This is a genomic window from Nonomuraea coxensis DSM 45129, from assembly GCF_019397265.1.
Taxonomy (GTDB): Bacteria; Actinomycetota; Actinomycetes; order Streptosporangiales; family Streptosporangiaceae; genus Nonomuraea; species Nonomuraea coxensis.
The window spans coordinates 8,197,310-8,254,597 of sequence record NZ_CP068985.1 but is presented as its reverse complement, the minus strand read 5'-3'; the positions used below and the strand labels follow the sequence as shown (position 1 = coordinate 8,254,597).

The following is a 57,288-nucleotide window of genomic DNA, read 5'->3' as shown; positions in this document are numbered from 1 at the left end:
AACGCCTTGCTCGCAGACGGCACGCTGTACTCCGTCCTGGGCAAAGGCACCTTCGTTAGCCAGCCTGACAGTGCGGCTGCCACAGAAAGCTAGCCTTTGATGCCCTCCCAGAACTTGTTGTAGCAGGAGCACGGGATCGCTCGCGAGTCCGTGCGGCCTGCCGTGGAGATCCGGAGGAGGGCTGGGCGGTGACGATCCAAGGCCGTGGCACATTCGTCGCCCTCAGTGCAAGCCGGCCGAAGAACTGATGTGCTGGCCGACCTGCAGGCTTCGGCCTTGGCCCAAGGTAGAGCGCTCCCCTCTCTGTCAGCCAAACGCCTCAGCCCGCAGGTCGTTCTAGTAGTAGCCGCCGCAATCCGAAGGAGGAGGGCCCTCGAAGTGCGAAGCTACAGATGAGATCCGACGCAGGATCGCCGAAGGGGTCTATCGGCCCGGCATGCCTGTCCCAGGTGAGGCGCGACTGGCGGTCGAGTTGAGCGTGTCGAAGGGAACGGCGCACCGGGCGCTGAACGCCCTGCTCGCGGACGGCACCCTGCTCTCCGTGCTGGGTAAGGGCCCTTCGTCAGCCAGACCAACGACATGGGGGCCGCAGAAAGATAGTCTTTAGAAGCTCGCATGCGAGGTATGCGAGCGGTGACGGCGTTGTCGCCATCACGACATAGGGTTGTCGCGCCAGTACTCCCAGTACTCGTCGGACGCGAGCTCCGGAACCCCGTTGCCGTGAATCTTGATGCGACTGATGCTCATCAGAACGCCGCTGCGAATGACGTGGACTTCCACGTCGACATCAGGTGAAGAGTCATCAACGACCTTCAACTCGAAGGTGACCAATGCAACCCCTTTCTACCAGGCGCTATTGCGTAGCAGGTTTTGAGTTGACGTGCTAAGGCTGAACACTGGTTGCGAAAGTAGGAGACGAGGAGTGAGCGGAGTAACGCCACAGCGAACGGATCATGGATCGCACGACTTCTCGGCCTGGTGTACAACCGCGGGTGCGTGCTGAGCTCGTCCTGCTCATCACACGCGAAGCGAAGCGGGGGTTTGTTCTAGGATGACGGTTTCGCGCGACGTGAAGACGTTGGCGTGCGGTGACACGCGGATCAACGCTGCAGCCTCGAAGAAACTGTATCGCAAATAAGATGATTCGGGCACCGCCAGCGACGTTGGCGCATCCCGGATGTTCGTATCCAAAGTTATGTTGCAGGGCCCTTGCATGTCAATCTCTATTTGCCGGGAATGTTGCCATAAGTTCTAGTAGAACTGACTATCCGCTAAATATCCCTTTTTTGCCTTCGTGTGGTGGTTCTCGGCGGAGTGAGCCCTTCTGCGTATTGGTGTGCGCCTGCCATGGCCGGTGTGGGAATGCGTGAAGCCCCTGTTGGAAGCTGGGGCCGTTCAAGCAGGCGGTCTTGGCGCCGCGCTGGTTCGTTGACGGCAGGCGGCTGGCCACCGACAACATGGCGCCGACCTGTGGTAGAGCGGGAACGCAAGCACCACGGCGGCAATGTCCAGGTGTTGTCGGACCTGGACGGGTGGCCGCTGTGGCCCTCGCCCCGGTACGGCCCGGCCGCGAACACGGCACCGCGTGTCGAAGGCCGCCGGGAACCTCAGTCCCGCCGCCTTGCGCCACCCGAAGTTGGCGGGCTAACCGACGACCAGCGCGCCTTGCCTAGCGGCGCGTCACCCTCGACCCATGGCGGAGAGGCGCAATCGTTAAGGCTGCCACAGCTGACCGAGGATCACAGAACGCTGTGATCCGTTACGCGGAGAGGCTCAGTGTGCTTTGAAGAGATGTCCGGGAGTAGTACATAGAGGGACTGCCGATAATTCTTGTCAAAATCTATTTGACGGGTGCGGTTTGTCAAACTGCGTCCCGTGAACGCTGAGCCGCTCGGACAGCCTCCGCAACCATTTCCGCAGATAGGGTAGCTTCCTCATGCTCCCAGACGCGGATCACCGTCCACCCCGCTTCTTGGAGAAGCCGGTCCGTCTCGGCGTCGCGTTCCCTGTTCCTGCGAACCTTCTCTGCCCAGTACTCCGCATTGGTGGCGGACTTTGTGTGGTGGTCGGGGCAGCCGTGCCAGAAGCACCCATCCATGAAGACGGCCACTTTGGCCTTGGTGAAGACGAGGTCGGCAGTGCGTCGTACAGAGGGAAGAGGACGAATGGAGACACGGTAGCGAAGGCCCAGGGCGTGAACGGCACGCCTCAGAGCGAGCTCGGGCCGGGTGCCCTTGCCACGGTTGGACTGCATGCTCTTCCGGACACCCTCGCTGGAGGCGCGGGTCGGCCTCTCCACTCCCATGGCCATACCGTACGAGATCCTCGTGGCCTTGGTTACGTTCTCCGGTTTTGGAACATCTTGTCCTCGTGGTAAGGCATCACCATGATGCGGCTGCGGACCGAGTGGCGGGGGTGATGGTGTGAGCGAGGAGATCATCCTGTCCGGCCGCTACCGGCTGGACAGCGAACTCGGCCGTGGCGCCATGGGCGTGGTATGGAGGGCATACGATCAGCGCCTGGACCGAGAGATCGCCGTAAAGGTCTTCCCTCATCATGTGGATCTCGACCAGCGGAGACTCGATCGTTTCCGCGCCGAAGCCAGGCTCTGCGGCCGGCTCCAACACCCGGGCATTGTCGTGGTCCATGACGCCGATGAGGACAACGGAAGGTTGTTCTTCGTGATGGAGCTGCTTGAGGGGACCGATCTGGCGAAGGTCATGTCCAAGTCCCGGAACGGCCTTCCGATCGATCGCGTGGTCAATATTGGTGCCCGTCTGAGTGAAGCTCTCGCCGCCGCACACGCCAAGAAGGTCATCCATCGTGACGTCAAGCCGGCCAACATCATGCTCCTTCCTCGCGACCGACCCAAGATCTGCGATTTCGGCATCGCCAGGGTCGTCGACGCGGGCCACGCCACCATGCAAGTGGGCACCCCCGCTTATGCGGCGCCCGAGCAGAGCGACGGCGCACCGGATGAGCGCAGCGACCTCTATTCATTAGGGTGCGTGCTCTATGAGATGGCCACCGGTGATCGGCCCTTCCACGGCAACACCTGGCATCTTCTCTTCCAGCACGCCACCAAGAGCCCGACACCTCCTTCCAGCGTCCGAAGTGACATACCGTCGCCGTTGGAGGAGCTGATCCTGCAACTCCTGGCCAAGAAGCCGGAAGAACGTCCACAGTCGGCCGCCGAGGTGGCTGACAGACTGCGTGCCATGCGTCTGCCTGCTCACAGCAGCGGTGGCAGTGGAACCGACCAACTTCCGTCCGACCGGCTCTTGAAGGCCGGCACGTCGGGGCGCAAACATACTGACATTGATGACGCCATGGCCAAGGCCATCGGTGCCGTTCTGCACGAAGCCCGAGTCGATGCAAAGGTCGCCGGATACGTCCGCACTCCCGAACTGACCCGGTTCGAGGTAAGGCTCGGCCCAACCACATCCGAGGCCGAGATCCTCGGCTTGGCCGCTGAATTCGTCAAGGCCACGAACAACAGTGCCATCCGATTGGCGCCCATGCGGCGATCGACTTCCCCCTTGCCCGATGCGGCCGCTGTCGGCGTCGAAGTTCCTCACCGTGCCCCCGACCTACTCAGTCTGGGCGACATCCTTCGTGAAGCTCCCGAAGGCAGGTCACTGCTTGCAGGTCTCGGTCACAGCGAGGACGGGGCGCCCGTCTTCCTCAACTTCGATAAGACAGCACATGTCCTGATCGGCGGAAGCGGAGGACCATTCGATCCGCTTCGGACCATCACCGCCTCGTTCGCGATGCGACATCAACCGAAGCACCTTCGCATGGTCATGATCGGACGAAGGAGTCCCTTTATCCAGCTCCCCCATGTTGTCGATCAGGCTCAAGGAAACCCGCTCGCTTGGGCTTTGGCCGAAATCGACTGCCGCTACGCCGATTTGACGTCTAGGCATTGCCGCACCACCGAGGAGTTCAACCGAGAAGTTCGCGAGGGTAGGTTTCCGGCCCCCATCGGTGCACTCGGCGACGCCACCATGGCGCATCCCGATGTGGTCGTGGTCATCGACGAGTTGGCCGAGGTCGATGACGGTGAAGCGGTCAGGGAGCTGACAAGGGAAGGACGCGCGGTCGGGTTCCATGTCATCGCCCGAGCGGCCGAGCCAGTCGAAAACGTGCTCAACAGCCGGATCAAGGCCTACTTCCCCGCCCGGCTGGCTCTTCCCATGAACACGGTCGAGGAGAGCTTGAATGTGCTGGACCGGATAGGAGCCGACGTGCTGGGTTCGGGCAGCGCGTTGTTGCTAACCGGCGGAAGCAGCGAGCCGGACAAGGTGAGACTCGCTGCGATCTCTGACGAGGAGATCGCAGCGATCGTCAACCACTGGCGAGGTTGAGGAACGCGCTCGGTTCGCCGTGCCAGGAGACGTGGAGACGTTCGCGGGCGCGGGTGGCGGCCACGAAGAGCAGACATCGCTCTCGCTGAACGTCGTTTGCATGAGTGGTCGCATCCTCGTCGATCGGTGTGACCGCGTTCGCTGCGGGCAACTGGCTCGCGCTCACACCGATCACCGCGACGCAACGGAATTCCAGCCCTTTCATCCGATGCATGGTCGTGACTCGGACGTGGCCGTCAAGCCCGTCGCGGTCTCGGGAGAGATAGGAGGCGTCGATGCCGGCACGGATCAGAGCGTCTGCGGCCGATTGGCCCACCGTCTCGGAGCGAGCCGCTACCCCGATCTCCTCGGGGTCCACTCCGGCGGCAAGCCAGCCTCGTAGGATCTCGACCAGATGAGCCAACTCGGCGTTCTTGGTGGGGGCGCCGTACAGGTCCGGCCTGGCACCATGAACTTCGGAGCGGCATCCGATCAGGCTGCTCGGCCTTCCATCGAGATCGTCGATCTTTTCGCCGGCCAGCATGGCGCAGCTCCAGTTGAGGATCTCCTCGGTAGTCCGGTAGTTGATCCTCAGCCTGGTCGAGCGACCGGCGAGCCGGATACCGATCGAATTGAGGGACACACGATTGTCGTAGATCCGCTGATGGGTGTCACTGGCGATGAACAGGTCGTTCGGGCCCTCGGCGACCGCAGCGCGAAGGACCCGCCAACGCACCGGATGCAGGTCCTGCGCCTCGTCTACGATCACATGGTCATAGGGCCGGGCGTTCAGTTCAGCCAGCACGCGCACCGCCTCGACGCAGGTCGACTCGAAGGTACGGTAATTGCGGTCGGTCAACTCCTGCTGAAACTCGTCGATGGCCCGCCAGACCTGGGCGCGCTGAAGAGGCCCCAGCCGTCGTCCGCGACCTGTTCGACGTGCCCGTAGATAGCCGTCGGCGGACGTGATCGCTTGCGCGAGAACGACCTGCCGCCACTCCTCGCGCAGGAATCTCTCGCTGAGGTCAAGACTTCGACGCCGGACGATCCGTCGCCAGATGTCCTTCTCCTCCTCCTCTCGGACAAGGGTGGCTTTCCCCACGTGCTCGTCGACCAGCCGGCGAGCCACCTGATCGACGGTCAGCACGTCGATGCGGCCCAGTACTTCGTCGTCCGTCTCCAACAGCCGCAGCGATTCGGCCAGTGACCGGGCCAGCGTCGCGGTAAAGGGGGTCTCCGATCTTGATCGGGAAATGGCCGGCCGACTCGCGCTCGAAGGTCACCGTACGTGACGGTTGATGGGGGCGTCGGACCCGGACATGCGAAACCCGTGGCTCTTGTGGATCATGACTGTTCTCTACGCAGTCAACCCCCAAGGAACCACGGGCGTGCACAATCCTATCGAGACCTCCACCGAGGCGACACTGCTGCTTGATCTGGAGGGCCTGCACGTGGTCAAGGTCGAGCGCGACCACGACGGCCATCGGATCGTCCACGTCGTCACCGCCGACGAATCCGCCCGTGCCTGCCCGGCCTGCGGCGTCTTCTCCGTCACCGTCAAGGAACGGGTGGCCACCCGGCCACGGGACCTGCGCGCGGGCGACTCCCCGTACACCCTGCTGTGGCACAAACTCCGGTGGAGCTGTCGCGAGCCGCTGTGCCCTCGAGGCTCGTTCACCGAGCAGATCCCGCAGGTCAGCGCCGGAATGCGGACGACCGCCCGGCTACGCCGCGCCTGCGGACGCGCGATCGCCGACGGCGGCCGCACCGTCACCCAAGCCGCCCGCGACCACCGTCTCTCCTGGCCCATCGCGATGCGCGAACTACGCGCCTACGCCACCGAGGTACTGCCCGACCAGCCCGAACCCACCCCCGTGATCGGCATCGACGAGATCCGCCGAGGCCGCCCCCGCTGGGAGCAAGACCCCGACACCGGGAAATACCGGCTGATCGCAGACCGCTGGCACGTCGGCTTCACCGACCTGGCCACCGGCCAGGGACTGCTCGGCCAGGTCGAAGGCCGCCTCTCCACATCAGTGGCGGCCTGGTTGAACGCCCGCCCAAAGGCATGGCGAACGGCGCTCACCCACGTGGCGATCGACATGTGCCAGACCTTCCGCTGCGCGGTCCGCGCCGCCCTGCCCCACGCGATCATCGTGGTCGACCACTTCCACCTCGTGCAACTGGCCAACGGCAAGCTCGCCGACCTGCGCCGCCGCCTGACCTGGAAGATGCGTGACCGTCGCGGCCGAACGGGAGATCCCGAATACGACCACCGGCGGCTGCTGCGCTCCAACCGCGAAGACCTCACCGACGAGCAGATCGCCATCCTGGAACGCGACCTGACCAGGATCGGAACCTACGGCCGACACATCCTGGCCGGCTGGCACGCCAAGGAGAAACTGCGATACCTGCTCGCACTGGCCCGCACCAACCCTGCCCGCTCGACGATCGCCCACCGCCTGCACGCCTTCTACATCTGGTGCGCCGACCATCCCTACCTGCCCGAACTCGTCACCCTCGCCGAGACCGTCGCCTCCTGGTGGAAGGAGATCGAGGCGTTCCTGCTCACCGGGATCACCAACGCCAAGAGCGAGGGCACCAACCGAGTCATCAAGCTCGAAGCCCGCTGCGCATACGGCTTCCGCAACCCGGCCAACCAACGCCTCCGGTCACGCTGCGCAACCACACGAGAGAGTCGAAACCGCGCCATTCCCGCTTAACTTCCGAGAGCCGGTAAAGGTGGTCAGCAGCACTCGGCCGCCCTCTCGGGCCAGGTGCCGGGCACGGTGAAGCGCGACCACGGTCTTGCCGGTGCCGGGTCCGCCGGTCACCTGCGCCGTTCCGGTATAGGACCCGTACGCCGCCTCCCGCTGCAATGGGTGCAGGTAAACCCGCCACCTGGCGAACGGCTTGGCGAACAGCTCCATCAGTTCTTCCGGCCCTTCCACGAGGGCCACCTTGTGCGACATCCGCTGCGTGGCGGCGATCAGATCGTCGGGATCGATCTTCTCTGGTGCGGCGTTCGTGCCGACCACGTCGTTCCAGACCTCCTCGGGCGACATGCCCGCGGCGAGTCCGAGGAGAACGTCGTATTGGATCTGTGGCAGCTTGCCGTCCAAGGCTTCGAGCATGGCCACGTCGGTGAGCATCCGAGTGAACCTGAGCATCTGTTCGTCGATGCCCAACCGGATCAGGTCCGCATCGGAGACGTGTTCGAAGAGCAGGCGCACGGTCTCGGACGAGGTCCGCGTCATTCCCTCGATCGTGTCGTCGATGATCGCGTCATCACGGATCTCCATGCATCCGGTGACCATGTTCACCGACACGCGGCGATGCCGTACCCAGGCGTAAGCCTCGTCGTGGGTGTCCACCCGGAGCAACGTGAAGGTGTCACCCGCCTGCGGTACCAGCACGATACCGCGATATTTGCGGTCGATTCGGATGCTCTTGAAGCGCTCATCTCGGATGTCGCTGAGCTTCTCCAGGTGCGCGCCGGCATGCGAGGTCTGTTCGAACTTGGTGATCGTTTGGACGACCTTCTGCTGGACGGGGCGCTCCAGCCTAATGAGGTCCTGCAGGAAGTCCTGGTGGATGCCAAGCCGCGGCATACGCCCTCCTCAACGAATCGGCACCCCGGCCGAGCATCAAGATCGGCTGGGGATTTGTGCTACTTAGTCACCTTTGTAGAAGAAACCGGTCGCCGGATCGTCTGGGGCTCCGATCAACATGGCCCGGTCGAGGAAGACGTTGTTGGTCTCACAACTGGTCTCGGGAAGCAGAACGCAGGCGTAGCAGGCCGCCAGGTTCAGACTGTCGATGCCGCTGGCCTCGGACTCCATGCACGGTGGGTCCTGCGAGCACCACTCGGCGCGGGCCAGCGCCGATTCGAGGGTCTCGTAGAGCTTGCGGTGCTCGCCTTGTGCGACGACACCGCCGAGGGAGCCGGCCGAGTCGCTGGTCGCGGTGTAGATCAGCACTCCGGCCATGTCGTGGTCCACGTACAGTCGCTCGCGCAACGCTGCCGCCGGATAGCCGCAGTCGAGGCTCCACTCGTTGATCAGAACGTGTGCGAGCGTGTGAAGAAGCAAATATCGCGGAGTCACCGGGGATTTGATCTCACCAGGTGCCTTCACGCTTCCGGACTGTGCCGCACGTTCGCGAAGGAGCCTCGTGTGATTGAGCCAGATCTGGTGTGCACGCGTGACCGGGCCGGGCCGCTGCTCCCACTCGCGTACGAGTTGTTCGTCAACGACGAGGAACACGCCTTCGCCACTGACCTCGATCGCCGGCAGCCAGTCCACCGAACTCTTGGCCATGGCGGCGCGACGGGTGTCACCGCCGGCGGCGTCCGGCATGGTGACCCGAGTGAACGACTCGAGCGCCCGCACCTCGCGCAGCCGTTTGACCAACATGGAACGCCTGATCCCGTACGGTAGGGCGCTCCCGTCGCCGGAAGCCTGGACGCACTCGAAGTTCTCGTCTCTCGCGACGATCCGGGTGCCGTCGTAGAGCTGGTGGTACTCCTCGCGCCTCAGAGCGTTGGCCGACTCGAACATGAAGGCCGTCTCATCGGAGTCCGGTGGGGCGCTCGTCTCCAGTTCGTGACGCCTGTGCACAGCGGCGAGGACTTCCTCCGCTGTGAACCGACCATCGTTCATAAGGTCCGTCTTCTCGATCGCCTTCAAGATGACCGAGTCGGGCGTGCCGCTCTCCAGGAAGACGCGCAGCAGCTCATAGTGCGAGTTGAGTCGCTGCTGCAGCGACTGCGACCACGGGGGGATGGACAGCGCTGACCGCGTGATCGCGAACCAGGCCGCCGAAGCGCCTCGCTGCAGCGTACGAGGCGTCGCGTTGCACGCAGGTTCGCCGGCGTCCCGTCCGAGCCATGGCCTCCGCCCCTTACACTTGATGCCCAGGTCGGGCATCGCACCCTTGCCGAAGGCGCCCTCCAGGGACGCAGGCTGTACACCGCATGAGCACTTGATCACGACTGAGCGGAGCGAGGCCGTCTGACCGCTGCTCTCCAGGGTCAGCTCGTGCTTGACCTTCTCGCTCAGGTCACGGTCGGTTGCGGTCTTCTTGTGAACCCACTCGAAATAGGGAAAGTCATCTACGTGCCCGTTCTCGCACGCGACAACGAAGCGTGACGGTGTGAGCGGCTTGTCGCACGAGCCGCAGACACTCTTCCCCTGAGGCGAGCCGAACCGCTTGAACTCCTGGAGCTTCTTGCAGACACCGCAGGAGTACACCTCGGGGAAGATCCGAACCCTGAGGCCATCGCCCGAGGACGGCTCGTCCGCCGGCGGGAGTTGGAATCTGGCCACCCGGAGCCAGTGCTGCAGGCGTGGCTCGTAAATGACGTCCGACGGCCATACTCGCCAGCTGTCCAGCCCGCTCACTATGTACGACTGATCCTCGATGGCGATCAACGATCCCACGCCGTATGTCGTGATCGTCTGGGCCCGTCGTACGGCGCCCAATGGTGTACGCGTGACCTCGTCGTTCCGACCCGCCTGACGAGTCCGTCCGCTCCGCAGTGCCATTCTCATCGCTCCAGGTAAAGATCGGATTCGGCGTCGACATCACGAAGGCTCCACAGGGTGGGGAATGCTCGCGTGAGATCGGTATCGGTGAAGGTGCAGAGAAGCGCCTCGTCGGCGTTGCGCGTCTCGCTCCGCTTGAAGCGCGGCCTGGCCTCATAGACCAGGTCCGGATTCTCGTCCGCCAGGTCCGTCCAGCGGGCGATGATCTCATTGAGATCCTTCTCGACGCCAGCCGCTTCCTCCCCATCGACCGCACCGGCCCTGTACAGAATGAGATCCTTCAGTTCCTCGATACGGCTCTCGTGCTTTCGTATGCTTCCCGCCGCCCCGTTGAGCCTGAGCTCCGGATGAATGAGCCGAGCCATTCCCACCAGGACGGCGTGAAGGGCACGGTCACGAGCACGGGGTGAGAAGGGCGTGACGCTGGTCGACTCGACCTGCCGGTAGAGCGCCGAGTGGTAGGGCACGAAACTCTCGTAGTGAGAACGGTCCCGTGATCGGTTGGCGTTATAGAGCACGACGACCAGACCGGGGTGCTGACGACCGACGCGGCTGCTCGACTGGATGTACTCAGCAGTGGTCTGCGGCTGCCCCATGATCGCCATCAGACCGAGCCGATCGACGTCCACGCCCACTGAGATCATGTTGGTGGCGAGGACCGTGTCGAAGACGCTCTCGTCCGGAAGCATGCGTTCCAGATCCTTGAGCCGTTTGGGGATGTCGCTGGACTTGACACGGCTGGTCAGCTCAGTGAGCCGGTCCGCCTGGCGAAGCTCGGCACCGTGCTGCTCCGCCAAGAGCTTGAGCCGGTCCTGGACGTCGTCCAGAACCTGAAGCTCGGCGGCGGCCAGAAGCCGGAGGCTGTTGAAGTAACCGACCAGCGTCCAATAGGCGTCCCGTACCGAGTCCGAGCCGTTGATATGGGTGGCATGGTGGAGCAACGCCGCATACGCGCGCACCAACAGGGTGGCTTGACTGGTGTTGGGTGCGAGCAGGCCCACATAGAGGCGTGACGCCTTGTCCTCTGCCGGCGTTTCCACCGCGAACCACGAGTCGCGCGCGTCCAGGCCGGCGGGCGGGAACTGTGCGACGTCTCGGTTGAACAGACGTTTGACCTGACTCTTGGCCCGGCGGATGGTGGCGGTGGAGGCGATCACTTTGGGCTGGTCGGCGGCATAGTCGATCGCGGTCTCATAGAGACCGGTCAGGCTGCCCAAGGGTCCTGAGATCAGGTGAAGCTCGTCTTGGACGATCAGCTCCGGAGGAACTGTACCTTCTCGGTCCCTGTTGAAAAGCGCCGCGACCTCGGTACGCCAGGTGATCTGCGCGAACTTGTCCACTGTCGCGATGATCAGAGTGGGTCTGACCGCATAGATCTTCTCGTCAACGACGTGAACAGGCAGCTCTCCACGGAACTCGCAGTCCCTATCGGCACAGAAGATGCGCATTCTAGAGCTGGCGACGTCCACCTCGTATTCGTCCGGACCCATCGCCGTACCGCACCACGGACAGAAGCGAAGCTGGACGGGATTCTCCTGGTGCAGCTCGGCGCCGTCCTTGAGCTTCTTCAGGCTGGCGGCTGCGTCCTTGAGCCTGTTGGGAGTGGCGGCGGCGCCTACCCACATGCCGATGGAGATCGTCTCTTCGCCCAGTTCCTTCGGCCTTCGGCGGCGGATGATCTCCATGGCGCAGATCAGCGTGGCCGCGCGTTCGAACTGCTGAAGGGTGAGCAGGCGGAGGGTGTACCGCATGATGGCGGTCACGCCGCCGCCGGCCTCGCCCTTGCGGAGTCGGCGCAGGAAGACGGTGAAAGCGATGATGCCCAGGTAAGCCTCGGTCTTACCACCACCGGTGGGGAACCAGAGCAGGTCGGCGACACGCCGGTCGTCGTGCTCGAGATCCACGATGCCGTTCAAGGAGAGGAGCAGGAAAGCGATTTGGAACGGTCGCCATACGCCCATCTCCACATCCGGCTCGCCCTGCTTGCGGCCCTTGATCCAGCTCGTCCTGGCTCTCTGGACGGCCATGGCCTCGTTGGCGTATCGAAAGGCGGTCATGACCTGTGGCACACGTCTGAGCGTTTCGATACCCGAGTCCATGCGATCGCAGGCCGACTCGCACTGCCGGATCTGTTCCCTGGCCGCCTCGGCGTACTCCGTGTCGCCGAGCAGTCGCGACTCCTCGGCTCGCTCCGCGATCCAGGCGCGGTAGCCGTTCACCAAGCCGCGGAGCCCGCGCAGGACGTCCTCATCCGGCTTGCGCGCCAAATCGAGCATACGGAGAGCCGAGCTGTCGATCTCCGGGTTGGAGTCGGTGAGCAGCACTTCCTTCGTGGGCACGAACTCGCTCCAGATGGCGGCCACGGCCGCCGGAGAGCCCTTGAGCAGCGCCTCGTCACGGGGTGCCGGAGGTGACCAGTCCCAGTTAGCCGCGCACCCGTGCCCTACCGCGAAGTTCGGAGCATAGCGGTACAGCAGCCTATTGGTCTTGATCTCCGTCTCGTCCGCCCCGACGGGTACGGGTCGTTCCACGAAGGGCTTGGCGCCCTCGACGCCGGTGACGTGAATCCGAGGTTGGAACAAACAATGGGCGTCCCGAATATCGAACTTCCCGACCTCCTGCACGTTGAGCAGTGCGACGGTGACGGAGACGGCGCCGTCCTTGGGCGGGCGCACTCGCACGCGGAGTTCGACGCCGGGTATCAGGGTCTCCGAGTGGTTTTTTGCAGTCCTCAGATCGATCGAAACCGGGGCGAGGTCCAACTCGCGACGCCGCCAGCGCAGCTCCTGCTCCTTGACGCTGCGACGCTCGGCACGCTGGGCCTTGACCGGTCGTCCGCTAGGGTCGACCGGGTCGTAGACGGCGGCGGTCACCGTGATCGTGATGGTCGGGGAGATCGTGGGATCCACCCCGAAGGTCAGCCCCATGGAGGACGGCGCCTGGTCATTCGCTCGTGAGACTCCGGTGTCGGGTACGTCGTCTTTGACGCGCGTCTCCGGAGAGAGATCGACGTCGCGTTCCCCGACCTCCTCGATCACTTTGGTGATGTCGCGACGTTCTGGATAGAGCACGCCGGCCGCATATGACGTGACCGGTGAGTCTTTGAGGATCTCCTCTGATCCTCCCACCGGGCCGATCATGTCGAGGTGCAGCCGTTCGACCAGTTCCGTCCGGAAGGCATAGTGCTCACTGTGCTTGGACATCGGGTTCCTTCTTGTCCCAAGTGAAGGTGGACAGTCCGACCAATCGCGGTGCGAGCCAGACACCAAGCGGGTTGAGCCCGGCGCGGATGCCGGCGGCCTCATTTCCGGCGACGGTCTCCACCGCGTCGACGTGGACGCCGGAGATGAGAGCCGGGAAGGACCGCGGTACGAACTTCGGACTCTGTTTGAGAAACTTGAAGAGGTCGCTTCTGAACTTCTCGGACGCCGTGCCGATCGGCCGTCCGTCGTGCCTGATCAGGTATGGCGGGCTTTCCAGCATGCCGACCGGCTCCGGATGGAGGCGTTCCAGCTTGACTTCGTCGCCGGGTCGTACAGCCGTCCCCAGATAGTGCTGCACGTCGGCGGCAACGGCATCGAAGTCCACTGTGCCGGCCGGGTACTCGGTGAGAACGTCGCCGCCCTTCAGCTCCAGGCCGTCGCGCCGCCAATATTGGAAGTGATAACGCCCCCATCGACCGGTGCCGTCGTCGGTGCGAATCGTGCGTGTCTCTAGCTCCGAGATCCGATACAGCTCATCACGGGGCCTGGTCATGGCCACGTAGAGAAGTCGAGCCTCCTCAGCTGGATTCTGATCGACCTTCTTGCGCTTGCTAGAGTCGGCGACCCGCAACGGTCCGGGATCCACTACCAGCACCCGATCGAACTCCAACCCCTTGGCCCTGTGAAAGGAGGAGACCACGAGTCGCGCGGGCGGTTGTGCGGTGAGTTCGTCCGGCAGACGACCGGTGGCCAGAGCCGAGCGAAGGCGAGCCAGATCCAGGAAACGATCCGAGCCACGTCCGGAACCCGTTCGCTGCAGTAGCCGCCACAGGGAATCCGTTTCCGAGCCGTCGGGCAGCGGCAGGTCGCTGATCAGCTCGTCAAAGCTCTTCCGACTGAGCGACGAGGCATCACAGCGGGCCATGAGGAGTCCGAGCCACGCCGGAGCGACGCGATCTTGTGCTGATCGCTGAAGTCGATGCGGGACGCCCAGGGCGTGAAGCCGTTCGGACACCACCAGCGCCTGTCCGTTGTATCGACAAAGAATCGCGGTGGTGCCGGCGTAGCCGGTAAGCGCGTCGGCGGCGAACGCATCGAAATCACCGAAGTCTGTGACATCGGCGAGGACGTGCCGCAGCTCGTTGTAATGCGCCTCCCCATTGGCGTCGCCAGATTCTGCCAATGTCCGAAGCCGCGGCCCGAAGTGGCAGGCTACCTGAGCGTCGCGGGTACGGGCTCGGAAGTTCTCGGTCAGGCTCAGTTCGGTCAGCTCTTCGCCGAAGGTGATGCGGAGCCAGTCGAAGAACCTGTTGGTCTCCCCTTCACGCTCATCCGGGTTCTCGACCGTGAAGCCGTAGATCGACTGCGCCGGGTCACCCACCACCGTGAATCCGCAGTCGTATCGTTCCAACAAGGTTTCCACCAAGTCCCGACGGGCCCCGACGAGATCCTGGACCTCGTCGATGACGACGTGGCGAAGATCGTCTTCATAGAGTTCATCCGCCAGGCCTTTCTCGATCGCCTCCTGCGCGCCCTCGATTCGAGCATCAAAGGACTTATCGAGCCAGCCGCCCTGGGCGTCCACCTGCCTGAGCAGGCCGAGCGCCCAGGAGTCGAAGGTCTGGGCTCGCACGTTGCGGGCGGCCTCGCCGTACCGGGAGAGGCGGTTTTTGAGTTCGCGGACGGCGGCTCGGGAGAAGGTGAGCACCAGGATCTCTCCGGCGCTCACGTCCTCCTCGGCGACCAGCCGGTCGAGCCGACGAACCAGAGTGTGGGTCTTGCCCGCTCCTGCTTGTGCGGTCACCAGGGTCAGGGCGTCGGCGGGCTGCTCGACGACAGCCCGCTGCTCGGCCGTGAGCGCAGGAGTGCCGCTGTAGGCATCGCTCACTTCTTGCTCCAGAGGTATTCGAACTGGGTGAAGGCCAACTGGCGGTCGTAGTTGATGATGTTGTCGGCGACGTCGAGGATCAGACAGGTCTCCTTGCCGCCGTTCTTCGGACCGCGGAGACCACGACCGATCATCTGTTGGTAGACGTTCGGGCTGTAGGTGGGACGGGCCACGATGACCACCTCGGTCGCAGGTGCGTCGAACCCCTGGGCGAGGACGCCGTAGTTGGTCAGCACTCGGATCTGCTTGCGTCGGAACCGCTCGATCAGGGTGCGGCGCTCGGCGTCCGGCGTGCTGGAATCAATTGCCGCGGATTTGATGCCGAGACCGTTGAGCTTGGCGGCCATGAGCGTGGCGTGGTTGACGGAGGCCGCGAAGAGCAGGATGGGAGCATCCTTCGGCAGCGCTTGAATCTCCCTGATGAGGGTCTGGTTACGGGCTATGTCGCGCCCGAGCTTCTCCTCCACGGTCGCAGGGAGCCTGGCGCCGTCGAAGGCGGTCGCCTGCCGGAGGTCCTCCTCCGAAAGAGTGAGCGTCGTTCCCTCCAGAGCGCGGTGATCCACCTTCGCGAGGACGCCCAACTCCTGGAGCTCGGCGTAGGGGTCTCCACTGGCGAAGATGCCTTCGTCGAGACGGTTCCGTCCATAGCGCTCTACCAGGCGGCCGGTCTCCGTCTCGTTGAAACCGCGGAACGGTGTGGCGGTCAACCCCAGCAGAGGGCGGGATGTCTCTCGGAACGTCAGTCCCAGCGACGACAGGATGCGGGTGTAGCGAGGCGTGATCGAGGTGTGCGCCTCGTCCACGATCACCAGGGCCGGATTACGCAGCCAGGCGTACTCCGCTTTGTCCAAGCAGACTTCGAGCTTGGCGTCGGTGGCGACGACCAGCTGAGCCGTCTCCCCGCTGGGAGCGGCTTCGCGCGTGGACCAGAGCCGGTTGATGATGAGCTCCTCTTCCGGGCCGACCTTGGACCAGACGAACGCCCAACTCTGAACCGCCTGCTCGCACAGCTCCTCGCTCTGGGCGATCCAGAGGACCGGGCGGCCGCCCAGCCCTCGCTCCTTGATAACGCGGATGACGGCCTCCGCCGCCACCCGTGTCTTGCCGGCACCTGTCGGCAGGCACAACATCGCGCGCGGCGCGTCGTACTTGGTCAGTAGCTCGACGGCCTTCTGCGCCAGCCTCTCCTGGTAGTCGTGGAGTCGGGGGAATGCGGTAGGCCCGGAGACTTTCAGCAGCGGTGGCAGCGTCTCTCCCTTGGTTCCCGCGTACTCACCAGGGAACCCGAGGTCGTTGACGACGCGCACGGAGGCGGCATCCCCTCTGAAGCTCGCTGCCAACTGGGGGAACTCCGCCACGATGTCCCGTCGATAGACGCGCAGGACTTCTGTGCCGTAGGCGTTGTGCGCCAGGTCGGCCATGCGGCGTGCATCGTGGGCCGTGCCCTTTTCGGCCTCGTCACTCTCCAGCAGGCCCTCTGGTAGTCCCTTCTTCAACGCTTCCACGCCGACGAGCAGCAGGAGCTTCTCGGACAGGCTCTCGGTGCTGCGGATCCGCTGGATGCGCTCGTTGTTGCGTTCGTGCTCACGTCGCTCAAGGATGGTCTTGCAGTGCGCCCGCCCGAGGGAGAGCTTCAGGACGCGGTCCACCGACTCGAGCACCTGAAGATCGTCTGCCGGCATCCTGACGAGAACCTTGTGCTCCTCCGACAGCACGGCCACGGAGATCGAACGAGTCCGCATACCATTAGGAGTCCGGATGATCTCTTCTAGTTCATCGCATCGAACAGTCGACCACCCCTCCACCTGAGCTCGCCGAAGCATCTTCAGGTGCGGGAACTCCTCCAACAGCAGGACACCTTCCGCCTGACCCGCGTGTCTGATCTCCTTCTGGATCGCGTCGGAGGGGGCGAGCATGCCCCAGGCCTTTCGCATCGTCTCCGCGAGGGACTCGGTCGGCACCAGCAGGGCCGGCACCTTCTCGCGTACGAGTGCGTCGTATTCGGACCGAACCGCGGTCACCGCGATGTGCTTGTCCTCGATGTCGCTGCGCCACTCGTCGCCCACCCGGCAGCGGGTCATGGCGCCCTCGGGAAAGTCCACTCCTACCTCGAACATGAGGGCGTAGACCTTGCCGGGGAAGTCGTCATCGGTGGAAGAGGACGTCTCGTCGACGAGTTCCTCCCATATCGATCGCGGCAGGTCGTCCAATGTCTGCGGTAGGGACAGCATTGCGGCGACGGCGGCAGAGACGTCGGCCACCGGCAGAACGCCTTTGTGGACGCTCAGCTCGGCGCCGACGCAGCGCCTGACCTCCCGCAATCCTCGCGAAGTCTGCAGGTAGCCGTACTTTCGCCCGAGCCATCGAATGGGTGAGGCAATTGACCGACGGCTGGCGACACCTTTGTTGCCGGCCTGCATGACCCAGCTCGTCACCGCTCCACCCGTCGGAATGGCCTTGAGGAAGGCCGCCCGTCCCTCATGGGAGAGCAGAGGGAACAGGTGCAGCGGCCCTGGGGGGCGAGTCCCTTCAAAGATCATCTTTGCCAGGGTGGGTCGGGCTTCAGTAGGCGGCAGCTTGGTCACGTACTGCTTCCAGCACGTCGTCTTGTACTCCTCGAACCAATCCTCGCCTTCAGGGTCTGCATGGGCGATCGGGCCGTCGAGGAGACCCAGGTCGGGCAGGAAGGCTCGGTCGTCCCGGTGGAAGTTCATGTCCACAGTGACTCGTTCGTCCCGCGAACCGTCCGCCGGAACCACCCGTCCGGGGAGCAGGCAATCGCGAATGCGTCGGAAGTCGCCGGCCAGCGTTCTGACCTTGAGTTCCCTCGCGGTATCAATAGAACCGTCGAAGGCAGTACGGACACCTGCAGGACCCGCCAGCCGCGCCAGTTCCCAGAAGGCGACCCAGTCACGGTTCTTGTACCCGGAGAAACCGCGTTCCACTACGGATGCGAATCGACCAACATGATCGGCTTCGTGGATGCCCAGTGTGTCCAGCGCCCTGGCTATGACGTCGTTGCCCGCATAGACACGCTCGTCCACGTAGAGAGTGTTGTCGGCGAGTCCGTCGGCGGCGGAACGTCGAAAGATCTGGGTCGAGGGAGCGACCATGCCTAGTGTCTCCGTCAGCACGATCCTCGCCCTCAAGGCATCCTCCATCTGAGGGTGCCTGTGCAGCTTCATGCCCGCAGCGATGAGCACCGCCCGTGCCGACGCTTCGGGGGAGCCATCGGAGACGAGAGCCTCCAGCCACTCCTTCGCCGTGGCCACGGCAGCCGTGCTCTCGGACAGAATCCGATTGACGCTTTCCCGACGGTGCTTGTTCTTGGCCGACTCCACTGAATGATGGATCCAGTTCACGGGCCGACCGGGATGATCACCCCACCACTGAAGCCATTCCGGGCGCAGGTCGGCCGGGTGGACGTGGATCTCGGCGGGTGTGCCGAAGCGCCCGTTCTGATCTGGAAAGACACGCTTGCTAGGAGAGATCTTCCAGATTCTCGCCACCAGTTGGTCCGCCGCCCATTGCGGCTCCTCACGCCCTCGGGCCGGCACGAAGTCGAGATATGTTCCGGGGTCGTCCGGCCGGGCCAGCGACGGGAGAGACGAAACCACCAGATCCGCGACCTCGTTGATCAGCTCGTCGTTGAACTGGTTGTTGGCGTAGAGGTTCTGCCGGTCCTCGCTGGTCTTCCAGGGAGCGTTGACTATCCCCCGAAGGGTCGTCGTGTAGTTGGTCGGGAAGTAGGCCCAAAATCGCCCACGCCCCTGTGACCGACCTTCCGTATCCGGAACCGCCCACGCAATGTCGATCTCGGGACGGTCGTGAAGCTCGCCGGCCTCTTCGAGGGCCCGAGTCGAGGGCTGATAAGCCCGGGTGAAGACGCGCCATCGAACGCTCTCCTCCCGCTCACCCGCGCCCGCGGCTCGGCGGACCTTCTGCAGAATGCGACGGTCGCCGTCGACCTGCTGGAAAATCTGTCGCTTGGAGCTCTGTCCGGACAGTCGCTTCTCCAGCGTGACCGTTCCGACATGGGGTGAGAACAGGGAGAACTCGGCAGGGAACTCGTCGATGTCCTTGGCCAACCGGGCCACGGCCGCAGGCTTCAACGGCAACCGTACGACGGTCGTGGCCCACGAGAGGAGGTCCTTCAGGATCGGGTCGGCGGCAGCAGCGCGGTCGCGGTCGAGCGGACGGGCCATCCGGAGGACAGGTGTCTCCGCGGCTGCGGGCTGGACCCGCCTGATCTCAAGCTCGGCCCACTCCCTGTCAAATCCAAAGCTCTTGTCGTCCTCTACGCTGAAGAACTCAGGGACGTCCGTGACGCTCAGGACGGACTTCACCCCGACACCGAACCGGCCGATCTGGCCGCCTCGCTTACGCGAAACCCCCATACGCAGAATGGTGTCGGCGCCCTCGGGCGTCATAGGGGTTCCCTGGTTCGCGCAATACAGATGAGTGTCGGTGAGAACCACGGCGATCTCGCCGCCCGGATCGTTTCTCAGCTCGTCCGCACCGTTCTGGACGAGTTCGTAGACCTGGCGGTCGCCGTATCCGCCCTCTTTGATGCGGCGTTCACCATTCGCGTGTTCCTGAATTAGACCGGGGTCGATCTTGTAGGTCTCTAGAACGCGTGCGGTCTGCTTGAGTACGACTTCGATGACCGAAGGATTTCCGTTGCTCACGACAATAGTCTCCCGACATTGGAGCGTCTACGGAGGGGATGGTTGAGAACAAGAGCCCAACTGGTTCAGGCATGCCGACGAGCACGTGGCAGCGGTTTGATGCCGCCCCCATCTGGGCACGCGTGAATACGGCCGAACGCCATTGTGGAGAGGAAAAGGGGATGGCGAACAGAAGGTATGAGCACAGCGCTCCGGGGCGGCCTTTGTGAGGACTCGCCGGAGAGTGAATAAATTTTTACATAAGGGCGCAGCTCGCGCAAGTGCCTCAAATTTCGGACATGTAGGAGTGAAATGTGACATATGCGGACGTGGTCGTACATCCGCGGGGGGTTCCAGGGAGCGTTGGCGTCGCTTCATAGAAGAAACATCGACAAGGTGGTGTCAAGTGACGTTAAACGGTAGCCTGAGGTGTCAAACGACCTCGTTCTACCTGGAGAAACCCTGTGACGACGCAGGACGGCGACGGGATCATCCGCGACCCCGAGGCGTTCGGAGTGTGGCTAGGTAGGCAACTGCGCCGTAAGGGTATGAGTCAATCCGACCTGGCCGCCGCGTTGGACGTGACGCGCGCTGCGGTGTCAGCATGGATCACAGGCCGTGCCACTCCCCGCATCGACAAGATCCAGGCGATAGAGGAGATCCTGGATTTGGCGGCGGGTGCCTCGGCCACTCGCGATGAGACCCCGGAATCCAGCGGTTACGTAGGTTGGCATCACCGCTTGGCGCACTCTGACGGTGGGCGGGAGCTCGGCAACGCGGCGGCCTTCGCCTTTGACTCCTCATTGGCGATCACGGCGAGAGAGGCCACGCAGAACAGTCTGGATGAGCGCTGGGACCGGACGCGTCCGGTCCGGATGCGGTTCACTCTTCACGAGATCACGGGCGAGCGTCTGCGTCGCCTGCAGGAGGCCATCCACTGGGACGACCTCGCTCCCCATATCGAGGCGGCCGGTGACCCGAAGCAGAAGGTCGGCCGCATGCTGGCCGACGGCCTCCGTGAACTTCGCGAAACCGGCAAGCTGCTCCTACTGCGCATCGACGACTACAACGCCAATGGTCTGACCGGCCCAGACTACGCCGACGGACGGTTCGCCGCAGTTGTTCGCAGACAACTCGACAGTCACAAGATGGGCACCGCCGGCGGCTCGTTCGGGCTGGGCAAGGCCACCATATGGGGGGCCAGCCGTTTCGGTCTGGTGATCATGAACAGCACGTTGTCCGAGCCCTATGAGGACCTGCGCGAACGCCGCATGATCGGTCGAATCGACCTGCCTTGGCACGAGCTGAACGGCGTCGAATACGCCGGGCCGGCATGGCTCGGCAGCCGGGATCCCATGCGCGAAGCCGCCCGCTCCTGGTGGGCAGGCGAGCGTACGGTGGAGGAGCTGTATCTCACGCGGGGCAGCGCAGATCCCGGTACGAGCTTCCTGATCGTCGGCGCACATGATCCATCCGGTGAAGCGACGACTCTTGAGGAGATGCACGCGGTCCTTGTCCGCGGCTTAGCCTCGGACTTCTGGGCATCCATGGTGGCAGGCAGGGGACAGGCGCCCATGCTGGAAGCCTCGGTCGAGGCATTGTCCGATGGCCAGGTAGTAGTGGCGGAAGAGCGGGTGGACCCCTATCGCCATGAGCCGGCTCGGGCACGTGCCGTACGGGCGTTCTTCGACCGGACCACGGTCTCGCAGCTCAGCAAATCCGATGACGTCGTCGAGTTGTCCGTGCCGTTGACCGTGCCACCCCGCAAGACCGAGGTCAGTGGCCGTTCCGTCGAACACCGGGCGGTGCTGCTGGTGACGCCCGCGACCGAGGGCGACCAGAAGCTCAATCGGCTGGTCGGCATGCGAGGCACCAGGATGACCGTCTTGGATCGGCCGGTCACAGGCGTGCCCCTCGGCGCTACCCAGTTCCAGGCAGTGTTGCTCGCCGGCATCGCGACGGGCGCCGAGTTGCCCTCGGACGAGATGGCCGAGGCATTCCTGCGGGCCGCCGAGCCGCCTGAGCACAACGACTGGAAACCCACTGAAGACCTCACCTCCACGTACGCCCGGGGCGCTACCACAAGGTTGAGGGAGTTCCGGAAAACCGTCTTCAGCCTGGTCCGTGCAGCTGTGAAGCCGACCGAACCGGTGGGGCAGGAGGGCGGCCCGCCCCTCCTGCGTGAACTGACCAACCTTGATCCTCCGCCGCTGCCTCGCACCAGGGGCTATCCGACCGTCAAGAGCGCTACGGGCGAAGTCGACGATGCGGGTGCATGGCGGATCAGAGTGGAGATCAAACTACCGGAGCGAGAAGACCCCTGGGTGCTTCGTCCATTGTTGAGGTTTTCGACACGCTCCGGTCCCAAGCCTGAAGCGCGCTGGGTCGAACTGGTCGCGGAGTCGAACTGCGAGGTGAGTGGGGATGTGCTGATTTGCGGCGCGCGGGAGCGGTCCGCTGTTTTCGCGGGCGTGAGCGACGTGGCCAGCCACCCGGTGGCCGGTCGGTTGGCGATCGCCGAAGTCGACCTGGTCCAAGCCAAGGACGGCCGCCAATGAAGCAGATCATGCCCTACCAGGTACTGGCCGGCGAGATCTCCATGACCGTGCGCGAAGCCCGTCTCGACGACGTGGCGTTGCCGTACAGCATGATCTCGGAACCAGACCGTACGGTGGCCCTGCATCTTCTCGGTCGGGAGGACTGGAACGTCGTACGGCTGAGACTCGAGGCGAACGCGCCACGACACGAGCTGGACGCCGGTCCTTGGCTCGGTCTCGCCTTTCTCGCGACGGTTTCGGAACGGCGTACCAACACGCATTCGGCTGTGAAGCTCATGATGGGGCAGCCCGGTGAATGGACCGGTGAGGTGGAACTCCATCGTGAAGACCACTTCGGCAGAGTTCGTATCGCCGGGCAACTCGTTGCGACAGTGGACGATGTCCCGGCACGCGTGATCGCGACCATTGCGCAGCCCTGGACCGTGGATCTACAGGGCCGGGCAGCGGCTCGGCGTGAGTCCATACAGACACGCTGGGTCGACTTCGCAAGCGATCCCCAATTGACATGGTGCAAGAGCGACCCTTGGGCGGTGACCACGACGGACGAGACGGCGACGCTGAACCTGAACAGCGGCTTCGACGGACTGCGTGTCGTGCTCGAGAGCCCCAAGGCCGCGGAGCGCCCTATGCGCGAGGCGCTGGCGGCGCAGATCGCCGTGGACATGTGGACCGCTCTTTTCAACGAAGCGGCTCATCACGTGGATGGAGACGAATGGCCGGAAGGTTGGCGTGGCCTGGTGCTCCGACGCATGCTCCCTGATCTGTTCCCGGATCATTCGCCGGATGACGCGCTCAGGGAAATTGTCAACCAGGGCGTGGGCAGTATCCAGACAAGGGTGTTGCATGCTGCGGCGAAACAGGCACGAATGCCGAGGAGTCTTGGCGGCTTCATTCGATCACTGCACAAGAACGGGCCGGAGGACGAGTGAACACGACGCTGGGCCTGCTGCCCGATGAGGCCGCCGCGAGATTTCTCACCACCGGCGTGCTGGAGAACAGCGAGGCGTTGCCATTTGTCGCGATCGACCAAATGTCGGCACCGGCTCCATGGGAGGCCGAGCTGGTGCGGCAACTCTTCGATGAGGCGATGAAACGCTTTACGCCGGCTGAGCGGACCTCAGCCGATGCCTGGCTGGCTCCGGTCCTGCACGCGACGTTGCGATTGACGCGTCGAGAAGCCTCGGACTCCCGAATCTGGAACTACCTCGCCGTACGGCTGGCGCCTGACTACGTCTACTGGCGGCACTTGAGCCGTGGAAATCCGCCAAGAGTGTCCCGAACTCGATTTTCAGGGCCGTTTCATTCTCAGGCGTTCGCTCGCTTGTGGTGGGCTGCGGAACTGTTCCGGGATGGGTCAGACTACGGGCCCGTCGTGGTCGCCTGCGGTAACCAGGACGTGTTGAATACCGTGCTGAGGCTGGAGGTCATCCTCCACCGGCCGACCGCACAGGCGATCATACGACTGCTCGCCGACGACGTGGTCCGTACGGGACGTCAGGTCAACACGCTGGCCCAGGCGGTGAACACCGCCGGCACCACGCTGTCGTACGAGGCGTACGCACCTGACAACCCCAGGGACGTGGACGCCTACCGTGACTGGGTCGAGGAGTTGGGAGCGGTACTGGTGCCCTATGACTCGCTGCCCACCGGCCCTTCGGACGGGCGAGCAAGACAGACTTCGGTCGATGCCTTGACCGCGCTCTTCAAGCAACTCCTTGCCGATATACCTAGCGCGAGAGAGATGCCGGAATGGTCGTGAGCCGTTTCAGCTAAGGGTGCTTTCCCATATTCTCCTAGAGGCCGGAGCGAGGGGGTGTAGGCATGACCGGACGGTTCACTGGCCTTGAACTCGGCGCTGGAGTCGGAGGGCAAGCACTCGGCCTGGAACGGGCAGGATTCGATCCGGTCGTCCTGATCGACAATGATCCACATGCTTGTCGAACGCTGCGTGCCAACCGTCCGCAGTGGCAGGTGTTGGAGATGGACTTCAAGGACTTCGTCGGTGCGGAGCATGGGCTCTCGACCGTCGATCTCTTGTCCGGCGGAGTACCGTCCAGTCCGTACTCCATAGCGGGTAAGCAAGAGGGCGCCGCGGACGAACGAGACCTGCTCGTCGCAGCGGTCTATCTCGCGATCGAGTTGCAGCCGCGCGCGATCCTGCTGGAGACTACGCCATCGTTGTTGGCGCCGAAATTCGTGCAGGTGCGTGAGGAGGTCGAGGCGGAGCTGAAGCACCTCGACTACTCGTGGGAGTGGAGCGTCCTGGATGCCCAACACTTCGGCGTCCCGCAGACCAGGCGTAGCTGTCTCCTGGTCGCGATGCGACCGGACGACTTCGTCCGTTTCGTTTGGCCTGAACCGCGCCACGCTGCCGGCGCCACGGTGGGACAGGTGCTCAGGGACTCAATGGCGAGTAGGGGATGGCGCTTCGTGGAGGAATGGGTGTCGATGGCCGATCGTGTGGCACCGACGATCGTCGGGGGCTCGAAGAAGCACGGTGGTGCCGACCTCGGCCCCACTCGGACCAAACGGCAGTGGATGGATCTTGCGGTGAACGCTCATGGCCTCGGCGATGACGTCCCTGACGAAGACTTCATCCTCGATCCGGATCTCGGGCGAGACGGCGTGCCCAAGCTGACCGTCGAGCAGGTCATGATGCTGCAAGGACTGCCGGAGGATTGGATCGTCACTGGGCGTAAGACCGCGCGCTACAAGCAGGTGGCCCAGGCATTCCCGCCACCGCTGGCCGAGGCCGTCGGCTCGCGGATCGTGTCGGCGCTGGCCGGCTGACTCGGTAAAGTGGCGCATATGACCACCGGCACCACCAACCCCATCAACATCGTTGACCTCTTCGCGGGGTGTGGGGGGCTGACACAGGGATTCCACACCTTCCAACCAGGTGCCTTTCGCACTGTCGGTGCGGTGGAGTGGGACATCGCCGCAGCCTCGACTTATGCTGCCAACTTCGCCGAGGAAGCCGGTGGAACCGATCACATCTATGCCGGAGACATCGCCCAGTGGGATCCTCAGGCCGTGAGTTCAAGCGTCGACGTGATTCTCGGCGGCCCGCCTTGCCAGGGCTTCTCGGGTTTGGGCAAGGAGGATCCTCACGACCCCCGGAACAAGCTCTGGAAGGAGTACGTTCGGGTGGTCCGCGCTCTTCAGCCCAGGATATTCGTCATCGAGAACGTCGACCGATTCATGCGGTCGCGCGAGTTCGAGCTGCTCACAGCCTCGACTAATGAGAAAGACGGCGATCTACGCGATTACGTTCTGCAGACCAATCTTCTCAACGCGGCAGACTACGGAGTTCCGCAGACCCGCCGACGAGTGATCGTCCTGGCCACACATCGAGATCTCGTCTCCTCCCACCCTTCGGGCGAGCCCCTCAAGCATCCGTCGCCGACTCACCGCAAGCCGGATGGGAAAAACGATGAGGGGGCACTCTTTTCTCATTCCCGATATTGGGTGCCCTCTCGTACGGTCTTCAAGGAAACGGGCTTGGAGACCCGGACGACGGAACTCCCCGACCGTACCTGTAATCTCCTCGGCAAAACTCTTCCGGGCACCTTCCTTACCACTGACCTCCATATCGGACGTAATCCGACTAAACATTCGCTCAAGCGTTACCGTGCCATCCCGGAGGGAGGAAACCGGCACAATCTGCCAGAAGAGTTGTCCACGCCGAACTGGATCAACCACCGGAACGGCTCGGGCGATGTCATGGGACGCCTTTGGTATGACCGGCCCTCAGTGACGATCCGGACGGAATTCTACAAGCCCGAGAAGGGACGCTATCTGCATCCCGAGGCCGACCGTCCCATCACACATCTGGAAGCGGCTCTGTTGCAGGGGTTTCCCCTCAACTATAGGTGGGTCGGCAGTAAGGTGCAGATCGCGCGTCAAATCGGCAATGCCGTACCAGTCGGCCTCGCCAAGGTCATCGCCGGTGACTTGTATCGGTATCTTCGTGCTGCTGAACCGGGTTTTGGCGCGAATCCCAGCGTGATCGATCTCTCGGCTGTCGAATTCGAGCGCCTGGTGAGGGATCTGTTCCTCGCCATGGGCGCAGAGGGGTGGGCTGACATCGCTGCTGGGGACGGAAGGGCGGATGTCTTGGCAACGAGTAAGGACGTCTCTTCTGGCGGTGTCCGTCTCATTCAGGCCATGCGGTGGTCAGGTCCGGTAGGCTTGGAAAGCGTTCATGCTCTCTCCCATTTAATGGCCGAGTACGCTGCGGAGTCGGGCGTTCTGATCACTCCTTCTTGGTTTGATCGGGCCAGCGAGCAGTTTGCGCAGCAGAACAGAATCACTCTGATCAACGGGACCGAACTCAGGCACCTCGTCGGTAGGCACCTGAACGTCGAACTCTCTTCGCACGTCGCGACGCCGCCGGATGATGCCCTCAATTATGGTGCTGGCTACGCTTGACGCGTGCGGCCAGTAGTCATTGGTGAGACAATGGCCCGGTGGTCGCAAATGGATGCTGCACGCACAAAGCTGGCGTGATTACGATCCTGCGACAGGACAAGGTCGTGGCGCGTGTAGATGACCGCAAGAGGATCAGTCGAAGAAGTCGAACTCTCCCGCATGGACTCCGGCCAGGAATGCCTGCCACTCGGCCTTGCTGTAGACGATGACCTCGTCGTGAAGCTTGCTGTGGCGGACGGCTACGCGGCCGGATCCGTCCTGGAACGGGCCGGCTTCGACGCAGTTGCCGCCGCCATCGGCGCTGAAGCTGCTGATGTGCCAGGCGATCTCGGGGGTCGTCATAATCGGTGGCTCCGTTCCTAGACGTCGGCCAAACTCTTCGCGACCGCTGAGATCAGCCTCAGTGATTCCTCGGCGCTGAGTGCTTTGCGTCGTATGCGGTCATACTTCAGCTTAAGCATGTCGGTGCCTTCCCCTTCAACATAGATTGCCCCTGCTGGGGTTGGAACGTACGCGATGGCAGGGAAGGGCTGGGGAAGCTGGAAGATGCGGAAGGCGCCGTCCGGGCTGGCGTGTGCTCCTGCACTGAGCGGAAGAACGCGGATCTCGATGTTGGGTGCGGAGGCGTGTTTCGCGAGGTGTATCAGCTGGGCGCGCATGATTTCCGGACCGCCGACCGGCCGGCGTAGAACGTACTCGTCCAGGACCATAGACAGGCGAGGACTCTCGTCGGAGAAAATCTCCTGCCTGGTGAGGCGGAAGTCGACCCAGCGATCGACCTGTTCGTCGGTCGCATCCGAGCTGTCCGCGCGGATGACGGCTTCCATGTAGTCCCGGGTCTGGAGCAGGCCAGGGATCACGAGGGCGTCGAAGGAGCTGATGCTCTCGGCGCGGGCCTCCACCCAGGCGTAGTCCACGATGCCGTGCGTCACGTCGCCTGAGTAGTCGTCCCACCAGCCGTTCTGCCATACGTCGCGGCTCAGGCGGACCAGGCCATCGCGCTCCTGGGGTGTCGTGACCCCGTACAGGTCGAGGAGGGCGAGGACGTCAGGGGTGCGGGCGGGATAAAGGCCGGCCTCGAAGCGGCTGACCGTGGAGCCGTCGCGTTGGAGGTACTCGCCGGCCTCCTTGAGCGTGAGCCCTGCGCGTTCGCGTAGCTCTCGTAGATGCTTGCCGAGCCACTGGGCTCGGAGCGTCACCCCGCGCTTCCCGCTCATGGTCCCCACCTCGATTGGCTGCCTCGAACGTTACACCTGCAAGACGCACCTCGGAGAGATTCAGCTTTTCGCTGTGCAAGTTTGCAGAGTGCATGCCAGTATCGAGACGGTTGCAGTGAGTGACAGCGAAAGTTGTCGCCGAGTGTGGAAGGGCGGGGGCAATGAACGAGATGGTCTGGCGGGGTGACTTCCCGGGCGAGCGCGTACAACTGGGGAAGGTGCGACGGCTCGCCGCCGCTCTGCTCCAGGACTCCCCGGTACGTGATGACGCGATCTCGTGTCTGGCCGAGCTCGTCGGTAACGCCATCCTGCACACCAGGTCGGTCGACAGCTTCTTCACGGTCGGGATATGGTCCGCCGGCGCTTTCGTCCGGGTTGCGGTGAAGGACGCTGGCGGTTGGAGTGAGCCCAGTCTTCGGTCAGGGCGTCAGACAGGGCTGGCTGAGAGCGGGCGGGGGCTCAGCATCGTTGTCGCGCTCGCCGAACGGCTCGGGGTCGCGGGTGACGAGGACGGGCGGGTGGTGTGGGCAGACCTGTCGTGCGAGGGCGACGGCGCCCAGGCCGATGTCGCTCGCACGGCTTTTTGGGGTGGGGTTCCACTGCTTGAGCCCGTTTGCGGACGCTGCTGGATGTCGAGCGGGCGGCCGTCCCAATCGATTTTCTCCGCGGCGTCTGGAAGATGAACGCGTCGTGGGTGAGCGGGGTTGGCATGGCTCGCACCCGGCGCCGTTCCAGGACGGGTATCAGCGGCTCGCCTGGCGGACGCCGAGCCACCGGACGTCGCGTGTACGGGTGCGTGACCACACATGTGAGTGCAAGTCCGTGGTCTACGAGCTCTGCCAAGCGGGTGGGCTCTTGTTCATCCAGCGCGTCGTTCGCACCGAGGGTGGGGAGGAAAGGCACGAGACGGCGAGGCTCACGTGCGCTCAGACGGAGCGTCTCTGGGGCCTGCTACTGGCTGGACGCGCCGGATGACCGCGTCACTTCGGTGTTGAGAGCAGGATGGGTTTGAGTTGGCGGACGAACTCGATGGCGTCCGCTCGATGGTCCCGGCCTGGAGCGCCCGGCGTGATCCACACGGACAGCAGGCGGCGCGTGTCGGGCGTCCAGGCGTAGGCGTACGTGCTGGGTCCGTTCTTGCCCTCGAACTGGGCTGTATAGCCGGGACCGAGATCGGTCGGCAGACTCACCCCTTGGTCGTGCTTCATCGTGTTCTGCAGCTCTTCCAGGGACAGAGCCGAGGGATTGTCGAGCTTGACAGACAGCAGGAACTCCCGCTCGTCGTCCCCTGGATCGGTGATGATGCAGTACGAGAAGGGTTTGCCCGGCTCGCTGCCGGAGGCATCGTATTCCTCTAGGCCGGTAGCGCGGATGATGACCTGTTTGGAGATGAGGCCGCATTCCTGAGGACCTGCAGTCACTTCTCCGAGCGGACTGGTGTCAGGAGGCGGGGAGGAGGTGCACGCTGAGACGACGGCGATAGCCGCGATCAGGGCAGGTCCGAGAAAGGTCGCTCTCATCGAACTGGGCTCCCGCCGACGCCGCCAGCTTGCTTGAAGCCGTCCCTGACAGCCTGCACGGGGTCGCGGAAGACGGCTCCCGTGTCACCGAGGCCCAGCCAGGTCGTGTAGGCGTCGCGCTGCGCCTCGTTCATCTTGCTCCATGGCACGATCTTGTTGCCGTCCACGAAGTCCCCCTCCGAGCCGCGAGGGTAGTTGGTGGATGAGTAGGGATGCGTTCTCGCCGGGACTTCACCGTCACCGAAGAGGCCGTGTCGCATCATCACGTCTGCGGTGATGTCGGTGAACATGTCGATGCTCTGACCGACCGTAGATTCCGCCTGACTGCGTGCTAGCGCTCCCTGCTGCCCGGTCATCTGGCCGAACACGGCGGACTTGGCCTTGTCGAAGAGCAAGCTGCTGATCTTCCCCTGAGGTCCTGGGATCAGGTTGGCCACGCTGGTGACGGCCTCCTTGAAAGCGCCGAACGCGCTGTCGTGGGCATCGGCTTTGTTGATGTGGGCGATGTTTCCCGCATCGGTGACGAGGTACAGGGTTTCGCTGAGTCTTTCCACGTCAGTGCTGAATTCTGCGCCGCCGGCCCCTGCCATGGCACTCTCCAGAATCCTCTGGCGTTGATCATTTATGTCGGAAGTAGTCGCGTCGGGGTGGGCCCTATGCCATTTCTCGAAGTCCGAACGGACCTGTTCGGCGACCCGGGCCGCCCGTTCGTTCAGGACATTGATGCTGTACTGCCCTTGGGCCGTGGCCACCGTCTTCAAAGCGATCGGATCGTCGAAGGCCCACCGCATTACGTTTTTGACTCTGTCGCCGTCCAGCATGGCGCCATAAGGCTGCACGCCCCTCAAGTGAGGATCGGGATCGGAGGCGGGGGTCACGCCGGGCGGTTGCGCAACTCGTTGGCCAGGCACGCGATTCAGGTCGCTGATGTACGAGCTGAGAATGTTGCCCACGCTCTGCCGGGTGTTGCGGAGGTTGGACTGGACGGATGGGTTGGTCCAGAAGTGGAGTGCCCAGGAGGCGATCAGGGCGGACTTGTAGCCGCGGGACCCGCCTGGCGGGAGGTCGTGGTCGCGGAAGGTGGTGGTGGCGGCTTCGAGGGCGTGGCCGAGGTCGCTGTCGGTGGCCTCGTACCAGACGCGCTCGCGCATCAGGTAGTCGAGGGGCTTGCGCTGGGGGTCGGTGAGGAAGTCCTGGGCGGCTCGGGGGTTGTGGGCGAGGGCGGCCGCTACGGCGGCCAGCGGGTCCTTGTACGCGGCCGGGAGGTCGTTCGCGGGCTGGGTGGTGGGTGTCATGTTGCGCCAGTACAGGGAGCCCGGGGGTTGTTCGCGTTCGTAGTCGTAGACCTTGGTGGCCAGCTCGCGGAGGAAGGTGTCGTCGAAGCGGCCGGTACGCAGGAGTTTGTTGAGTGCGAAGGCGGTTTCGGGGGTGTCGAGGTGTTCCAGGAGCTGGTCGACGTAGCCCTTCGGGAGCTTGAGGGGGCCGGCGCCGCGTGAGGCGGTGCCGAGGGTGGTGCTCAGGGCGGCGGACAGTTTGTCCAACTCGGCGATCGCTTCCGGGTCGGCGCCCAGCACGGTGGTGTTGCGGCGGTACAGGGATGTGAGCAGTTGCTTGAGCTCCCTGGGGGACAGCTGGGTGGCGAAGGCGATGGCGAAGTACGGGTCGTTCTGGTGTTTCTGGAGGTCGGCGAGGGTTTTTGCGTCGATGGTGCCCTTCTTCATGGCGGTGCGGAGGGCGGCGGCCAGGCGGTTGGCCGTCGCGGCGCCCGCCGCGGGCGTGTCGGACACCCATTGGGACTCGTCGGCCCACAGGGCCTGGGATCTGCTGAGTGCGACTTTCTGGGCGGCGAGCATCAGGTCGAGTCGCCGTTGTAGTTCGGGGACCTTCGTGCCGATCTGGTAGGCGATGTCGCGGGCGGTGCCGGGGCTGGGCATGGTGAGCCGGACCGTGCTCAGGGCCTTGTCCACCTGGGCGCCGGTCTCGGGGACGGTCTGGCTGAGGCGCTTCATCAGCGAGATGAGCTGGGTCATGAGCGCCGGGTCGATGGCGAGGGGTGTCGTCGGGCCGGGGGTCATGAGGGCGCGCCGTCGGGGTGGAGGGTGTCCAGCAGGTTGAGTGCGCGGTCGAACAGGCCGCGGTACGCCTGATCCCAGCCGTTGATGTCGCGTACCAGTCTGTCGGCGGCAGGGCCTTTGATCGCGCCGGCGTCAATGAGGTGGATCAGGCCGCGGATATCGCCGCTGTGCTGATCGCGCAACTGCTCGATCTGCCGCCGGGCGGCATGGATCTGCTCCTGTGTCGCCATGCTGGGTCCCCTGTGGCCGGTCGACGGGCGAGTGACCATGCGCAGCGTATCCGGGTTGTGTGAGATGCAGAGCGCAATTTCCGGCTGCACAGTCAATCGGTATAAGACGGGGCGGGAATATGCATAATGGGGCCGGGCGAAAAAGCGATTTCATGCGGGCCAAAAAGGGGTCCCGTTCCGGCTTTTGTTGGGTGGCTGCGGGCTGTGCACTCGATGGCACGGATAGGGCGTAGTGGGGTGATTCTCGCGATTCTGGGGACTGTTGTCTACTGAGTGCTTTTCATCCCGCCTCGCGGCGCTGAAGGACGAGGATCGCTTTGACGAGCTGACCTGCGAGGAGTGGGCAGCACCGGAGTTTGCGCAGAATACGCCAGGTCTTCAGTTGTGCATTGGCCCGTTCTCCCGGTCCGCGGAGCTTGGCGTGAGCGGCGTTGGCGGCCTTCTGGGAGGCGGGCTTGTTGCGGCCCTTGTAGGGCACGCGTACGTGCTCGCCGGCTCCGACGTAGCCCTTGTCGGCGAGGGTGATCAGGTCGGCGGCCTTGAGGCGGCGCAGGATGCCCCAGATCCGGGCGGCTTTGAGGTCGTGGACGGAGCCGGGCAGGGAGCCGGAGGTCCACAAGGGTGTGCCGTCGGGGGTGGCCAGGATTTGGATGTTCATGCCGTGCTTCTTGTGTTTGCCGGAGTAGTAGGGCCGGTCGGCGGCGACGCGGTCGATGGGGATGAGGGTGCCGTCCAGGACCAGGTAGGGGTAGCCGGCCCGCTTGGCCGCGCGTAACACCTGCTCCAGGCGGGGCGAGCGGCGGGCGAGCAGGGCGATGGCCTCATGGATGTAGCGCCAGGCGGTCGCGATGCCGACGCCGAAGCCTGCGGCGACCTCTGCCAGGGTCTCGCCTTTGCGCAGGTGGACGAGGACGAGCAGGGCTTGTTGGCCGGGGTTGAGGCGACGCCAGGGCGAGTTGATCGTCTTGCGGTGCCGGCGCAGGATGCCGGACAGATAGGACAGGGTCTGAGGTGACAACGGCAGCGCGGCGCGGTAGAACAGCAACTCGGAGCCTCTGGTCTAACGGTTGATCTTGGTCGACAACCCTTCTACCAGGGGCTCTTCTACTTGTCGATCAGACCCACTCGCGCAGCATGCCCGCGACCTGCGGCTTCAGGATGGAAAACACTCACTGTGTGCGACGTGGAGGTCGTCCCGCATCTGGCTGTGGTCGTGGCCGACGACCAGGTGGGTGACGGGGCGAGCAAAACCGCTGGGAAATTGTCGGGGGCCGGTGGTAGAAAGCGAGTTCGAGTCTGTCAGCTATCCGTGGTCGGGGGCGGCGTCAGTGACGAGCAGCAGTTCCGAGTTCTCCGTGGCAGGCCCACGTCACGATCGGCGTGGGCCCGTGCGGTGGCTCTGGTCGCACCTGCGGCGGCACCCGTTCCATCTGGTCGGGTTCCTCGGCGGGTCCGTGGTCATGACCACGCTCAACGCCATGGTGCCGCAGTACATCGGTGACGCCTTCGACGCGGTGCTCGGACACCGGGGCGGGCCGCTGGACGTGCTCGGGTTCATCGCGCTCGCGATGCTCGCGGTGGTGCTCGCGCGCGGGGCGTTCGACCTGGTGGCGCGGCTGTCGAGCGAGGTGCTGGCGAAGCGGCTGGAACGCGACGCGCGTGACGAGCTGTACGTCAGCCTGCTCGGCAAGAGCCAGACCTTCCACAACCGCCAGCGCGTGGGCGACCTCATGGCGCGGGCCGCGAACGACATCCGGCAGCTCTCCATCATGATCACGCCGGGCGCCGACCTCATCGTCGACTCCGGGCTCACCGGCATCGTGCCGCTGTTCTTCATGGCGGCCATCGATCCGCGGCTGCTGCTGGTGCCGGGGGTGTTCGCGGTGGTGTTCGTGATCGCGCTCTGGCACTACATGCGCAGGCTCAACCCGGTGGCGACGCGGATGCGGGAGGAGTTCGGCGAGCTCAACGCCGGGCTGAGCCAGGCGGTGCGCGGCATCGAGGTGATCAAGGTGACCGCGCAGGAGGAGCAGGAGCGGCTGCGGTTCCGGGCCGGCGCGCGGCGCTACCGCGACTCGTTCGTACGGAACGGGCTGGTACAGGCTCGCTACCTGCCGACGCTGCTGTTCTCGTTCGCGATGGCGGGGGCGCTCTGGCACGGGCTCTACCTGCAGGGCATCGGGGCGATCAGCGTCGGCGAGCTGGTCGCGTTCATGGGGCTCATGGGCATGCTCGGGTTCCCGACGCAGATGTCGATCTTCACGTTCTCGCTCATCCAGATCGGCATCGTCTCCTCCCGCCGCATCCTCGACGTCATGACCGCCGAGAGCGAGATCGAGCAGCGGCCCGACGGGCACGCCGCGCCGATCCGCGGCGAGATCGTCTTCGAGGACGTCACCTTCGGCTACGCGGCCGACGGCGAGCCGGCGCTGCGCGGGGTGTCGTTCACCGTGAAGCCGGGCGAGACGGTCGCGATCGTCGGGGAGACCGGGTCGGGCAAGAGCACGCTCACCAAGCTCGTGCCGCGCATCTACGACGTCACGAGCGGTCGCGTCCTGGTCGACGGGGTCGACGTACGCGACTGGGACCTCGACTCGCTGCGGTCGCAGATCTCGACGATCGAGCAGGACATCGTGCTGTTCTCGCGGTCGGTGAGCGAGAACATCGCCTTCGGGCTCGGTCAGCGGGCCGACCACGAGGCGGTGGTGCGGGCGGCCGAGGACGCGCAGGCCGCCGAGTTCATCGCGGAGCTGGAGGACGGCTACGACACGGTGATCGGGGAGCGCGGCGTCACGCTCTCCGGCGGGCAGCGGCAGCGGCTGGCCATCGCGCGGGCGCTGCTCACCGACCCCGCGATCCTGGTGCTCGACGACTCCACCAGCGCCATCGACTCGGCGACCGAGGACAAGATCCAGCAGGCCGTCGGGCGCATCCTGGAAGGGCGCAGCACGTTGCTGATCACACATCGGCTCTCGCAGATTCGGTGGGCCGACAAGGTGCTGTTGCTGCGGCGCGGGGAGGTCGTCGACTTCGGCACGCATGAGGAGTTGATCGCGCGGAGCCGGCTCTATAGGCGGGTGTTCGCCCACTACGACGAGGTCGATCTTCAGGGCGGTGACGCCGGTTCTGGCGATGACGGTGTTCCGGGTGACGGCGGCATTCCGGGCGACGGCGTTCCGGGTGACGGTGGCGTGCAGGGTGACGGTGGGCCGGTGTTCGCGGGCGAGCAGGGTGGGGTGCGCTGATGGGCTTCGTCCTGGACGGTCTCGACGCCGAGGACTACGACCGCACCTACAACGACCGCGACCTGCTGCGGCGCATCCTGTCCTACTTCCGGCCCAAGCTGGGCCCGATGCTGCTGGTCGCCGCGATGATCGTGCTGCTGTCGGCGAGCCAGGCGGCCGTTCCGGCGATCGGCAGCCTCGCCGTGGACGCCATCGCGGACGGCACGATCGGCGAGGCCGGCCCGGCGCTCGTGGCGGCGATCCTGGGCACCGGCGTGCTGTCATGGGTGTTCAACTACCTCCGGCAGAAGCACAGCGCCCAGGTCACCGGTGACGTCGTGCTGCGACTGCGCGAGGACGCCTTCGACGCGGTGCTGGCCCGCGACCTGTCGTTCTACGACGAGACGCCGTCCGGCCGGATCGTCAGCCGGGTCACCTCCGACACCGACGACTTCGCCACCGTCTCCACCCTGACGATGGACCTCATCAGCCAGGTGCTGATGGTCGCCTTCGTGACGGTGCTGCTGTTCGTGCGCAGCGCGCAGCTCGCGCTGATGACGCTGCTCGTGGTGCCGATCGTGGTCGGGCTGGCGCTGCTGTTCCGGCGGATCGCGAGGATCAGCACCCGGCGGGCGCAGCGCTCGCTGAGCCGGGTCAACGCCAACCTGCAGGAGACCATGGGCGGCATCGCCGTCGCCAAGAACTTCCGGCAGGAGCGGCAGGTCTACGACGAGTTCCGGCCGATCAACCGGCAGAGCTACGAGGTGACGCTGCGGCAGGGGTTCGTCTTCTCCACGATCTTCCCGGTGCTGTTCACGGTGGCGGGGCTGGCCACGGTCGCGCTCGTGCAGCTCGGCGGGTCGCGGGTGCTGGCGGGTGGGCTCACGGCGGGCGAGTGGTACCTGTTCCTGCAGAGCGTGGCGCTCTTCTGGTTCCCGCTGACGTCGATCGCGGCGTTCTGGTCGCAGTTCCAGCAGGGACTGTCGGCGTCCGAACGGGTCTTCGCGCTGATCGACGCGCCGCCCCGCGTGGTGCAGACCGACGCGCGGCCGGTGGGGAAGCCGGCGGGCCGCATCGAGTTCCGTGGCGTCACCTTCGGCTACGACCCGGCCAGCCCCGTGCTGCGTGACTTCGACCTCACCATCGCGGCGGGGGAGTCGGTCGCGCTGGTGGGGCACACGGGTGCGGGGAAGTCCACGCTCAGCAAGCTGATCACCCGCTTCTACGAGTTCCAGGAAGGCAGTCTGCTCATCGACGGGCAGGACATCCGCAGCCTTGAGCTGGGCGCCTACCGGCGGCAGATCGGCGCGGTGCCGCAGGCGCCGTTCCTGTTCAGCGGCACCGTGGCCGACAACATCCGCTATCCGCGGCCCGAGGCGACCGACGAGGAAGTGCGCCGGGCCGCGGCGGCCGTGGGTGGTGGCGACTGGATCGACGCGCTGCCCAACGGCCTGCTCACGGACGTCGGCGAGCACGGCCGGGCGCTGTCCATGGGGCAGCGGCAGCTCGTCGCGCTGGCCCGGCTGCTCATCCAGGACCCGGCGATCGTCGTGCTCGACGAGGCCACCGCGAGCGTCGATCCGCTGACCGAGGCGCAGATCCAGGAAGGGCTCGACACGGTGCTGGCGGGGCGTACGTCGATCGTGATCGCGCACCGGCTGTCCACGATCGAGCACGTCGACCGGATCATCGTGCTCGACCACGGGCGGATCGTGGAGGAGGGTGATCATGTGACGTTGCTGGCGCGGGGCGGGCGTTACTGCGAGGTCTACAACACCTACTTCCGGCATCAGTCGCCCAACTATCGGGCGGGTACGGGGTTCGTAACGGTCAGCCAGGGCCAGGGCTAGGACTCAGTGGCGGTGTCCGTCGGCTGGTCGATGGTCCAGTTGTGGGCGAGGAGCAGCCTGCGGATGCCGTACGCGCCGAGTGGGGTGAGCTGGACGGGTGGGCTGGTCAGGATCAGGCCGAGGGTGTGACGGGGGATCTGGCGGAGGAAGCGGGCGGCGGCTTCGGCGGGGTCGGGGGAGGCGTCGTCGTCCCGCCAGAAGAGGGTTACAAGCTCGCGGATTTCGGTCCCTGTCCCTGTTTCGGCCCTGGCGGGGGTGTGAGCAGGGGTGGCGGGGTGACGGGTGGTGGAAGTGAGGACGCCGGCGGTTGTCCAGAAGGTCATCGCGGTGCGTACGCCCGTGAGCAGAGCGCCGCTCGGGTCGCGGGGGCCGGTGAGGTCGTGGGTGGCGGCGGCGATGGGCAGGGCGGGGAGCAGCATGGGGAACGGGCGCCCGGCCAGGTGGACCTCCATGAGGTGGGCGGTCAGCGGGAAGATCGCTTCCAGGGGTGACTGGCGGGAGTAGTAGGCGGCGTCCTTCTGCTCGGCCTCCACCTGGTCCCGCAGGGACCCGGCGAGCAGCCGGGCCCACACCTCCAGTTGATGCTCCTCGGCGGTCCCGCCCGCGGGGAGCCGGACGCGGGCGGCGGCTTCGCGCTCCGCGGAGGCGTGGCGTACCAGGAGGGACGCCTCGGCCTGCGCGGCCAGTGAGGGGATGGGCGGCCGGGAGCGCGGCCGTAGGGTCCGCCGTTCGCCGTCGAGCGGCGTGAGCCAGGGGAACAGCCCCGCGAACACCAGGTCGAACCGCCGGATCGTCCGCGGCAGGCCCGACTCCACCGCCGCCTCGTACACCATGAACGGATCATGCACCGTCCCGGTACGGATGCGCGCGGCCCGCGGGCGAAGGTGAGCAGATCCGCTATGGCGTGAGAAATTTTCACGTCTCAGCAGGGAGCCGCGAGGGCCGGTCAGCGGTCGCCGGTCCAGCGGGTGATCACGACCGTCGTTCCCTGGCCCGGCGCGCTCTCCAGGTGGAACTCGTCCACCAGCCGCTTCGCCCCGCCCAGCCCGTGGCCGAGCCCCTGACCTGTGGAGTAGCCGTCGGTCAGCGCGACGTCCGGGTTGGGGATGCCGGGGCCCTCGTCGGAGATCGTCAGCCGGAGCCCGGCCCGGGGCGGCGGCCGCAGGTGCTCGATCAGCAGGCTCCCTCCGCCGCCGTGGACGTAGCAGTTGCGTACGAGTTCGCTGGCGGCTGTGATGAGCTTGGTCTGGGCGATGAGCCCGAACCCGGCCTCCAGGGAGGCCGCGCGGATCGCGTGCCGGGCGGTGAGCAGGTCGCGTTCGGCGCGGATGGGGAGCGAGCGGGTCGTCCCTGGCTCACTGTCACCCAACCCCTGATCCTCTCCTTGCCGTCCGGTTACCGCCTGGTTAGTTGTCGCGTAGCAAATATATAGGATCAGCACTCCGGTCGCAGGCTCGTGTCGAGGCGAACTTGACCGCAGAGTTATTTGCTATCGTGCAAATTTGTCGGTGGCGCGTAGGATCGCGCCTGGAGAAGAGGACATGCGTTGGGCAGCATTTCCGAGGGCGTTCACGCGGTGCGACAGGCTATGCAGGCCGCTCCGCCCTATGCCGTGGTCGAGGCGATGCGTGACGCCGTGACCCTGCACTTCGCCGTCGAACGGGTCGAGGTGCTGCTGGCCGACCCCGCGCTGATCACGCTCCGTCCCGTCATGGACGAGCTCGCGCCCGGCGAACGCGGCCTGGCCATCGACGGCACCCCCGCCGGCCGCGCGTTCGCCTCCCAGACTCCCCAGCGTGAAGGCGGGCTGCTGTACCTGCCCGTCAGCGCGGGCGGCGAGCGGGTCGGCGTCCTCAGCCTGAGCTTCGCCACGCCGCCAGGCACGGCGGTCGTCGAGGACCTCCAGGAGATCGCCTCCGCGCTCGGCCACGTCCTGTGCGACGCCGACCGCATCACCGACCGCTACCACAGAGCCCGCCGCGCCGCCCGCCTCACCCTCGCCGCCGAGATGCAGTGGGCGCTGCTGCCCGGGTTCGGCCATCAGGGCGACGGCTACCGCCTGGCCGGCCAGCTCGAACCGGCCTACGCCGTCTACGGCGACAACTTCGACTGGGCCTGCGGCCCCCGCGGCCTCATCCTCTCGGTCACCGACGGCATGGGCGCCGGGGTCGAGGCCGCGATGCTCACCACGCTCACCATCACCGCGCTGCGCAACGCCCGCCGCTCGGGCGCGGGCCTGGAGGAGCAGGCGGGCCTCGCCGACGAGGCCATCTACAGCCAGTACGGCGGCCACCTCCACGTCTCCACCCTGCTGATGAGCTTCGACGCCGTGACCGGCGAGGCCGCCCTGGTGGACGCCGGCTCGCCCCGGCTGCTGCTCATGCGCGCCGGCCAGGTCCGTCACATCGAGCTGGAGCAGCAGCTTCCGCTCGGGATGTTCGGCAACACCGCCTACGCCGAGCAGCATCTGCGGCTGGAGCCGGGCGACCGGCTGATCGTGGCCAGCGACGGTCTCTACTCCTCGCGCTCCCAGAGCGGCACGGAGTTCGGCACCTCGTCACTGGAGTCACTGATCAAGTCCACCAGGATGCAGCCGGCCGATGAGGCGGTACGGACGATGATCCGGGGACTGCTGGACTTCCGGCGGGGCATGGAAGTGCTGGATGATGCGGTCGTGGTATGTCTCGACTGGACCCCGGACCCCAAACCGGGGCCGAGGCCATCCGGGCCGCATCCCGGGCGAGCACGACCATGACCGGCATCACCTCATTGAGTGGATAGCGTGTGATTGACGAGCCTGTTCCAGCTGTTGAAGCGTCCGACCCCCTCGTCGGCCACCTGCCGCCGACGGAATGGGCACTCATCGAGAGGGAGGCGGCGGCCCTGGTCGCTGTCTGGGGCCGCTCACGGCAGGCGTTCGTCACGAAGGTGTCCTCCATCCAGCTCCAGGCCATGCTGACCATCGAGAAGCACGGAACGATCAACCTGGGCCGCCTGGCCGCGGCCCTCGGCGCGGTGCCCTCGTCGGCGAGCCGCCTCTGCGACCGGCTGGAGGCGGCCGGGCTGGTCCGGCGCTCCCACTGTGAGGAGGACCGGCGCGAGCTGACGCTCTCGCTCACCCCCTCCGGGCGCGCCCTCATCGAGGAGCTGCAGCAGCTGCGGCGGGACGACCTCGCCCGGGTGCTCAGCGAGATGCCGCCCGCGGGGCGGATCGCGCTGCTGCGCGGGCTGGAGGCGTTCGCGGAGGCGGCCGACCGGGTGACGGCGCGCGAGACGCCCGAGGAGGACGACGACTGGATCCAGATCGCCGCCCGCCTCCTCGCCTGACAGCGGCGATGAGCGGGCGGGGTGGGAGTAGCGTGACGGGATGAGGGTCGGAGCGTCGTTGCTGGTCGCACTGGGGCTGCTGGTGGCGGCGGGGTGCGCGGCCGGGCAGGGGGCGGGTGGTTCTCCGTCGCCTGCGCCGGTGCCCCTGTCCACGGGTACGCCGACCAAGGCCGAACGCAAGGCGCAGTCCGCGGAGGCGCCGACGCCGGGCCCGGTGGTCACCCCGGCCGCCTCCGCCGGCGGCTGGCGATACGCGTACGTCAGCGACCAGCCAGGCTCCCGCCTCACCGACGTCACCGCCGCCGGCCCCAGGGAGGCGTGGGCCGTCGGCGCCGAGAACGACCGGCTCCTGCTGCTCCACCACGACGGCACCGCCTGGCGCAGGGCCGACCCGCCGCCGGGGGTGTCCGCGGTGCCGCCGGGCGCGGACGTCCGCGTCGCCGCCTCCGGCCCGGACGACGTCTGGCTGCTGCTTCCCGAGCTCGCGGCCGACGACCAGGTCCAGGCGCTGTCGGCCGTACGCTGGGACGGCTCCGCCTGGCGGCGGGTCCCTGGGCGCATCGAGTCGCCGTACGTCACCGACTTCGCGGTGGCCGGGCCCGCCGACGCCTGGGCGGTCCACGGCCCAGGACGCCGCGAGGCCGCGCACTGGGACGGCCGTTCGTGGACGAGGGTGCCGCTTCCCGCGTTCGCGTCGGCCCTGGGCGGCTCCGGCTCGGCCGGCCTGTGGGCCGTCGGCTTCCGCTCCTCCGGGGAGGGCGTCACCGAGAGCGAGCTGGACCAGCCCGCCGCCATGCGCTGGGACGGCCGCTCCTGGCGGCTGGTGCCCACCCCGGCGTACGCCTTCGCCCGGCCGAAGCCGGCCGAGGGCAGCGCCGCGCTGGACGGCGTGCTCGTCCTGGAGCGCGACGACGTGTGGGCGATCGGCGTGCACACCTTCAACCACGGCGAGGTGGAGGACGAGCCTGCCGATCCGCCGCCGATCCTCCTGCACTGGGACGGCCGGAGCTGGAGCAGGCAGAGCGCTCCCGCCGACAGGGGCTACTGCTGTCCGCGCCTGGCCGCGGGTCCCTCGGGCGGCGTCCTCGTCGTGACCGGCAGCCCGCGCCTGCGCGACACGTGGCGGATCGCGGCGCCGGGCGCGTCCGCGGTCCCGCTGCCGCGCCTGCCGGCGATCCCCGGTCTGAAGCGTTCGCAGTTCTTCAAGGTCGAGGGGTCGGCCCGCTCGGGCACGACGTGGGCGGCCGGCACGTTGTCGGCGGACGGCGGGTTCTGGAGTCGCGCGGCCATCGCCGCACTGTCCTGAATGTGATCAAATCTCGGGAATGGACCGAGCCCGGCAACTCGTGGGGGAGACGCTCCTCTACTGCTTCGTCTTCCTCCTGCTGACCGGCGTGTACCTCGCGTTCCTCTACACGCCGAGCGGGCGGATGGTGCCGTACGCGGGCGCGTACGAGCCGCTGCGCGGCACGATGATGACGGCCGCGTACGAGTCGATCCTGAGGATGAGCTTCGACGAGCCGGGCGGGCTGCTCGCACGGCAGGTCCACAGCAGGGTGATGATGGTGTTCGCGGTGGGCGTGGTGGCCTGGGCGCTGTTCGGCCGCGTCTGGTACGGCCTGCACCTGGCGGCGGCCCTGGCCGTGCTCGTGACGCTGGTGGTGTCCTCGCGCCGCGAGGCCGCCCGGCAGCCGCGGACGCTCGGCTTCACGGCGCTTGCCGTGGGCCTCGCCCTGCTGGCGGTCTACGCGCTCTGAGGAGGGCGTCAGCCCATCTTGAGCACGGGCTTCCACTTGGAGCACTCGCCGGTGGGCCGGGAGGCGGTGCCGCGGCAGACCTGGATGCGGATCTGCAGCACGTTGCGGTAGTCCTTCTTGAACGAGCCCACGCCCGGCCGGCAGTTGTAGAAGCCGTAGGACTTCCAGCGGCCGTTGCGCGAGTCCTGCGCCTTCAGCACGGCCCACGCGCAGCCCTTGCCGCGCGTGTCCTCCAGCTTGCCCTCCACCAGGTAGCCGAACTGGTGGATGTACCCCTTCCCCCACGACCCGGCCATGCCGTCGGCGGAGTAGACGGGCCCCCACTTCCACACCGCCGGCGTGGCCGAGGCGGGTGCGGCGGCCCCGGCCAGGGGGAGGACGACGGCGGCGGCGAACAGGGCGAGCAGACGCATGAGGGGTCTCCGTGATCGGGCAAAGAACTGGACCCCACTACAGATAGGTCCCCGTACTTGCGATCGGCTTGGAGCCCAATGGTCCGGTCAGGCGGCTACGGGGCCAGGCGGGCGGGGAAACCGCCGGTGGCGATCGGGCCCCAGCGGTCGATGTGGACGCGGATCAGCGACTTGTCCTGGCGGCGCATCGCCTCGCGGTACTCCTCCCAGTCGGGGTGCTCGCCGGCGATGCACCGGTAGTACTCGACCAGGCCGTCCAGCGCCTCGGGCATGTCGAGCACCTCGGCGCGGCCGTCCACCTGCACCCAGGGGCCGTTCCAGTCGTCGGACAGCACGCAGACGGACACGCGCTCGTCCCGCTTGGCGTTGCGGGTCTTGGCGCGTTCGGGATAGGTGGACACGACGATCCGGCCGTCGGCGTCCACGCCGCAGGTGACCGGCGAGAGCTGCGGCCGGCCGTCGGCGCGGACGGTCGACAGCAGGCCGTGATGCCGGGGGCGGAGGAAGTCGAGCAGCTCGGGCCGGTCGACCCGGCGCGCGGTGGCGATGTTCGGAGCCATTTTCTGGTGCCTTTCGGATCGTGCGTGATCCGATCCTTTCATTCCGGCTGCCCGGGGGCGGCCTACGCTTCGCGGCTTCGGTGGACCGCGCCGTTGAGCTTGGAGATGGCCTCCGGATGTCCGGCCTGGGCGGCGCGGCGGAACCAGCTCGTCGCCACCCACTGCTCGTCCCTGCTGCCGTGGGCGGTTCCGAGCCGGTACGCGGCCTCGACATGTCCGGCTTCGGCGGCCAGCCGGTAGAAGAACATGGCAACGCTCAGGTGGCCAGGGGACGTCTGCTCGAAGTCGCGTCCGTAGGTGTAGGCGAGCTGGGCGGCGACCTCCCGCCGTCGTGGGTGGTCGAGCAGTTCCGCGGCTTCACCGATGCCGGACTCGCTGGCCCGCCGCAGCCATGGCCGGGCGTCCTCGGGCCGGCTTCGTAGCAGGGCGACGACCGCTAATCGCAGGCAGTTCTGGCCGTCATGCTGGTTGCTCTGTGACAGCAGCCGGAGTCCGATCCGGCCCAGGGCCCTGAGCAGATCCTCGCGCACCGGCTGCTCCTCGGGGGCCGTGAGCACGGCCGGTACGGGAGGCGACTCCGCAGGTCCGGCAGGGGCCTCGCGGGCCGCCCGCCACAGGTGGTGCCAGGTCTTGATGTCGTCCAGCGGACCCACGTCCAGCCCGGTTCTCTCGGCAGCCGTGCAGCACGCGGTCACGAAGGAGTGCACCCACGGCCAGTCGGGCGCCCGTTTGCGCTTGCCGGTCAGGATGTCGTGCGTGGTGCTTTCCGCCAGATCTCTGCTGCTGTTGCGGGAGATTTTTCGCAGTTCGGACAGCGTGGGAGAGCCGGCCAGGGCGACCAGCTCGTTCAGCTGATCGACGAAGGCGTCCAGTGCCGTAGTACGAAGTTTCTCGGCCATCGCTCCGAACCGAAACTGAGTGATCTTCGATGTTCGCGTGGTGATGTAGGTCATATTGGCATCATCTGGCCGCCAGCTTGACGCGATCGCCCTATCCGGCTTGGTCCCAGATCGGTTGCGCTGACTCTGGACTCAGGATGGGACGTGTCCGGACGAGGCCGGATACGTCCGGACAGGCGCGATTCGCTCCGGGATCGTCCGGATCTGTCGGGAGATGTGGCGGCGGTGCGCGGGTTGGACGCATCATCATCGTGCTCGTAGGTCCCGGCAATCACAGAATCGCCCTGAATCGCATCGATCGTCCCTTATCTGGACATCGGGCTCTTGGGTCCGCAAGCAGGGACTTCTTGTGACATGCCAATGCCCATTTGGTATGGAGTGGATGGCGCTGATGCTCACGTCTTGTTGGCCGCTGTATCGTTTCGCATCGATTTGAATCATATCTACCGGGCGCATCGCCCGACGGGATCGGGGATCCATGGAAGACCTCTCAGAGGAGATGGGGAAGCCGCGCAGCAAGCGCGAGCGGCTCGCCACGGAGTTGCGACGGCTGCGCGACCTGGCAGGAATATCGGGAAGAGACCTGGCCGGCCGGATCGGCATCAGCCAGTCGAAGATCTCGCGGATCGAGTCCGGCAGCGTGATCCCCTCGCTGCCCGAGGTGACGGCCTGGGGGGACGCGGTGGAGGCGCCGTCGGAGACGCGCGAACAGCTCGCCGACCTGACGCAGGCCGTCTTCGTCGAGATGCACGCGTGGCGGACGGCTCTGCAGCAGCAGACCCACCTCCAGGACCAGATCCGGGAGCAGGAGGACCAGGCACGCTTGATCCGCGTCTTTCAGCCGTCACTCGTCCCGGGACTGCTGCAGACGGCCGAGTACGCACGTCGCGTCTTCACGCTCTTCGACCCGCCGTACGTGGAGGGTGACCTGCCCACGGTCGTCGCGGCGCGGCTCCAGCGCCAGGTGGCGCTGTACGACGAGAACCGGTCCTTCGAGTTCCTGATAACCGAGGCGGCGTTGCGTTGCCGGCCGGGGCCGGTCCGGCTCCTCCTGGCGCAACTCGACCGCATCGCGTCGGTGGCCACGCTGGAGAACGTGAGCATCGGGCTGATTCCCCAGGACGGTGAATTCCTCGTCTGCCCCTCGCACGGATTCACGCTGTACGAAAGCGACGGAAGCGTGGAGGACAGCTTCGTGGAAGTCGAGGTTACGCATATGAGGTTGACCGCCCGCAACGCGGAGGATGTCGCGTTGTATCGACGGCAATGGGCGCTGCTCGGCGACATGGCGATTTACGGGGAAGCGGCGAGGGATTTCCTCGCGAAGCTGAGCGCGGACATGCGCTCCATGGCCGGTTGACCCGGCATGCGCGCCTGCCCCGCTCGGGGAGCGACTACGGCCCAGCCTTCCCGCGGGGGCGTCGCGGCCCGCGTGCCGCGACGCCTCACCGGGGAAGACGCGCGTTACTCCTGGTCGAACTCTCCGGCGTACACCCCGCAGAGGAAGGCGTCCCACTCGGGGACCGTGAAGCGGAGCACCGGGCCGTGCGGGTCCTTCGAGTCCCGTACGAGAACCAGGTCGGCGTGGAAGGCGACCTCGACGCAGCCGCCGCCGTTGTCGCTGAAGGTGGCCTTGAACCAGCCGGTGCTCTGCGACTTGTTCTCCGTGGCCTCGTTCATTTCTTACTCCTTTTCTCCTTGGGAGGCTTCGTGCCGCCCTTGGAAATAAGGATCGAATATCGCGGTGTGAGGCCCGGTGGGATGTCCGGTGGGCTGGCCGTCATAGGTGCGTCATAGGAATTCAGTCGGAGTGTCCATGCGGTTTCAATTGCTGAACGGGATACAGGCTCACCGGGGTGATCGGCTGGTTCCCCTCGGGGATCGGCAGCAACGCCTGCTGCTCGCCCTGCTGCTGCTCGCCGAGGGGCAGTTGGTCACCATCGAGCAACTCATCGAGAAGGTCTGGGGCGAGCCGGGAATCCGCAGCGCGCGCCGTGTCCTCTCGCACTACGCCAGCGACCTGCGCGCCCGGCTCGGCAGGACCGCCTCGGGAAGCCCCGTGGTGCCGGTGTACGACAACGGCTACCGGGTCGTGGCCGAGCGGGACCAGGTCGACGCACACCGCTTCCGCGACCTCGTCAAGGCGGCCCGGCCGCTGCTGGGACAGGACGACGAGGAGGCCACGCGGCTGCTGCGGAGCGCTCTGCGGCAGTGGGGCTCCGATGGACTGCTCCCGGGTGAGCCGCTCCTCGGACTGCCGGGACCTGGGGCCGCGGGAGCGCGGGTCCGGCTGCTGGAGGAGCACCGTGCCGCGGTTCTCGCCTGCCTGGAGGCCGAGTTGCGGCTCGGCCGGCACGCTCCGCTCGTGCCTGAGCTGCAGGACCTCGTCCGGGCCTGGCCCCTGGACGAGGAGGCGACGAGGCTGCTGATGCTGGCACATCACCGCGCCGGCCGGGTGGCCGATGCTCTCGCCGCATACAAGGACCTGCGGGGCAGACTCCGCGACGAGCTCGGCAACGATCCCGGCTCGCGGGTCGAGGAGCTTCAGCAGTTGATCCTGCGTCAGGACCCTGTCCTCGATCCGCCCTCCGGCGCCTACACCCTCGATCCCTCTGGAGTGAACGTGCGATCAGCGAGTGAGATCGGAAAGAACGCTGTCCGCCTCGTCACGGACGCTGTCGGAAAGGGCGGCGTCGGAAAGGGCGGCGCGCAGACCGGCGTCTCCTGGACCCGGCACCCCGCCGAACTGCTGGAACTCGTCCGGACCCGCTTCGCGGACGATCCGGACGCGACGAACGCGCTGGCCCGGGTCGAAGCCGATCCGGTGGACGGTGCGGCCGTCACGGTCCTGGAACGGGTGCTGGTCGCCCACCTCGTCCGCGACCAGACGTTCCTGGACGACGTGGGGCGCCTGGTCGAGCAGGAGAAAGGGGCGAGGGCAAATCCCCCATCGATAGTCGCCGACACCGTCAAGAACGCAGTCGTCTACCACGCGCCCGTGCACGTCTCGGGCGATTTCACCATCTCCTGACAGAAGCGGAGGTCTGCACCACATGAGCCAGAAGACGGACGATCCCCCGGCCAAGGAGGACGGTTCCGGCGAGGAGGCGGGAAGCGCCGCCGACCAGCAACCTCAGCCGGACCACCAGAACAGGGATGACACCACGCCGCTGAGCGCGGAGGACGCGCTTCACGCACTGCGTCACGGGGGTGAGGACGAGGCGGAGCGCGCGGAGGCGGCACAGGCGGCCGCCATCGCGGCCCGCGTCATGGAACGGCTGAACGGTGACCCGCTGGGCATGCGGATCAACACGGTGGCCCTGTTCAACGGACGCGTGGACGTGGCCGGCGGGATGTCCCTCGGCGGGGGCGGACAGCGCGCCGGACGTGTCACGACGAAGATCAGCCCCAGAGGGCTGGCACGGTGGACCAAGGGCCACTTCCCTCCACCCCGCTTCGACGAGGCGCTGCGCGTCCTCGTCGAGCACCGGCTGCTGATCCTGGCCCTCCCTCCTGGCGGGCGTCGCACCACGGGGATGAACCTACTGGTCAGAGCGATGGAGCGGCATCCGGACGGCGGATGTCACATGGTGGTGGACGCGTCCGTCCTGAGGGAGGCGCAGTGGACGCCGCCCGAGTCGAACGCCGGCTACCTTCTCGTCCTCGACGGCGCCGTCACCGGGCTGGATCCCGGGCTCATCGACGAGCAGTGGATCGATGACATGACGGACCGGCTCAAGGAGAGGACAAGCTACCTCGTCCTGGTGACAGGCCCGCCCAAGGGCGCGCTGGTCCAGGCCGGGCGTTCCGGTCAGGTCATCACCACGCTCGGCCGGCTCGACCCCATAAGCCTCATCGAGCGGCACCTCCGCGAGCGCGAGCCCACGCCCGAGGAGGCGGCGGAACTGCGGCGCCGGCTCAGCGACGCGGGCGCGCTGGAACTCCTGCGAGAGGATCCCAGGCCGCGAACGGCCGTTCGCCTGGCTGCCGTGATCCGGGAGGGCAAGGACCTGGTGACCGCCGTCAGGGACCTGCGCGATCCCACCGCCCAGGTCCACGCGTGGTTCAGCCGTTGCCGGGAGCCGGAGAGCACGAGCTTCGCGCTGGCCGCGGCAGTGCTCGACGACGCCACCTACCTCACGGTCTCCGACGCCGCCACCGCCCTCTACAAGCAGCTGACCCCGCCCACCGAAGCTCCGGTCGACCTGCGGTTCCGGGAGCGCCTGGAGTCGGACCATCCGTGGCTCCAGGTCTCGCTGGGCTCCGGAGCCGTTCCCGGCGACGTGGCGCCACGGGTCCGCTATCGCAATCCGCTGGTGAGGCAGGCGGTGCTGGGTTACGCCTGGACCTCTCTCGACGGCCGGCGCTCCGCACTGCTCGCCTGGATCCGGCAGCTGGTCACCCATCCCGACATCGACGTGCGAGCGCGGGCCGCCGTGGCCGCCGGTGTCCTGGGCTGGAGCGACTACGACCACGCCCTCCATCGCTACCTCCGGCAATGGGCCGAGAGCAACTCGCTCGTGCTGCGCCAGAGCGCGGCCACCGCACTCGACGTCGTCGGCGGTCATCCCGATCTCACCGAGGCCGTCTGGAACCTGCTGGAGGACTGGGTGGCGGAGGCGGACACCCCCGGTCAACGACGGCGAGGGCTGACGGCCGCCGTGACGTTGGGCAGCAGGCTGGGTGCCTCCCGTCCGGACCGCGCCACCCGCGCGCTGCGCGTGCTGCTGAACCGTGAGGAGAAAGATTGGGGCACGCTGCTGCCGGTCGGTCTGAGCCTGTTCCGCCTGATCGAGCACGGCTGCGTGAGCGACGTGCTCTCGGCGCTCCTGGACTGGTCACAGCCACAGGACAACTCGACCGCGGTCGCGAAGGCGCTGTCGGCCTTCGTCTTCGTGGCCGGACTGCCCGCGGGCGAGACGACGGCCGCGCTGGCGGGGCCTGAACACCGCCCCTCCACGTGCCCGCTGCTGCTGGCCGGAGCCGAGGGGAACCTGGTTCCGCTGACCGAGCTCTGGGCTCGTGCGCTGTCCCGCCGGCAAGTGCAGGACCAGGCGCTGGAGACTCTGCGCGACTACCTGGACGAACATGCCGGCCGGGACCGGACGGCCTATCGCAACGTACGGCTGCTCGCGCTGGCGGTGGCGAAGCGTTCAGGCAGGCATCGGGAACGGCTGCTGTACCACCTCGACGACTGGGCTCGGGCGGCAGGCCGCCGCGACCATCCCGCCGCGCAGATCCGCGCCGCGCTCGATCAACGATCCGCATACGCGACAGGAAGGACCTGATCATGGAGGCGTTCACCTACAACCCGATTCTGAAGAGCTCCGGTCTGCCGCTCGTGCTGCCGCGCAAACCCCTGCGTCCGCCGGCTCCGGGGACGGCCCTGGTACTGGTGCCGCGCAAGGGTGATCTGCTGACGATCCGGCACGGCGAGTCCATCCCGGACGCCTGGTACGGCACCTATCGGCACACCTACCTCGTCGATCTGCGCGAGCACCGGCTGGTCCTGCACATACCGTTGCTCAGCAGCGACCCCGCCTTCGGATTTCCGAGTCTGGTCCGGCTGAACTGCCGGGTGGCGGAACCCGACGAAATAGTCTCGCGCGGCATCACGGACGTCAGCGGCGCCCTGTACCTGCCCATACAGAGCATGTTGCGCAGGGTCTCGCGCAACTACGACATCGGCGAGCTGCATCGGGCCGAGGACGCGCTGACCGAGTCGATCCGGGGCTTCAGCGGCGATGCCGCTCTCCGCCTCCGCAACATCACCGTTGAGCTCGTGGTCGACAACGGCGAGATCCTGGCCAGCGGCCGGGCATACCGCGAGATAGAACGCGAGACCCGGCTCATGGAGATGCGCAGGGAGCGGCACCTGCGCATGCTTCGCAGAGACGGAGCCGAAGGGCTGGTCGCCGAGATCATGGAACGCGAGGGGCCTCGTGCGGCGTACGAACTGATCGCCGGCGCCGAACGGGAAGAGCACCAGGAACTGCTGACCGCATGGAACAAGGTCATTTCGGAGGCGGGCACGGAGCTGGAGCCGTGGGAGGTCGTCCAGGCCGAGCGGGCGCTGCGGGACCGGGTCACCGGCGGGTCCTCGGCGCCGTTCGGGGGAATCCGCTCGGGGAGGCTGCGCGGTTCCCTCTACGCCGGCTCAGCCACGGGGGCCGGCCATGAGACGCCGAGCGACGCCGTCATGGAAGAACACGGCACGGCCGAGAACGGCTCCCACCGCCCCAGCCGCGTCCGCGGGCTCAAGCTGACGAAGATCGACGACGCGGACGGGTGACCCAGCAGGTGACGGAGGTGAAGGTATGCGGGGCCGGCCTCCCCGACCCGTCCGGAACGGGCGTCGTGTGGCACTACATGGCCCCACGGGTGCTGGCCATCGGCGTCTGGACCGAGCGGTGCGAAGGGCGAGGAGAGGACGCCGAGCCGCTGTTCACGCACCGGATGCCGGACGGGGAGGGGATCCTGGGCGTCTTCGACGGGCTGGGCGGCGCCGGGGCGGGGGCCTCCTGTGAGCTGTCCGACGGTACGCGCAGGAGCGGGGCCTGGATCGGGGCCCGGCTCGTCAGGGCCGGTGTCGAGGCATGGTTCCGCAGCCAGGGCCCGGACCCTGATCCCGGGGGCACGCCGGAGTCGCTGCGCGGGCACCTGGCGGAGCTGTTGTCCAGCGTGCCGGCGCCGCCTCCCAGCAAGATCGTCAGCCGGATGCGGAAGTGGCTCCCGACCACCATGGCCGTACTGCGCTACCGGCTGGACGGGGAGGCGGCCGAGTGCCGGGCGCTCTGGGCCGGCGACTCGCGGGTGTACGCGCTGAGCCGTGAAAGCGGCTTGCAGGCGTTGACCCGGGACCACACGGAGGAGACGGACTGCCTGCGGCAATTGACGCAGGACCCGCCGATGACCAACCTGATCTGCGCCGGCCAGGAGTTCGTCATCGACTCGCACACGCTGCGACTGCCCTTGCCGTGCGTCCTGGTCTGCGCCACCGACGGCTTCTTCGGCTATGTCGGGACGCCCGCGCACTTCGAGTGTCACCTGCTGAGCACCCTCCAGGAGGCGCGCGACGAGCAGGAGTGGGCCGAGCTGCTGGCGAGGCTGGTGTCGAGCTACACCGGCGACGACGCCTCCCTCAGCCTCGCGGCGTTGGGGTTCGCGGACTTCGCGCAGCTTCGATCGGGCTTCATCCGCCGTGCGCGGGAGGCCGAGGCACGCTACCGCCCCGCCGATCTCCCGGCGGAGGACCTGACGGCGTCGGAGTGGCGCCTGCGCGCCTGGGACGAGTACCGGCCGGCCTATGAGCGGCTCATGCCGCCGGCGAGGCCCGCGAAGGAGCCGGCGTGAGGGCCGGCCAGCTCATCAGGGGCTATCGCATCACCAGCGAACCGACCAACAGCGGCGGCGGAAGATGCATGTGGGCCTTCGCCGAACGCGGGCGGCACGAGTACTTCATCAAGCGCTTCCTGGATCCGAAACGGCCGAAACCCGGCGCCACGGCGAGCGCGGCCGGCGTCCGGCTGCGTCTGGAGGTGTGCGAGGAGTTCGAGCGGCGGCACAGGGCCATGATGGAGCGGCTGCCTCGGGACGCCCCTGGCGGCGGCAACCTGGTCCTCGCGCTCGACTTCTTCCTCGAAGGCGTCACGTACTACAAGGTGACCGAACGCGTCCACGCGCTCCCGCTCCCCCGGCCGCAGGCGTTGACGGCCGGGGAGAAGGCCGTGCTCCTGCGCACGCTGGGGCTCAGTGTGCGGCTGCTGCACCGCATCGGTGTGGTGCATGGAGACCTGAAGCCCGGCAACGTCCTCGTCGGGAGGAGACGACCGGGCGCCTTCTACACGGCGAAGCTCATCGACTTCGACGATGCCTACGTCTCGGGCAGTCCGCCGGCGCGGGAGGACATCACGGGGGACTCGGTGTACGCGGCTCCTGAGTGGCGCCGCTACGTGCAGGGGGACGCCGGCATGCGGCCGGAGTGGCTGACGACGAAGACCGACGTCTTCGCGCTGGGACTGATGACACACGTCTACCTGACCGGCTCCCTGCCCGGGTTCGACGACCGGTTCGGGTCGCCGGCCGACGCCGTGCTGGCCGGCGCGGAGCTGCGCGTCGACGACCGGCTGGCCGAGCCCATGCGGGCCCTTCTCAGCGCGATGACGTCCAGGACCCCCATGGCCCGGCCGGGGATGACGATCTTCCTGGAGATGCTCAAGGACTCCAGGATGTGCGAGCTGCGCAGTCGGTCCGTGACCTCGCCGGGCTCACGAGTGCGCATCAGTATGAGAACGAAGGAGAACCATTCATGAACAACGACGACGGCTACCGAGGCAACCTGCGGTACGCGGTGGACATCGTGCTCTGCATCGACGTGACCGAGAGCATGGCTCCGGTCCTCGACACGGTGAAGAAGAGCGCCCTCACCTTCCACGACCGGCTGAGCCACGTGATGGGCCGGAAGGGCAAGGAGATCAGCCAGCTCCGGCTCAAGGTCATCGCGTTCCGCGACTTCGGCGACTTCGCCGAGGACGCCATCGAAGAGACCGAGTTCCTGACGTTCCCCGGTGAGGCGACGGAGTTCGACCAGTTCATCCGGCGGCTGCGCGCCTCGGGCGGCGGCGACGTCCCCGAGTCAGGACTGGAGGCGCTCGCGCTGGCCATGGGCGCGCCGTGGGAGAAAGGGCTGGACCGGCGCCGCCACGTCATCGTCATGTTCACCGACGCGCCTGCGCATCCGCTCCGGTCGCCGCAGGCGGTCGCCGCGCACACCTATCCCCAGCACATTCCCCGGGACATGGACGAACTGTTCGAGCAGTGGGGATACACCAGGAGCCAGGCTTCGATCATGGACAATGGCGCCAAGCGCCTCGTCCTCTTCGCGCCCGATGCCTATCCCTGGACCGACATCACCGAAGAGTGGAACATGACGCTGCACTTTCCGTCCACGGCCGGACAAGGGCTGGAGGAGCTCGAACTCGACGAGATCATCGACACGATCGCGAACAGTCTGTGAGCACTTCCGGCCCGAACTGGCGGTGCTCCCTCTGTGACGTGTGGAACGGTTACCCCGACGCCACCTGCCAGGGCTGCGACACCGGACGTGGCCCCGTACCGGCGCAGGCCGGCGCGCTCTTCTTCCCGCCCCCGCCGAGGCCCGCCCCCTCCCGGCCAGTTCCATCGATGCCTCCTCCCGTACGAGTGCTTCCTCCCAGCGTGATGGCCCACCCGTGGCCGCCGCCGGTCCATCCCGTCCGGCGATCGTCCGACCAACTGGTGGGCTGGGTGGTCGCCGCGGTCGTCGCAGGTATGTTGCTCTTTCTCTTCGTCGTGGCCGTCGCGTTGAGCGCCGCGGCGAACCAAGGAAGAGTGTCGCGGTCCGACGCCGTCTCGTCGCACGAGAGGAGGGGCATCGTCCTCGCGCACCACTACGTCAAGGCCGCCTCGTCGACGAGGGCGACGCGGACGGCGCGTGGGTCGTCGCCGGACAGCGGCACCGCGAAGACGGCCGTGTGCGGGCCCGCCCCGTAGACCACGAAGCGGGTTCCGTCCTCGTCCCAGGTCTCGCGTACGTCGGAGGTGAGCCGCGCGGACGCCGAGCAGTACGCGGGGCTGCGGCGCAGCAGGTGCAGCGAGGTCTCCAGGGGGACGTCCCCGGAGGCGGGCGGCGCGGTGAGCGGCGGGCGGAGGCGGACCCGGAGGCGGCGCAGCGGGACAAGCCAGTGCCGGTCCAGTTCGGAGGAGAGGGCGAGCAGCGCCACGACCTCCAGGACGGCCACGGGCCCGATCGGCGGTTGCGCGGCCGGCGCGGTCGTCGCGAGGAGCCCGGCGGCGAGCAGCAGCCCGGCACGGGCGAAGGACCGTACGTCCACGGGCTTGGCGTGGTCGCCGAGGCAGCCGCAGGACGCGGCCGGCGCGGCCACGTAGGCGTAGCCGAGGTAGCCGAGGAAGCCCGCCGCCAGCAGCGCGGCGGCCGCGCCGTCCAGGGGGTGGAGCGGCGGGACGAGCAGCGCGGCGGCCACGGCGAGCTCGGCCAGCCCGACGAGGCGGAGCGCGGGGACCGCGCGCGCCGCGCCGACGAGCCGGGCCAGGGCGCTGCGCCCGGCCTGGGCCCGCATCCGCCTGCCGAACAGCTTCATCAGCCCGGCCCAGAGGAGGAAGAGGGCGATCACGTACGGCTGCGACGCGGCGATCCCGTTCAACACGCTCCTCCTAGTGGGGGGAGAACACGGTGGCGATGTCGACCTCGTTGGTGTCCGGCCGCCAGGCGCCCAGGATCTGCACGTGCTGGGCGACCTTCAGCAGGGACAGGTCCGAGGTGGGCGGCGACTCGGAGTGGATGGCGACGGACTTGCCGGGCACGACGTGGCACAGGACCTCGTGCCCGTTGTGGTCCAGGCGGAGGGTCTGGTCCTTGATGTCGGTGATGTGGCCCTTGATGTTGACGATGTTGAGCCACACCGCCTCGGCGGCCAGCATGCCGTCGGGCATGCGGACGCCGCGGGCGTACAGGCCGTCGCCGGGTTTGGCCTGGTCGAAGCCGACCGGTCCGAGTTTCCACAGGCTGGTGCCGTCCACGACGCGGATGGTGTGGAAGACCATGTTCGAGCCGAGGACGAGCAGCGTGTTGTCCTTGATCGAGCGGATCCGGCCCTCGGCGAAGTTCGGGTCGGGCGCGCCGGGCTCCACGCCGGTGGTGGAGGCGGCGAAGGCGGCCTCGGGGCCGAGTGAGCCGAGCGCGGTGGCGGCCACGACGCCGGCGCCGCCGCCGAGCACGGCGGACTTGAGCACATCCCGTCTGCTGCGCATGCCGGGCCCCCTCACGCCGCCGAGATCTCGGCCGGGCGCAGGCCCGCGGACAGGCTGGCGATCGCGCTGAAGGCGGCCGGGGTGAGGTCGATCAGCCGGTTGCTCGCGCAGGTCGCCCCGCAGCAGCTCCGCTCGCCGCAGAACAGGTCGGTCTGCGGGCCGCAGTCGGCGATGGAGGTGACGACGCTCGTACCGGTGCACAGGGCGGTGGTGCGGTGCCGGAAGCCGCAGGTGCGGCGCGACAGGCTGACTCCGCAGGAGTCGGGGCGGGTGATGGCCCAGCAGGCGTCGGAGGTGTTGGGCCAGGCGTGCTGGAGGCTACCGGAGTTGCAGGTTCCGCAGGCTCCCTTGCCGGTGCTGCTGCACGGTCCCCAGGCGTTGCCGCAGCAGAACCAGGAGACCTCTCCTTGGACGGGGCCGAGTAAGTCGGCGGGCGGGCCGGACGTGGTACGCGCCATGCGCGTCTCCCTTCGGGTGAGCTCCGGGGGGTCTCGACGGATCGAGGGGTGAAGCTTTCCGACTCGATCCATGAGTACCATGTAAGGATTTTTCGTCAATGCCTGATTTGTGGCCGGAGGAGCCCGAAGGGGTGAGGAGGGAGGGGAGGGGGGTGGCGTCCCGGGTGGTCACCAGGGAGGTCACCTGGGACGCGGGGTGCTGCTCGGGACTCTTACGTGATCTGACGCGCCGTCAGGACGCCGGGGTCAGGACGCCGGCGTCGGGGTTTCCGTCGGAGCCTCCGTGGGGGCGTCCGTCGGGGTTTCGGTGGGTGTGACGGTCGGCGTCTCCGTGGGGGTCTCCGTCGGCGTCACGGTGGGCATGTCCGTGGGCGTGTCCGTGGGCGGCTCGGCCGGAGGGACGGTCGGGGTGGCGGGCGGCGTGGGGCATTCCGCCGGCGTACGCCACGACGGCGCCGGGGCCCACCAGTGCCGGAGCTTGCCCCAGCCCTTCCAGGAGCGCTTGACCGGCCGCGACAGGTCGTAGACGTACAGGGCGGTGCCGCCGTCCGTGCCGTCCTGGGCCGCGGGGGTCCCGGTGGTCGCGGGGGCCGGGGTCGCCGGCGTCGCGGGGGTGGCGGTGGTCGCGGCGGTCCCGGTGGTCGCGGTGACCGACACCCAGTCGTCCTGCTTGACCGCGCCGTTGCCGCGGCGGCCCGCGATCGTGCGGGTGTCCTCGCCGATCGTGTACGTCCGCTCGAAGCCGTCCTGGCTGCGTACCGTGATGGAGCCCTCGGAGACGGCGGTCGCCCGGCCCGTCTGGGCGGAGAGCGTCACCGAGCCGCAGCCGTCCTTCGTGGCCACCGCGAACTCGCCGTGCATCGCTCCGACGAAGCCCCAGGGGCTGAGCGGCGCGAGTTCGGGAACAGGGGCCTCCGTGGGGGGCACGGTGGGCGTCTCGGTCGGGGTCTCCGTGGGGGTCGCGGTGGGGACGTCGGTGACGGTGACCGTGTCCGTGGGGGTCGGGGTGGCGGTGGGGTCGGCGGGCGTGGCGCCCGCCGCCGCCCCGGCCACGCCGGCGCCGCCCGCCGCCATTAACACGGCGGTGGCGGCGACGAACACCGGCCGCCGGATCCGGCTGTCGCGATGATGATCGGCCTGCATAGGCGTTACCTTTCGTCTCATTCGCTGACATTCAACTCATGAGAACCCCGCCGGACTAAGGCATCCGTAAGCTGCCGCCCCTCGCGCCCGAGCCGTGGGGTCCTGCCCGGAAAGCGCTGCCCACTTACGCGGCACCTATGCCGAGATGCGACGATCGGTACGTTCGACCCATTCGGCGATAGGCGAAAGCATGGCAAGTGACCAGGGCCGCAGGGCTCTCGTGGTCCGGGGCGGCTGGGAAGGGCACGCCCCGGTCGAGGCCACGGAGCTCTTCATCCCCTTCCTCGAGAAGAACGGGTTCGAGGTGCGGAGGGCGGACTCGCCCGTGCCGTACGCGGACGCTTCGTACATGTCCGGCGTCGATCTCATCGTGCAGTGCTACACCATGGGAACCATCCAGCCCGAGGAGCTGAAGGGCCTGGAGGCCGCCGTCCGGGCCGGCACCGGCATGGCGGGATGGCACGGCGGCATCGCCGACTCCTACCGCAACTCCTCCGACTACCTGCACCTCATCGGCGGCCAGTTCGCCTGCCACCCCGGCAAGCACCCCGACGAGCGGGAGGGCACGCAGGCCGACAACTTCGTCCCCTACACGGTCAACCTGCTGCCCGAGGCCGCCGAGCACCCCATCACCGCCGGCCTCGCCGACTTCGACCTCGTCACCGAGCAGTACTGGGTGCTCGCCGACGCCTACATCGACGTGCTCGCCACGACCACCCAGAAGGTCCGCCCCTGGGACCCGTGGCACCGCGAGGTGACCTCGCCCGCCCTCTGGACCCGCCGCTGGGGGAAGGGCCGCATCTTCGTCACCACCCCCGGCCACAGCCTCGACGTCCTCCGGCACGACACCGTACGCACGATCATCGAGAGGGGCATGTTGTGGGCCAGCCGCTGAACGTCGGCGTCGTGGGATGCGGCGCGATCTCGGCCCAGTACCTCCGCACCATCGACCGCCTGCCGGGGCTGCGCCTCGCGGCCGTCGCCGACCTCGACCCCGGCCGGGCCGCCGCGGCGGTCGCCCCCTGGCCGGGCACCCCCGTCCTGCCCGTCGCGGACCTGATGGCCGACCCCGGCGTGGACGTCGTGCTCAACCTCACCGTCCCGGCCGCCCACGCCGAGGTCGCGTTACAGGCGATCGCGGCCGGCAAGGACGTCTACTGCGAGAAG

At 66.8% G+C, this 57,288-nt stretch carries 49 protein-coding genes and 1 pseudogene (2 of these 50 only partly in view); 26 read left to right on the top strand and 24 right to left on the bottom strand.

The window, feature by feature from the left end; genetic code table 11:
* On the top strand, positions 1-93 hold the 3' end of the coding sequence (locus Nocox_RS38690) for a GntR family transcriptional regulator (RefSeq protein WP_020543575.1). 159 nt of this gene lie to the left of the window's left edge; only the last 93 of its 252 coding nucleotides appear in the window; its start codon lies beyond the left edge, outside the window; the stop codon is at positions 91-93.
* Positions 94-436: 343 nt separating this feature from the next.
* Positions 437-607 carry a hypothetical protein gene (locus tag Nocox_RS44320; RefSeq protein WP_425517744.1) on the top strand — a complete coding sequence of 57 codons (171 nt, stop codon included), beginning with the start codon at positions 437-439 and terminating at the stop codon, positions 605-607.
* A gap of 44 nt (positions 608-651) precedes the next feature.
* Here Nocox_RS44320 and Nocox_RS38680 read toward each other — a convergent pair whose 3' ends face one another.
* Positions 652-831 carry a hypothetical protein gene (locus Nocox_RS38680; protein WP_020543574.1) on the bottom strand — a complete coding sequence of 60 codons (180 nt, stop codon included), beginning with the start codon at positions 829-831 and terminating at the stop codon, positions 652-654.
* 651 nt (positions 832-1,482) lie between these two features.
* Here Nocox_RS38680 and Nocox_RS43465 point away from each other — a divergent pair.
* Positions 1,483-1,604 (top strand): annotated as a pseudogene (locus Nocox_RS43465) (IS5/IS1182 family transposase); the annotation flags it as partial.
* Positions 1,605-1,861: 257 nt separating this feature from the next.
* Here Nocox_RS43465 and Nocox_RS38675 read toward each other — a convergent pair.
* Complete coding sequence (locus Nocox_RS38675; protein WP_020543573.1) at positions 1,862-2,311, bottom strand: very short patch repair endonuclease; 450 nt, start codon at positions 2,309-2,311, stop codon at positions 1,862-1,864.
* 112 nt (positions 2,312-2,423) lie between these two features.
* Between Nocox_RS38675 and Nocox_RS38670 the strand changes: the two genes are divergently transcribed.
* Positions 2,424-4,367, top strand: a complete 1,944-nt coding sequence (locus Nocox_RS38670; protein ID WP_020543572.1) for a DNA translocase FtsK — start codon at positions 2,424-2,426, stop codon at positions 4,365-4,367.
* Here Nocox_RS38670 and Nocox_RS38665 read toward each other — a convergent pair.
* Positions 4,348-5,529, bottom strand: coding sequence for a 3'-5' exonuclease (locus Nocox_RS38665; RefSeq protein WP_020543571.1), 1,182 nt, complete (start codon positions 5,527-5,529; stop codon positions 4,348-4,350). The two genes, Nocox_RS38670 and Nocox_RS38665, sit on opposite strands and share 20 nt — an antisense overlap.
* 205 nt (positions 5,530-5,734) lie before the next feature.
* Between Nocox_RS38665 and Nocox_RS38660 the strand changes: the two genes are divergently transcribed.
* A complete protein-coding gene (locus Nocox_RS38660) occupies positions 5,735-7,069 on the top strand; it encodes an ISL3 family transposase (RefSeq protein ID WP_020547993.1) in 1,335 nt (444 codons plus the stop codon).
* On the opposite strand, the gene Nocox_RS38655 is transcribed toward Nocox_RS38660, so the two are convergent.
* The 5 genes from Nocox_RS38655 to Nocox_RS38635 form a co-directional block, all read right to left on the bottom strand.
* Positions 7,019-7,957, bottom strand: a complete 939-nt coding sequence (locus Nocox_RS38655; protein WP_020546963.1) for an AAA family ATPase — start codon at positions 7,955-7,957, stop codon at positions 7,019-7,021. The two genes, Nocox_RS38660 and Nocox_RS38655, sit on opposite strands and share 51 nt — an antisense overlap.
* 63 nt (positions 7,958-8,020) lie before the next feature.
* Positions 8,021-9,787, bottom strand: coding sequence for a DUF1998 domain-containing protein (gene drmB, locus Nocox_RS38650; RefSeq protein WP_020546964.1), 1,767 nt, complete (start codon positions 9,785-9,787; stop codon positions 8,021-8,023).
* A 107-nt stretch (positions 9,788-9,894) separates the two neighbouring features.
* On the bottom strand, positions 9,895-13,095 hold the full coding sequence (locus tag Nocox_RS38645) for a helicase-related protein (protein WP_020546965.1): 3,201 nt from the start codon (positions 13,093-13,095) through the stop codon (positions 9,895-9,897).
* Entirely contained in the window at positions 13,079-14,983 is a 1,905-nt protein-coding gene (locus Nocox_RS38640; RefSeq protein ID WP_020546966.1) for a UvrD-helicase domain-containing protein, read from the bottom strand. The genes Nocox_RS38645 and Nocox_RS38640 overlap by 17 nt, the downstream gene beginning before the upstream one ends.
* Entirely contained in the window at positions 14,980-19,671 is a 4,692-nt protein-coding gene (locus Nocox_RS38635; protein ID WP_026215122.1) for a DEAD/DEAH box helicase, read from the bottom strand. The genes Nocox_RS38640 and Nocox_RS38635 overlap by 4 nt, the downstream gene beginning before the upstream one ends.
* A gap of 443 nt (positions 19,672-20,114) precedes the next feature.
* Here Nocox_RS38635 and Nocox_RS38630 point away from each other — a divergent pair, with 443 nt between their 5' ends.
* The 5 genes from Nocox_RS38630 to dcm all read left to right on the top strand — a co-directional run bounded on the left by Nocox_RS38630 (position 20,115) and on the right by dcm (position 26,639).
* Positions 20,115-22,208, top strand: coding sequence for a helix-turn-helix transcriptional regulator (locus tag Nocox_RS38630; protein ID WP_020546969.1), 2,094 nt, complete (start codon positions 20,115-20,117; stop codon positions 22,206-22,208).
* Entirely contained in the window at positions 22,205-23,137 is a 933-nt protein-coding gene (locus tag Nocox_RS38625; protein WP_020546970.1) for a hypothetical protein, read from the top strand. The genes Nocox_RS38630 and Nocox_RS38625 overlap by 4 nt, the downstream gene beginning before the upstream one ends.
* Positions 23,134-23,967 carry a DUF6339 family protein gene (locus tag Nocox_RS38620; protein WP_020546971.1) on the top strand — a complete coding sequence of 278 codons (834 nt, stop codon included), beginning with the start codon at positions 23,134-23,136 and terminating at the stop codon, positions 23,965-23,967. Before Nocox_RS38625 ends, Nocox_RS38620 begins: the two co-directional genes overlap by 4 nt.
* Positions 23,968-24,029: 62 nt before the next feature.
* Entirely contained in the window at positions 24,030-24,998 is a 969-nt protein-coding gene (locus Nocox_RS38615) for a DNA cytosine methyltransferase (protein WP_026215124.1), read from the top strand.
* Between the two features lie 18 nt (positions 24,999-25,016).
* A complete protein-coding gene (dcm, locus tag Nocox_RS38610) occupies positions 25,017-26,639 on the top strand; it encodes a DNA (cytosine-5-)-methyltransferase (RefSeq protein ID WP_084685922.1) in 1,623 nt (540 codons plus the stop codon).
* A gap of 132 nt (positions 26,640-26,771) precedes the next feature.
* On the opposite strand, the gene Nocox_RS38605 is transcribed toward dcm, so the two are convergent.
* Both Nocox_RS38605 and Nocox_RS38600 read right to left on the bottom strand, forming a co-directional pair.
* Positions 26,772-26,981, bottom strand: coding sequence for a DUF397 domain-containing protein (locus Nocox_RS38605; protein ID WP_020546974.1), 210 nt, complete (start codon positions 26,979-26,981; stop codon positions 26,772-26,774).
* A 17-nt stretch (positions 26,982-26,998) separates the two neighbouring features.
* The gene (locus tag Nocox_RS38600; RefSeq protein WP_033411125.1) at positions 26,999-27,856 is read right to left on the bottom strand and encodes a helix-turn-helix domain-containing protein; all 858 of its coding nucleotides are present in this window, start codon (positions 27,854-27,856) and stop codon (positions 26,999-27,001) included.
* 161 nt (positions 27,857-28,017) lie between these two features.
* On the opposite strand from Nocox_RS38600, the gene Nocox_RS38595 reads away from it, so the two are divergent.
* On the top strand, positions 28,018-28,539 hold the full coding sequence (locus Nocox_RS38595; RefSeq protein WP_020546976.1) for an ATP-binding protein: 522 nt from the start codon (positions 28,018-28,020) through the stop codon (positions 28,537-28,539).
* 297 nt (positions 28,540-28,836) lie between these two features.
* Here the strand turns inward: Nocox_RS38595 and Nocox_RS38590 are convergent, their stop codons facing one another.
* The 4 genes from Nocox_RS38590 to Nocox_RS38575 all read right to left on the bottom strand — a co-directional run bounded on the left by Nocox_RS38590 (position 28,837) and on the right by Nocox_RS38575 (position 32,726).
* Positions 28,837-29,277, bottom strand: coding sequence for a hypothetical protein (locus tag Nocox_RS38590; RefSeq protein WP_020546978.1), 441 nt, complete (start codon positions 29,275-29,277; stop codon positions 28,837-28,839).
* 95 nt (positions 29,278-29,372) lie between these two features.
* Positions 29,373-31,406 (bottom strand): DUF6571 family protein, encoded by a 2,034-nt coding sequence (locus Nocox_RS38585; protein ID WP_157383439.1) that lies wholly within the window; start codon positions 31,404-31,406, stop codon positions 29,373-29,375.
* Between the two features lie 41 nt (positions 31,407-31,447).
* Positions 31,448-31,681 carry a hypothetical protein gene (locus tag Nocox_RS38580; protein WP_020546980.1) on the bottom strand — a complete coding sequence of 78 codons (234 nt, stop codon included), beginning with the start codon at positions 31,679-31,681 and terminating at the stop codon, positions 31,448-31,450.
* A gap of 280 nt (positions 31,682-31,961) precedes the next feature.
* On the bottom strand, positions 31,962-32,726 hold the full coding sequence (locus Nocox_RS38575) for a transposase family protein (protein ID WP_219495520.1): 765 nt from the start codon (positions 32,724-32,726) through the stop codon (positions 31,962-31,964).
* A gap of 343 nt (positions 32,727-33,069) precedes the next feature.
* Here Nocox_RS38575 and Nocox_RS38570 point away from each other — a divergent pair, with 343 nt between their 5' ends.
* Positions 33,070-34,926, top strand: a complete 1,857-nt coding sequence (locus Nocox_RS38570) for an ABC transporter ATP-binding protein (protein ID WP_020544889.1) — start codon at positions 33,070-33,072, stop codon at positions 34,924-34,926.
* Complete coding sequence (locus Nocox_RS38565; protein ID WP_020544890.1) at positions 34,926-36,755, top strand: ABC transporter ATP-binding protein; 1,830 nt, start codon at positions 34,926-34,928, stop codon at positions 36,753-36,755. Before Nocox_RS38570 ends, Nocox_RS38565 begins: the two co-directional genes overlap by 1 nt.
* On the opposite strand, the gene Nocox_RS38560 is transcribed toward Nocox_RS38565, so the two are convergent.
* Together Nocox_RS38560 and Nocox_RS38555 are read right to left on the bottom strand one after the other, a co-directional pair.
* A complete protein-coding gene (locus tag Nocox_RS38560; RefSeq protein WP_020544891.1) occupies positions 36,752-37,588 on the bottom strand; it encodes a hypothetical protein in 837 nt (278 codons plus the stop codon). The two genes, Nocox_RS38565 and Nocox_RS38560, sit on opposite strands and share 4 nt — an antisense overlap.
* Before the next feature lie 113 nt (positions 37,589-37,701).
* Positions 37,702-38,124 (bottom strand): anti-sigma regulatory factor, encoded by a 423-nt coding sequence (locus Nocox_RS38555; RefSeq protein ID WP_020544892.1) that lies wholly within the window; start codon positions 38,122-38,124, stop codon positions 37,702-37,704.
* 255 nt (positions 38,125-38,379) lie between these two features.
* Between Nocox_RS38555 and Nocox_RS38550 the strand changes: the two genes are divergently transcribed.
* The 4 genes from Nocox_RS38550 to Nocox_RS38535 are packed head-to-tail and all read left to right on the top strand — an operon-like array spanning position 38,380 to position 41,839.
* Positions 38,380-39,510 carry a PP2C family protein-serine/threonine phosphatase gene (locus tag Nocox_RS38550; protein WP_157383215.1) on the top strand — a complete coding sequence of 377 codons (1,131 nt, stop codon included), beginning with the start codon at positions 38,380-38,382 and terminating at the stop codon, positions 39,508-39,510.
* Positions 39,511-39,539: 29 nt separating this feature from the next.
* Entirely contained in the window at positions 39,540-40,082 is a 543-nt protein-coding gene (locus Nocox_RS38545; RefSeq protein ID WP_211212735.1) for a MarR family winged helix-turn-helix transcriptional regulator, read from the top strand.
* Between the two features lie 40 nt (positions 40,083-40,122).
* Positions 40,123-41,388: a hypothetical protein gene (locus Nocox_RS38540; RefSeq protein WP_026214693.1), complete on the top strand. Its 1,266-nt coding sequence runs from the start codon at positions 40,123-40,125 to the stop codon at positions 41,386-41,388.
* A 19-nt stretch (positions 41,389-41,407) separates the two neighbouring features.
* A complete protein-coding gene (locus tag Nocox_RS38535) occupies positions 41,408-41,839 on the top strand; it encodes a hypothetical protein (RefSeq protein ID WP_157383216.1) in 432 nt (143 codons plus the stop codon).
* Positions 41,840-41,847: 8 nt separating this feature from the next.
* Here the strand turns inward: Nocox_RS38535 and Nocox_RS38530 are convergent, their stop codons facing one another.
* The 3 genes from Nocox_RS38530 to Nocox_RS38520 form a co-directional block, all read right to left on the bottom strand.
* On the bottom strand, positions 41,848-42,252 hold the full coding sequence (locus tag Nocox_RS38530) for a hypothetical protein (protein ID WP_020544897.1): 405 nt from the start codon (positions 42,250-42,252) through the stop codon (positions 41,848-41,850).
* A gap of 95 nt (positions 42,253-42,347) precedes the next feature.
* Positions 42,348-42,812: a PPOX class F420-dependent oxidoreductase gene (locus Nocox_RS38525; protein ID WP_020544898.1), complete on the bottom strand. Its 465-nt coding sequence runs from the start codon at positions 42,810-42,812 to the stop codon at positions 42,348-42,350.
* A gap of 62 nt (positions 42,813-42,874) precedes the next feature.
* Positions 42,875-43,711 carry a tetratricopeptide repeat protein gene (locus Nocox_RS38520; protein WP_157383217.1) on the bottom strand — a complete coding sequence of 279 codons (837 nt, stop codon included), beginning with the start codon at positions 43,709-43,711 and terminating at the stop codon, positions 42,875-42,877.
* A 478-nt stretch (positions 43,712-44,189) separates the two neighbouring features.
* Between Nocox_RS38520 and Nocox_RS38515 the strand changes: the two genes are divergently transcribed.
* Positions 44,190-45,071 carry a helix-turn-helix domain-containing protein gene (locus tag Nocox_RS38515; RefSeq protein WP_020544899.1) on the top strand — a complete coding sequence of 294 codons (882 nt, stop codon included), beginning with the start codon at positions 44,190-44,192 and terminating at the stop codon, positions 45,069-45,071.
* Positions 45,072-45,175: 104 nt separating this feature from the next.
* Here Nocox_RS38515 and Nocox_RS38510 read toward each other — a convergent pair whose 3' ends face one another.
* Positions 45,176-45,391: a DUF397 domain-containing protein gene (locus Nocox_RS38510; protein ID WP_020544900.1), complete on the bottom strand. Its 216-nt coding sequence runs from the start codon at positions 45,389-45,391 to the stop codon at positions 45,176-45,178.
* Between the two features lie 136 nt (positions 45,392-45,527).
* Between Nocox_RS38510 and Nocox_RS38505 the strand changes: the two genes are divergently transcribed.
* Genes Nocox_RS38505 through Nocox_RS38480 form a run of 6 tightly spaced genes read left to right on the top strand, consistent with a single transcriptional unit; the run spans position 45,528 to position 52,727 of the window.
* The gene (locus Nocox_RS38505) at positions 45,528-46,742 is read left to right on the top strand and encodes an AfsR/SARP family transcriptional regulator (RefSeq protein ID WP_157383218.1); all 1,215 of its coding nucleotides are present in this window, start codon (positions 45,528-45,530) and stop codon (positions 46,740-46,742) included.
* A 22-nt stretch (positions 46,743-46,764) separates the two neighbouring features.
* Positions 46,765-48,999 (top strand): hypothetical protein, encoded by a 2,235-nt coding sequence (locus Nocox_RS38500; RefSeq protein ID WP_051112651.1) that lies wholly within the window; start codon positions 46,765-46,767, stop codon positions 48,997-48,999.
* 2 nt (positions 49,000-49,001) lie between these two features.
* A complete protein-coding gene (locus Nocox_RS38495) occupies positions 49,002-50,003 on the top strand; it encodes a hypothetical protein (protein ID WP_020544902.1) in 1,002 nt (333 codons plus the stop codon).
* A gap of 17 nt (positions 50,004-50,020) precedes the next feature.
* The gene (locus Nocox_RS38490; RefSeq protein ID WP_157383219.1) at positions 50,021-51,064 is read left to right on the top strand and encodes a serine/threonine protein phosphatase; all 1,044 of its coding nucleotides are present in this window, start codon (positions 50,021-50,023) and stop codon (positions 51,062-51,064) included.
* Positions 51,061-52,023, top strand: a complete 963-nt coding sequence (locus tag Nocox_RS38485; RefSeq protein ID WP_020544904.1) for a protein kinase domain-containing protein — start codon at positions 51,061-51,063, stop codon at positions 52,021-52,023. The genes Nocox_RS38490 and Nocox_RS38485 overlap by 4 nt, the downstream gene beginning before the upstream one ends.
* Positions 52,020-52,727 (top strand): vWA domain-containing protein, encoded by a 708-nt coding sequence (locus Nocox_RS38480; RefSeq protein ID WP_020544905.1) that lies wholly within the window; start codon positions 52,020-52,022, stop codon positions 52,725-52,727. Before Nocox_RS38485 ends, Nocox_RS38480 begins: the two co-directional genes overlap by 4 nt.
* 412 nt (positions 52,728-53,139) lie before the next feature.
* Here Nocox_RS38480 and Nocox_RS38475 read toward each other — a convergent pair whose 3' ends face one another.
* The 4 genes from Nocox_RS38475 to Nocox_RS38460 all read right to left on the bottom strand — a co-directional run bounded on the left by Nocox_RS38475 (position 53,140) and on the right by Nocox_RS38460 (position 56,121).
* Positions 53,140-53,916, bottom strand: coding sequence for a MauE/DoxX family redox-associated membrane protein (locus Nocox_RS38475; protein WP_246649680.1), 777 nt, complete (start codon positions 53,914-53,916; stop codon positions 53,140-53,142).
* Positions 53,917-53,923: 7 nt separating this feature from the next.
* Complete coding sequence (locus Nocox_RS38470; RefSeq protein WP_026214696.1) at positions 53,924-54,520, bottom strand: hypothetical protein; 597 nt, start codon at positions 54,518-54,520, stop codon at positions 53,924-53,926.
* 11 nt (positions 54,521-54,531) lie between these two features.
* A complete protein-coding gene (locus Nocox_RS38465; protein ID WP_020544908.1) occupies positions 54,532-54,978 on the bottom strand; it encodes an RlpA-like double-psi beta-barrel domain-containing protein in 447 nt (148 codons plus the stop codon).
* Positions 54,979-55,224: 246 nt separating this feature from the next.
* A complete protein-coding gene (locus tag Nocox_RS38460) occupies positions 55,225-56,121 on the bottom strand; it encodes a hypothetical protein (RefSeq protein WP_020544909.1) in 897 nt (298 codons plus the stop codon).
* A 190-nt stretch (positions 56,122-56,311) separates the two neighbouring features.
* Here Nocox_RS38460 and Nocox_RS38455 point away from each other — a divergent pair, with 190 nt between their 5' ends.
* Both Nocox_RS38455 and Nocox_RS38450 read left to right on the top strand, forming a co-directional pair.
* On the top strand, positions 56,312-57,016 hold the full coding sequence (locus Nocox_RS38455) for a ThuA domain-containing protein (RefSeq protein ID WP_026214697.1): 705 nt from the start codon (positions 56,312-56,314) through the stop codon (positions 57,014-57,016).
* Positions 57,001-57,288, top strand: partial view of a Gfo/Idh/MocA family protein gene (locus Nocox_RS38450; protein WP_020544911.1) — the beginning only. The gene runs 798 nt beyond the window's last position; only the first 288 of its 1,086 coding nucleotides appear in the window; its start codon is at positions 57,001-57,003; the stop codon falls past the right edge of the window. The genes Nocox_RS38455 and Nocox_RS38450 overlap by 16 nt, the downstream gene beginning before the upstream one ends.

What these genes read in the sequence shown, in the direction of transcription:
- Nocox_RS44320 (WP_425517744.1), top strand. Translation starts at nt 437, where the DNA reads ATGCCTGTCCCAGGTGAGGCGCGACTGGCGGTCGAGTTGAGCGTGTCG.
- Nocox_RS38675 (WP_020543573.1), bottom strand. Translation starts at nt 2,311, where the DNA reads ATGGCCATGGGAGTGGAGAGGCCGACCCGCGCCTCCAGCGAGGGTGTC.
- Nocox_RS38655 (WP_020546963.1), bottom strand. Translation starts at nt 7,957, where the DNA reads ATGCCGCGGCTTGGCATCCACCAGGACTTCCTGCAGGACCTCATTAGG.
- Nocox_RS38645 (WP_020546965.1), bottom strand. Translation starts at nt 13,095, where the DNA reads ATGTCCAAGCACAGTGAGCACTATGCCTTCCGGACGGAACTGGTCGAA.
- Nocox_RS38625 (WP_020546970.1), top strand. Translation starts at nt 22,205, where the DNA reads ATGAAGCAGATCATGCCCTACCAGGTACTGGCCGGCGAGATCTCCATG.
- Nocox_RS38615 (WP_026215124.1), top strand. Translation starts at nt 24,030, where the DNA reads ATGACCGGACGGTTCACTGGCCTTGAACTCGGCGCTGGAGTCGGAGGG.
- dcm (WP_084685922.1), top strand. Translation starts at nt 25,017, where the DNA reads ATGACCACCGGCACCACCAACCCCATCAACATCGTTGACCTCTTCGCG.
- Nocox_RS38605 (WP_020546974.1), bottom strand. Translation starts at nt 26,981, where the DNA reads ATGACGACCCCCGAGATCGCCTGGCACATCAGCAGCTTCAGCGCCGAT.
- Nocox_RS38600 (WP_033411125.1), bottom strand. Translation starts at nt 27,856, where the DNA reads ATGAGCGGGAAGCGCGGGGTGACGCTCCGAGCCCAGTGGCTCGGCAAG.
- Nocox_RS38595 (WP_020546976.1), top strand. Translation starts at nt 28,018, where the DNA reads ATGAACGAGATGGTCTGGCGGGGTGACTTCCCGGGCGAGCGCGTACAA.
- Nocox_RS38585 (WP_157383439.1), bottom strand. Translation starts at nt 31,406, where the DNA reads ATGACCCAGCTCATCTCGCTGATGAAGCGCCTCAGCCAGACCGTCCCC.
- Nocox_RS38580 (WP_020546980.1), bottom strand. Translation starts at nt 31,681, where the DNA reads ATGGCGACACAGGAGCAGATCCATGCCGCCCGGCGGCAGATCGAGCAG.
- Nocox_RS38565 (WP_020544890.1), top strand. Translation starts at nt 34,926, where the DNA reads ATGGGCTTCGTCCTGGACGGTCTCGACGCCGAGGACTACGACCGCACC.
- Nocox_RS38560 (WP_020544891.1), bottom strand. Translation starts at nt 37,588, where the DNA reads ATGGTGTACGAGGCGGCGGTGGAGTCGGGCCTGCCGCGGACGATCCGG.
- Nocox_RS38550 (WP_157383215.1), top strand. Translation starts at nt 38,380, where the DNA reads ATGCGTGACGCCGTGACCCTGCACTTCGCCGTCGAACGGGTCGAGGTG.
- Nocox_RS38540 (WP_026214693.1), top strand. Translation starts at nt 40,123, where the DNA reads ATGAGGGTCGGAGCGTCGTTGCTGGTCGCACTGGGGCTGCTGGTGGCG.
- Nocox_RS38535 (WP_157383216.1), top strand. Translation starts at nt 41,408, where the DNA reads ATGGACCGAGCCCGGCAACTCGTGGGGGAGACGCTCCTCTACTGCTTC.
- Nocox_RS38530 (WP_020544897.1), bottom strand. Translation starts at nt 42,252, where the DNA reads ATGCGTCTGCTCGCCCTGTTCGCCGCCGCCGTCGTCCTCCCCCTGGCC.
- Nocox_RS38525 (WP_020544898.1), bottom strand. Translation starts at nt 42,812, where the DNA reads ATGGCTCCGAACATCGCCACCGCGCGCCGGGTCGACCGGCCCGAGCTG.
- Nocox_RS38520 (WP_157383217.1), bottom strand. Translation starts at nt 43,711, where the DNA reads ATGGCCGAGAAACTTCGTACTACGGCACTGGACGCCTTCGTCGATCAG.
- Nocox_RS38515 (WP_020544899.1), top strand. Translation starts at nt 44,190, where the DNA reads ATGGAAGACCTCTCAGAGGAGATGGGGAAGCCGCGCAGCAAGCGCGAG.
- Nocox_RS38510 (WP_020544900.1), bottom strand. Translation starts at nt 45,391, where the DNA reads ATGAACGAGGCCACGGAGAACAAGTCGCAGAGCACCGGCTGGTTCAAG.
- Nocox_RS38505 (WP_157383218.1), top strand. Translation starts at nt 45,528, where the DNA reads ATGCGGTTTCAATTGCTGAACGGGATACAGGCTCACCGGGGTGATCGG.
- Nocox_RS38500 (WP_051112651.1), top strand. Translation starts at nt 46,765, where the DNA reads ATGAGCCAGAAGACGGACGATCCCCCGGCCAAGGAGGACGGTTCCGGC.
- Nocox_RS38495 (WP_020544902.1), top strand. Translation starts at nt 49,002, where the DNA reads ATGGAGGCGTTCACCTACAACCCGATTCTGAAGAGCTCCGGTCTGCCG.
- Nocox_RS38480 (WP_020544905.1), top strand. Translation starts at nt 52,020, where the DNA reads ATGAACAACGACGACGGCTACCGAGGCAACCTGCGGTACGCGGTGGAC.
- Nocox_RS38470 (WP_026214696.1), bottom strand. Translation starts at nt 54,520, where the DNA reads ATGCGCAGCAGACGGGATGTGCTCAAGTCCGCCGTGCTCGGCGGCGGC.
- Nocox_RS38465 (WP_020544908.1), bottom strand. Translation starts at nt 54,978, where the DNA reads ATGGCGCGTACCACGTCCGGCCCGCCCGCCGACTTACTCGGCCCCGTC.
- Nocox_RS38460 (WP_020544909.1), bottom strand. Translation starts at nt 56,121, where the DNA reads ATGCAGGCCGATCATCATCGCGACAGCCGGATCCGGCGGCCGGTGTTC.
- Nocox_RS38455 (WP_026214697.1), top strand. Translation starts at nt 56,312, where the DNA reads ATGGCAAGTGACCAGGGCCGCAGGGCTCTCGTGGTCCGGGGCGGCTGG.